Source organism: Sphingomonas sp. FG14 (genome assembly GCF_057809675.1).
Map to the genome: position 1 here is coordinate 511,411 of NZ_JBMDKK010000001.1, position 57,671 is coordinate 569,081.

48 protein-coding genes (2 of these 48 only partly in view) are annotated in these 57,671 nt (G+C 64.3%); 21 read left to right on the top strand and 27 right to left on the bottom strand.

What is annotated here, in order from left to right; all coding sequences use genetic code 11:
- Together ACODTA_RS02380 and ACODTA_RS02385 are read right to left on the bottom strand one after the other, a co-directional pair.
- Positions 1-1,192, bottom strand: the 5' portion of a protein-coding gene (locus ACODTA_RS02380) for an efflux RND transporter periplasmic adaptor subunit (protein ID WP_489064205.1). It extends 371 nt beyond the left edge of the window; only the first 1,192 of its 1,563 coding nucleotides appear in the window; it begins with the start codon at positions 1,190-1,192; its stop codon lies beyond the left edge, outside the window.
- On the bottom strand, positions 1,189-2,583 hold the full coding sequence (locus tag ACODTA_RS02385; protein WP_489064206.1) for an efflux transporter outer membrane subunit: 1,395 nt from the start codon (positions 2,581-2,583) through the stop codon (positions 1,189-1,191). Before ACODTA_RS02385 ends, ACODTA_RS02380 begins: the two co-directional genes overlap by 4 nt.
- Positions 2,584-2,729: 146 nt before the next feature.
- On the opposite strand from ACODTA_RS02385, the gene fabD reads away from it, so the two are divergent.
- From fabD to mltG, 5 genes are all read left to right on the top strand, one after another.
- On the top strand, positions 2,730-3,668 hold the full coding sequence (fabD, locus tag ACODTA_RS02390) for an ACP S-malonyltransferase (protein ID WP_489064207.1): 939 nt from the start codon (positions 2,730-2,732) through the stop codon (positions 3,666-3,668).
- 94 nt (positions 3,669-3,762) lie between these two features.
- Positions 3,763-4,500, top strand: coding sequence for a 3-oxoacyl-[acyl-carrier-protein] reductase (gene fabG, locus ACODTA_RS02395; RefSeq protein ID WP_489064208.1), 738 nt, complete (start codon positions 3,763-3,765; stop codon positions 4,498-4,500).
- A 188-nt stretch (positions 4,501-4,688) separates the two neighbouring features.
- The gene (locus tag ACODTA_RS02400) at positions 4,689-4,925 is read left to right on the top strand and encodes an acyl carrier protein (RefSeq protein ID WP_222988582.1); all 237 of its coding nucleotides are present in this window, start codon (positions 4,689-4,691) and stop codon (positions 4,923-4,925) included.
- A 105-nt stretch (positions 4,926-5,030) separates the two neighbouring features.
- The gene (fabF, locus tag ACODTA_RS02405; protein ID WP_489064209.1) at positions 5,031-6,290 is read left to right on the top strand and encodes a beta-ketoacyl-ACP synthase II; all 1,260 of its coding nucleotides are present in this window, start codon (positions 5,031-5,033) and stop codon (positions 6,288-6,290) included.
- Between the two features lie 4 nt (positions 6,291-6,294).
- Positions 6,295-7,263 (top strand): endolytic transglycosylase MltG, encoded by a 969-nt coding sequence (gene mltG / locus ACODTA_RS02410; RefSeq protein WP_489064210.1) that lies wholly within the window; start codon positions 6,295-6,297, stop codon positions 7,261-7,263.
- A gap of 28 nt (positions 7,264-7,291) precedes the next feature.
- On the opposite strand, the gene ACODTA_RS02415 is transcribed toward mltG, so the two are convergent.
- The 6 genes from ACODTA_RS02415 to ACODTA_RS02440 all read right to left on the bottom strand — a co-directional run bounded on the left by ACODTA_RS02415 (position 7,292) and on the right by ACODTA_RS02440 (position 12,233).
- Entirely contained in the window at positions 7,292-7,726 is a 435-nt protein-coding gene (locus ACODTA_RS02415; RefSeq protein ID WP_489064211.1) for a hypothetical protein, read from the bottom strand.
- Positions 7,727-7,907: 181 nt separating this feature from the next.
- The gene (gene argC, locus ACODTA_RS02420) at positions 7,908-8,849 is read right to left on the bottom strand and encodes an N-acetyl-gamma-glutamyl-phosphate reductase (protein ID WP_489064212.1); all 942 of its coding nucleotides are present in this window, start codon (positions 8,847-8,849) and stop codon (positions 7,908-7,910) included.
- Positions 8,846-9,601, bottom strand: a complete 756-nt coding sequence (locus ACODTA_RS02425; protein ID WP_489064213.1) for a C40 family peptidase — start codon at positions 9,599-9,601, stop codon at positions 8,846-8,848. Before ACODTA_RS02425 ends, argC begins: the two co-directional genes overlap by 4 nt.
- Positions 9,602-9,653: 52 nt before the next feature.
- Positions 9,654-9,971 (bottom strand): MarR family transcriptional regulator, encoded by a 318-nt coding sequence (locus ACODTA_RS02430; RefSeq protein WP_222988577.1) that lies wholly within the window; start codon positions 9,969-9,971, stop codon positions 9,654-9,656.
- Positions 9,972-10,143: 172 nt separating this feature from the next.
- Positions 10,144-11,532 (bottom strand): leucyl aminopeptidase family protein, encoded by a 1,389-nt coding sequence (locus ACODTA_RS02435; RefSeq protein WP_489064214.1) that lies wholly within the window; start codon positions 11,530-11,532, stop codon positions 10,144-10,146.
- A 71-nt stretch (positions 11,533-11,603) separates the two neighbouring features.
- Positions 11,604-12,233 (bottom strand): TetR/AcrR family transcriptional regulator, encoded by a 630-nt coding sequence (locus ACODTA_RS02440; RefSeq protein ID WP_489064215.1) that lies wholly within the window; start codon positions 12,231-12,233, stop codon positions 11,604-11,606.
- Between the two features lie 113 nt (positions 12,234-12,346).
- On the opposite strand from ACODTA_RS02440, the gene ACODTA_RS02445 reads away from it, so the two are divergent.
- The 6 genes from ACODTA_RS02445 to ACODTA_RS02470 all read left to right on the top strand — a co-directional run bounded on the left by ACODTA_RS02445 (position 12,347) and on the right by ACODTA_RS02470 (position 22,454).
- A complete protein-coding gene (locus tag ACODTA_RS02445) occupies positions 12,347-13,486 on the top strand; it encodes an efflux RND transporter periplasmic adaptor subunit (RefSeq protein WP_489064216.1) in 1,140 nt (379 codons plus the stop codon).
- A 13-nt stretch (positions 13,487-13,499) separates the two neighbouring features.
- Positions 13,500-16,673, top strand: coding sequence for a multidrug efflux RND transporter permease subunit (locus ACODTA_RS02450; RefSeq protein WP_489065379.1), 3,174 nt, complete (start codon positions 13,500-13,502; stop codon positions 16,671-16,673).
- Positions 16,666-18,072 carry an efflux transporter outer membrane subunit gene (locus ACODTA_RS02455; protein WP_489064217.1) on the top strand — a complete coding sequence of 469 codons (1,407 nt, stop codon included), beginning with the start codon at positions 16,666-16,668 and terminating at the stop codon, positions 18,070-18,072. Before ACODTA_RS02450 ends, ACODTA_RS02455 begins: the two co-directional genes overlap by 8 nt.
- 111 nt (positions 18,073-18,183) lie before the next feature.
- Positions 18,184-19,509: a M24 family metallopeptidase gene (locus ACODTA_RS02460; RefSeq protein ID WP_489064218.1), complete on the top strand. Its 1,326-nt coding sequence runs from the start codon at positions 18,184-18,186 to the stop codon at positions 19,507-19,509.
- Between the two features lie 158 nt (positions 19,510-19,667).
- Complete coding sequence (gene ggt, locus ACODTA_RS02465) at positions 19,668-21,344, top strand: gamma-glutamyltransferase (RefSeq protein WP_489064219.1); 1,677 nt, start codon at positions 19,668-19,670, stop codon at positions 21,342-21,344.
- 141 nt (positions 21,345-21,485) lie between these two features.
- Positions 21,486-22,454: an alpha/beta hydrolase gene (locus ACODTA_RS02470; RefSeq protein WP_489064220.1), complete on the top strand. Its 969-nt coding sequence runs from the start codon at positions 21,486-21,488 to the stop codon at positions 22,452-22,454.
- A 51-nt stretch (positions 22,455-22,505) separates the two neighbouring features.
- Here ACODTA_RS02470 and ACODTA_RS02475 read toward each other — a convergent pair whose 3' ends face one another.
- Positions 22,506-24,140, bottom strand: coding sequence for a Na+/H+ antiporter (locus ACODTA_RS02475; protein WP_489064221.1), 1,635 nt, complete (start codon positions 24,138-24,140; stop codon positions 22,506-22,508).
- 152 nt (positions 24,141-24,292) lie between these two features.
- On the opposite strand from ACODTA_RS02475, the gene ACODTA_RS02480 reads away from it, so the two are divergent.
- Entirely contained in the window at positions 24,293-25,513 is a 1,221-nt protein-coding gene (locus tag ACODTA_RS02480; RefSeq protein ID WP_489064222.1) for a serine hydrolase domain-containing protein, read from the top strand.
- A gap of 6 nt (positions 25,514-25,519) precedes the next feature.
- Here ACODTA_RS02480 and ACODTA_RS02485 read toward each other — a convergent pair whose 3' ends face one another.
- The 6 genes from ACODTA_RS02485 to ACODTA_RS02510 all read right to left on the bottom strand — a co-directional run bounded on the left by ACODTA_RS02485 (position 25,520) and on the right by ACODTA_RS02510 (position 30,394).
- On the bottom strand, positions 25,520-25,924 hold the full coding sequence (locus tag ACODTA_RS02485; protein WP_489064223.1) for a RidA family protein: 405 nt from the start codon (positions 25,922-25,924) through the stop codon (positions 25,520-25,522).
- A 22-nt stretch (positions 25,925-25,946) separates the two neighbouring features.
- Positions 25,947-26,435 carry a VOC family protein gene (locus tag ACODTA_RS02490; protein WP_489064224.1) on the bottom strand — a complete coding sequence of 163 codons (489 nt, stop codon included), beginning with the start codon at positions 26,433-26,435 and terminating at the stop codon, positions 25,947-25,949.
- A 96-nt stretch (positions 26,436-26,531) separates the two neighbouring features.
- Positions 26,532-27,899: an FAD/NAD(P)-dependent oxidoreductase gene (locus ACODTA_RS02495; RefSeq protein WP_489064225.1), complete on the bottom strand. Its 1,368-nt coding sequence runs from the start codon at positions 27,897-27,899 to the stop codon at positions 26,532-26,534.
- On the bottom strand, positions 27,892-28,173 hold the full coding sequence (locus ACODTA_RS02500; protein ID WP_489064226.1) for a (2Fe-2S)-binding protein: 282 nt from the start codon (positions 28,171-28,173) through the stop codon (positions 27,892-27,894). The genes ACODTA_RS02495 and ACODTA_RS02500 overlap by 8 nt, the downstream gene beginning before the upstream one ends.
- Positions 28,170-29,333, bottom strand: coding sequence for an NAD(P)/FAD-dependent oxidoreductase (locus ACODTA_RS02505; protein ID WP_489064227.1), 1,164 nt, complete (start codon positions 29,331-29,333; stop codon positions 28,170-28,172). Before ACODTA_RS02505 ends, ACODTA_RS02500 begins: the two co-directional genes overlap by 4 nt.
- 20 nt (positions 29,334-29,353) lie before the next feature.
- Positions 29,354-30,394: a dihydrodipicolinate synthase family protein gene (locus tag ACODTA_RS02510; protein WP_489064228.1), complete on the bottom strand. Its 1,041-nt coding sequence runs from the start codon at positions 30,392-30,394 to the stop codon at positions 29,354-29,356.
- Between the two features lie 47 nt (positions 30,395-30,441).
- Between ACODTA_RS02510 and ACODTA_RS02515 the strand changes: the two genes are divergently transcribed.
- Positions 30,442-31,338 carry a LysR family transcriptional regulator gene (locus tag ACODTA_RS02515; RefSeq protein ID WP_489064229.1) on the top strand — a complete coding sequence of 299 codons (897 nt, stop codon included), beginning with the start codon at positions 30,442-30,444 and terminating at the stop codon, positions 31,336-31,338.
- 12 nt (positions 31,339-31,350) lie between these two features.
- Here the strand turns inward: ACODTA_RS02515 and ACODTA_RS02520 are convergent, their stop codons facing one another.
- From ACODTA_RS02520 to ACODTA_RS02530, 3 genes are read right to left on the bottom strand one after another with little or no spacing between them, the layout of a single operon-like run.
- Positions 31,351-32,808, bottom strand: a complete 1,458-nt coding sequence (locus ACODTA_RS02520; RefSeq protein WP_489064230.1) for a sodium:solute symporter family protein — start codon at positions 32,806-32,808, stop codon at positions 31,351-31,353.
- Positions 32,805-33,065, bottom strand: coding sequence for a DUF3311 domain-containing protein (locus tag ACODTA_RS02525; protein WP_489064231.1), 261 nt, complete (start codon positions 33,063-33,065; stop codon positions 32,805-32,807). Before ACODTA_RS02525 ends, ACODTA_RS02520 begins: the two co-directional genes overlap by 4 nt.
- A gap of 31 nt (positions 33,066-33,096) precedes the next feature.
- Positions 33,097-34,908 (bottom strand): DUF885 domain-containing protein, encoded by a 1,812-nt coding sequence (locus tag ACODTA_RS02530; protein ID WP_489064232.1) that lies wholly within the window; start codon positions 34,906-34,908, stop codon positions 33,097-33,099.
- A gap of 267 nt (positions 34,909-35,175) precedes the next feature.
- Here ACODTA_RS02530 and ACODTA_RS02535 point away from each other — a divergent pair, with 267 nt between their 5' ends.
- The 5 genes from ACODTA_RS02535 (at position 35,176) to ACODTA_RS02555 (ending at position 42,638) form a co-directional block, all read left to right on the top strand.
- On the top strand, positions 35,176-36,468 hold the full coding sequence (locus ACODTA_RS02535) for an amidohydrolase family protein (RefSeq protein ID WP_489064233.1): 1,293 nt from the start codon (positions 35,176-35,178) through the stop codon (positions 36,466-36,468).
- Positions 36,469-36,487: 19 nt separating this feature from the next.
- A complete protein-coding gene (locus ACODTA_RS02540) occupies positions 36,488-37,768 on the top strand; it encodes an amidohydrolase family protein (RefSeq protein WP_489064234.1) in 1,281 nt (426 codons plus the stop codon).
- Between the two features lie 136 nt (positions 37,769-37,904).
- The gene (locus ACODTA_RS02545; protein ID WP_489064235.1) at positions 37,905-38,393 is read left to right on the top strand and encodes a hypothetical protein; all 489 of its coding nucleotides are present in this window, start codon (positions 37,905-37,907) and stop codon (positions 38,391-38,393) included.
- An 81-nt stretch (positions 38,394-38,474) separates the two neighbouring features.
- Positions 38,475-40,760 (top strand): TonB-dependent receptor, encoded by a 2,286-nt coding sequence (locus tag ACODTA_RS02550; RefSeq protein WP_489064236.1) that lies wholly within the window; start codon positions 38,475-38,477, stop codon positions 40,758-40,760.
- Positions 40,761-40,817: 57 nt separating this feature from the next.
- Entirely contained in the window at positions 40,818-42,638 is a 1,821-nt protein-coding gene (locus ACODTA_RS02555; RefSeq protein WP_489064237.1) for a DUF885 domain-containing protein, read from the top strand.
- Positions 42,639-42,734: 96 nt separating this feature from the next.
- Here ACODTA_RS02555 and ACODTA_RS02560 read toward each other — a convergent pair whose 3' ends face one another.
- From ACODTA_RS02560 to ACODTA_RS02595, 8 genes are read right to left on the bottom strand one after another with little or no spacing between them, the layout of a single operon-like run.
- Positions 42,735-43,910 (bottom strand): acyl-CoA dehydrogenase, encoded by a 1,176-nt coding sequence (locus ACODTA_RS02560; RefSeq protein ID WP_489064238.1) that lies wholly within the window; start codon positions 43,908-43,910, stop codon positions 42,735-42,737.
- 17 nt (positions 43,911-43,927) lie between these two features.
- Positions 43,928-44,329 (bottom strand): RidA family protein, encoded by a 402-nt coding sequence (locus tag ACODTA_RS02565; RefSeq protein WP_489064239.1) that lies wholly within the window; start codon positions 44,327-44,329, stop codon positions 43,928-43,930.
- Positions 44,326-44,742 (bottom strand): acyl-CoA thioesterase, encoded by a 417-nt coding sequence (locus ACODTA_RS02570; protein WP_489065380.1) that lies wholly within the window; start codon positions 44,740-44,742, stop codon positions 44,326-44,328. The genes ACODTA_RS02565 and ACODTA_RS02570 overlap by 4 nt, the downstream gene beginning before the upstream one ends.
- A gap of 5 nt (positions 44,743-44,747) precedes the next feature.
- Positions 44,748-45,917, bottom strand: a complete 1,170-nt coding sequence (locus ACODTA_RS02575) for an acyl-CoA dehydrogenase family protein (protein ID WP_489064240.1) — start codon at positions 45,915-45,917, stop codon at positions 44,748-44,750.
- The gene (locus ACODTA_RS02580; RefSeq protein WP_489064241.1) at positions 45,917-46,726 is read right to left on the bottom strand and encodes an enoyl-CoA hydratase family protein; all 810 of its coding nucleotides are present in this window, start codon (positions 46,724-46,726) and stop codon (positions 45,917-45,919) included. Before ACODTA_RS02580 ends, ACODTA_RS02575 begins: the two co-directional genes overlap by 1 nt.
- Positions 46,723-47,220, bottom strand: a complete 498-nt coding sequence (locus tag ACODTA_RS02585; RefSeq protein ID WP_489064242.1) for a MarR family winged helix-turn-helix transcriptional regulator — start codon at positions 47,218-47,220, stop codon at positions 46,723-46,725. Before ACODTA_RS02585 ends, ACODTA_RS02580 begins: the two co-directional genes overlap by 4 nt.
- Positions 47,217-47,978 (bottom strand): SDR family NAD(P)-dependent oxidoreductase, encoded by a 762-nt coding sequence (locus ACODTA_RS02590; protein ID WP_489064243.1) that lies wholly within the window; start codon positions 47,976-47,978, stop codon positions 47,217-47,219. Before ACODTA_RS02590 ends, ACODTA_RS02585 begins: the two co-directional genes overlap by 4 nt.
- A 2-nt stretch (positions 47,979-47,980) precedes the next feature.
- Positions 47,981-50,317: a bifunctional salicylyl-CoA 5-hydroxylase/oxidoreductase gene (locus tag ACODTA_RS02595; protein ID WP_489064244.1), complete on the bottom strand. Its 2,337-nt coding sequence runs from the start codon at positions 50,315-50,317 to the stop codon at positions 47,981-47,983.
- 78 nt (positions 50,318-50,395) lie between these two features.
- On the opposite strand from ACODTA_RS02595, the gene ACODTA_RS02600 reads away from it, so the two are divergent.
- Positions 50,396-51,565 (top strand): pyridoxal phosphate-dependent aminotransferase, encoded by a 1,170-nt coding sequence (locus tag ACODTA_RS02600; RefSeq protein WP_489064245.1) that lies wholly within the window; start codon positions 50,396-50,398, stop codon positions 51,563-51,565.
- Positions 51,566-51,693: 128 nt separating this feature from the next.
- Positions 51,694-53,343 (top strand): DUF885 family protein, encoded by a 1,650-nt coding sequence (locus tag ACODTA_RS02605; protein ID WP_489064246.1) that lies wholly within the window; start codon positions 51,694-51,696, stop codon positions 53,341-53,343.
- 133 nt (positions 53,344-53,476) lie between these two features.
- On the opposite strand, the gene ACODTA_RS02610 is transcribed toward ACODTA_RS02605, so the two are convergent.
- Positions 53,477-55,174, bottom strand: coding sequence for a DUF885 family protein (locus ACODTA_RS02610; protein ID WP_489064247.1), 1,698 nt, complete (start codon positions 55,172-55,174; stop codon positions 53,477-53,479).
- Positions 55,175-55,641: 467 nt separating this feature from the next.
- On the opposite strand from ACODTA_RS02610, the gene ACODTA_RS02615 reads away from it, so the two are divergent.
- On the top strand, positions 55,642-57,671 hold the 5' portion of the coding sequence (locus ACODTA_RS02615) for a TonB-dependent receptor plug domain-containing protein (protein WP_489064248.1). 808 nt of this gene lie beyond the right edge of the window; the window shows 2,030 of its 2,838 coding nt (coding positions 1-2,030); the start codon lies at positions 55,642-55,644; its stop codon lies beyond the right edge, outside the window.

The window sequence follows — 57,671 nt, forward strand, 5'->3', positions numbered from 1 at the left end:
CATAAACAGTCTGGCGGCTCCCCGCGCCGAAACTGACTTCACGCGTGGCGCGATTGCCGAAGCGGCGGGGGCCGGGAACGATCTGGCTGGTGATCCCGCCGCGCTGGCTACCACCGGCCTGTTGCGGATTGAAACGGAGAGCCGAATTGGGGACGAGCAGGACGTTCTGAAGCTGCTTCGTGACGATATCGGCGGTCGCGGTCATGCCCGGCCGGAGCGTCTCGTCAGCGTTCTGGACCGAAAGGACGGCGGTATAGGCGACCACGGTGCCCGTGCTCGACGATGCCGCCGACGAGGAGGACGACGAACTGCTGCTGCTTGCGGCGTTGGAGCCGACATTCACCCGCGTGATCCGGCCTGGGAAGTGGCGACCGGGAAAGGCGTCGACGGTGAAGGTCGCTTCCTGCCCGTCCTTGACCTGGCCGACATCGGCTTCGTCGACTGAAACCTCGACCTCCATCTGCTGAAGATTCTCGGCAATGGTGAACAGCACCGGTGCGTTGAACGATGCCGCCACCGTCTGGCCCGGCTCGATATCGCGCGACAGCACGACGCCGTTGACCGGAGAGACGATCTGCGCGCGGCTGAGGTTGAACTGGGCGGACGAAAGCTGCGCGCGCGAAACCTCGACCTGCGCCTGGGCCGAACGCACCTGCGCCACTGCCTGGCGGAAATTTGCGCGTGCCGTGTCGAGTTCGGTCTTCGATGGCACCTTGCCGCCCGACAGCCTGAAAACCTCCTCCTGGCGCGCGAGGGTCGCGCGCGCGAGGGCTTCCTGCGCCTCGGCCTGAGCGACGCCGGCCTGTGATGCGGAAAGCTGGGAACGGCTTTGCGTCACCGCGTCGTTCAACCGCGCGGGATCAAGAATTGCGAGCAATTGCCCCTTGGTGACCCGGTCGTTCACGTCGACATAGACTTCGGTGATCAGGCCCGATTGCTCGGAGCCGACATCCACCTGATTGATCGGCTTCAGGTTGCCCGTGGCGGAAACGGTGACGGTCAGATCGCCCTTGCGCGCCTCGCGCGTGGTGTAATTGGGTTCCTCGCTGCCGCCGAAGCAGCGCGCGACCAACAGCACAAGAATGATGAGCAGCGCCAGCGCCCCGCCGCGCACCGCCCATTTGCGCCAGGGCTTGCCGGGTTGAACGCCCAGGAAATCGTCGAGGCCGGCGGTGGTCGTGGTATCGTTCATCGGGCAATTCCGTCCATGCTTTGCCATCCGCCGCCGAGCGCGCGATAGAGTTGAACAACCGCCTGCGCCTTGTCCGCGCGGCTGGAGGCCAGGCTGTTGCGCGCCGAGAGCAAGGATTGCTCGGTCTGCAGGAGCGTCTGGAAATCGGTGAGGCCGGCGCGATACTGGCTGCGTGCCAGGATCGCCGAATTATTGGCGGCATCGAGCGCCGTCGTGAACTCGCCCATGCGCGTGCCGGCTGAACCGAGTGCGTTGACCCCATTCTCGACATCCTCGAGCGAGGTGAGCACAGTCTGCTTGTACGCGGCAAAGGCGGCGTCGGCCGCCGCCTGCTGCGAACGCACGGCCGAGCGGCGTCGTCCGCCGTCAAAGATCGATTGAGCGATGTTTGCGAAGAGACCGCCGGTGATGGTGTCGAACAACCCACCGAGCGAGAAGGCGCTGGTGCCGATATTGCCCGTGATTCGAAGCGAGGGCAGCAGATCCGCCTCGGCGACGCCGATCCGCGCGCTCGCGGCGGCGAGCGTGCGTTCCGCTGCGCGTACATCCGGGCGCTGGCGCAGCGTGTCGGCGGGAATGCCGGTCGCGATAGTGTCGGGCGCGGACGGGATCGGGGCGGATGCCTCCAGTGCGGCCGTCGCGGCACCCGGCGCCTCGCCGGTCAGCACGGCGATCCGGTTGAGTGCGCCGCGATACTGGACTTCGATGCTCGGGATCGACGCAGCCGTCCTTGCACGTTGCGCGCGTGCCTGTTCCTGATCGAGCGACGAGACCAGTCCGGCCTGGACGCGCCAGCCCGCGATATCGAGATTCTCGCTGTCATTGGTCAGGGTCTCACGCGCGATACGCAGTTGTTCCTGCGACAGGCGCGCCTGGATGTAATTGGTCGCGACTTCGGCGACGATGGCGACGCGGACATTGGCGAGATCATAGCCCGCGCCCTCCGCATCGGCGCGTGCCGCCTCGATCGAGCGGCCGATGCCGCCGAAGATATCGATTTCCCACGCCGCGTCGCCGCCGAGCGAGAAACTGCTGCGATCGGTGCCCGGGCTGCTGAAATTACGTCCTGCGCCAGCAGAGGCGTCGAGCGTCGGCAACAACCCGGCGCGCGCCTGCACCAGCGCTTCGCGTGCCTGGCGAAGCCTGGCGGTGGCCTGGGCAAGATCGAGATTTGCGGCGGTCGCGCGTTCGACAAGCGCATCGAGTGCGGGATCGCCCAATTGCGTCCACCAGTTCGCCATGGTTTCCGGGGACAGCGGCGCGCCGCTGCCCTGAATGTAGGACTGGGGAACCCCGAGCTCGGCCGGGGGCGCGGGCCGGTAATCGGGCCCTGCCGCACACCCCGCGACCAGCGAGGCGAGGCTCAATGATAGGATCAGCTTGCTGGGCACCCGTGGATTGACTCCGTTTCCGCCTGAACGGGGAATGAAATTCATGCGGCTTGCGTGCCGTCTTTCCTCTCTCTAGGTCCTGCCGCAACCGATTTTCCGCGCCAATCAGATTTGTGTCGCGAATTGTAACAGGAGCAGAACTGGCCATGAAGGCGTTCATTTTTCCAGGGCAGGGCAGTCAGGCCGTCGGCATGGGCAAGGCGCTGGCCGATGCGAGTCCCGCCGCTCGAGAGGTGTTTCAGGAGGTCGACGAGGCGCTGGGACAGAATCTGTTCCGGCTGATGACCGAAGGGCCGGAGGATCAGCTCACGCTCACCGAGAATGCACAGCCCGCGATCATGGCGAACGCGATCGCCGCCTTGCGCGTGCTCGAACGCGAAGGCGGCGTCAGCCTAGTGGACAAGGCCGATTTCGTCGCGGGGCACAGCCTGGGTGAGTATAGCGCCTTGTGCGCTGCCGACGCGTTCGATCTTGCCACCACCGCGCGCCTGCTCAAGTTGCGCGGCCAGGTGATGCAGGCCGCCGTGCCGGTGGGCGAGGGCGCGATGGCCGCGCTGCTCGGCGCCGATATCGACAAGGCGCAGGCGCTGGCCGAAGCTGCCGCGGAAGGCGAAGTCTGCACTGTCGCGAACGACAATGATCCGGGGCAGGTCGTGATCTCCGGCCACAAGGGCGCGATCGATCGCGCGGTGGCGCTGGTCAAGGATCACGGCATCAAGCGTGGCATCCTGCTGCCGGTTTCCGCGCCCTTCCATTGTCCGCTGATGCAACCGGCCGCCGATGCGATGGCGGAAGCATTGGCCAATGCCGCGATCCGCGCGCCTCTGGTCCCGGTGTTCGCGAATGTCACTGCCGCACCCGCCGTCGATCCGGATACTGTTCGCGGACTGCTGGTGGAGCAGGTGACGGGGCGCGTGCGCTGGCGCGAATCGGTGCTGGCGATGGAAGCGGCGGGCGTCGTTCAGTTCGTCGAGTTCGGCGGCAAGGTGCTCGGCCCCATGGTCAAGCGCAGCACCGCCGGCGAAGTCGAGGCCGTCAGCCTGGTTTCGATGGACGATATCGAAGCGTTGCTGAAGACGCTGTAAGGCCCTTGTCGAGCGTCATGCCGGCGAAGTCCGGCATCTCGAGGGGTACGCAAGATGCCGGATTTGCCGGCATTGACGTGAAGGGAATGAAGACATGTTCGATCTGACAGGGATGACCGCGCTGGTGACCGGCGCTTCGGGCGGAATCGGATCCGCCGTCGCCAGGGCTTTGGCGGGGCAGGGCGCGCGGCTGGCGCTGTCGGGCTCCAATGTCGAGAAACTGGAGGCGTTCCGCGCCGAACTGGGGGGCGAACATGTCGCGCTCGATTGCAACCTGGCTGACGGCGCCGCCGTCGACGGCCTTGTCCCCCGCGCCGTCGAGGCGTTGGGCCAGATCGATATCCTGATCAACAACGCCGGCGTCACGCGCGATAATCTGGCGATGCGGATGAAGGATGAGGAATGGGACACCGTGATCCGCGTCAATCTGGAAGCCGCCTTCCGCCTCGCCCGCGCCGCCGCCAAACCGATGATGAAGGCGCGGTTCGGCCGGATCGTCTCGATCACCTCGGTGGTCGGCGCCACCGGAAATCCGGGACAGGCCAATTATGCGGCGTCCAAGGCCGGGCTTGTCGGCATGTCCAAGGCGCTGGCGCAGGAGCTCGCGAGCCGCGGCATCACCGTCAACTGCGTGGCGCCCGGTTTCATCCGCTCGGCGATGACCGATGTGTTGCCGGACGCGCAGAAAGAGGCTCTGCTTGGCCGGATTCCGGCGGGTAAGCTGGGTGAGGGCGACGATATCGGCGCCGCGGTGGTCTATCTCGCCAGCCGGGAGGCATCGTACGTCACCGGGCAGACCCTGCACGTCAATGGCGGGATGGCGATGCTTTGATCGGGCCATCGGGGGCGGCAATCTCGGCCCCGATCTTCTGATATCTCTTTTTTCTTTGGTTCGAGGGCGCAGAATTCCTTGTGAATTGGCGGCTGGTTCGAACCAGTTCCCTGGCCCTCTTGCCAGCGGCGCAGCGGCACATTAGGTGCGTCGTGAAGCTGAACACCTATTAAGAAAAGGATGACCTCATGAGCGAGACCGCCGACCGCGTGAAGAAGATCGTCGTCGAACATCTCGGCGTCGAGGCCGAGAAAGTGACCGAAGACGCGAGCTTCATCGACGATCTGGGCGCGGACAGCCTGGATATCGTCGAACTCGTGATGGCCTTCGAGGAAGAATTCGGCGTCGAGATCCCCGACGATGCGGCCGAGAAGATCTCGACCGTCAAGGATGCGATCTCCTATATCGACGCCAACAAGGGCTGATTGGCTGGCCGTTCGGCCGCCAAATGATATGGAAGCGGCTCCCCGACCCGGGTTCATCAGGGCCGGGGGGCCGTTTTGCGTTGGAATTTCTATCGGAGTGAGACTATGCGCCGCGTCGTCGTAACCGGACTTGGCCTCGTGACGCCGCTGGGGGCGGAAGTCGAAACCGTCTGGAGAAACCTGATCGCGGGCAAGTCCGGCGCAGGCCAGATCACGCGTTTCGACGCGACCGACTATGCCTGCCGGATCGCGTGCGAGGTGAAACCCGCCGATCATGAATATGGCTTCGATCCTGCCAAGCGTGTCGACCACAAGGTCCAGCGCCAGGTCGATCCCTTCATCATCTATGGCATCGATGCGGCCGGCCAGGCCTATGAGGATGCCGGCCTCGCCGATCTGACCGAAGCGCAACGCTATCGCGCGGGCTGTTCGATCGGCTCGGGCATCGGCGGCCTTCCGGGTATCGAGGAAGAATCGATCGTCCTGCACGAAAAGGGGCCGCGCCGCGTCAGCCCGCATTTCGTCCATGGCCGGCTGATCAACCTGATCACCGGACAGGTGCAGATCAAATATGGGCTGATGGGGCCGAACCACGCGGTCGTCACCGCCTGTTCGACCGGTGCCCATGCGATCGGCGACGCAGCGCGTATGATCGCGATGGACGATGCGGACATCATGCTCGCGGGCGGCGCCGAAGGCGCGCTTTGCCCGCTCGGCATCGCGGGTTTCGCGCAGGCGCGCGCGCTTTCGACCAATTTCAACGATGAACCGACCCGCGCCAGCCGTCCCTGGGACAAGGATCGCGATGGCTTCGTGATGGGCGAAGGCGCGGGCATCGTCTGCCTCGAGGAATATGAACACGCCAAGGCACGCGGCGCCAAGATCTATGCCGAAGTGCTGGGTTATGGCCTGTCGGGCGACGCCTATCACGTGACGGCGCCGCATCCCGAGGGGTCGGGCGCTTATCGCTCGATGGAGATGGCGATGCGCAAGTCCGGCCTGTCATTGGCGGATATCGACTATATCAATGCGCACGGTACCTCGACTCCGCTTGGCGACGAGCTTGAGCTTGGCGCTGTCAAGCGGCTGTTCGGCAGCGATATCGCGGGCCTGTCGATGAGCTCGACCAAGTCGGCGATCGGCCATCTGCTCGGCGGTGCCGGCGCGGTCGAATCGATCTTCGGCATCCTCGCGATCCGCGACCAGATCGTGCCGCCGACGCTCAACCTCGACAATCCCAGCGACGGTTGCGACGGCGTGGACCTCGTGCCGCATGTCGCGAAGGAGCGGGCGGTGAAGGCGATCCTCAACAACAGCTTCGGCTTTGGCGGTACCAACGCCAGCCTGGTGATGCGGGCGGTCTGATCCGATGCGTAAGGCCGGCTGCCTCGGCCTGATCGTTGCCGCCGCCCTTGGCCTGGCAGCGCTCTATGTGCTGCGGACCTGGGGCGGCCCCGGCCCGGCCGAGCAGAACATGACCGTCGTCATCAAGGACGGTTCGTCGCTGACGGGCGCTGCTCGAACGCTGGAGCAGGCTGGAGCCATCCGCTCGGCCGATCTGTTCCTGACCTTCGCGAAGCTGTTGGGGGAGGATGCCCCGATCCAGTCGGGGGAATATCGCATTCCCAAGGGCATGAGCGCGTCCGACGTGCTCAAGATGCTCCAGGGCGGCAAGACGCTGCAACGCTTCGTAACGGTGCCCGAAGGCATGCCTTCGATCCTGGTCCGTGAAAAACTGATGGCGGAGAAGCTTTTGACCGGAACGGTCGAAGTGCCGGCCGAAGGATCTGTGCTGCCCGATTCATACAGTTTTGAACGCGGAGAGCCGCGAGAAGCGGTGCTCAAGCGCATGCAGGCCGCGATGACGAAGAAGCTCGACGAGCTTTGGGCGACGCGCAAGCCAACCAGCGCGGTCTCCAGCCCGCGCGAGGCGATCATCCTGGCGTCGATCGTCGAGAAGGAAACCGGCGTTCCAAGCGAGCGGCGCATGGTCGCTTCGGTCTACAGCAACCGCCTGCGCACCGGCATGAAGCTCCAGGCCGATCCGACGGTGATCTATCCGGTTACCAAGGGCAAGCCGCTGGGCCGGCGGATCCTGCGATCAGAGCTCAATGCCCAGAACGGCTACAACACCTATGCTATGGCGGGGCTGCCGGCCGGGCCGATCGCGAATCCCGGTGCTGAATCGATCGCCGCGGTGCTCGATCCCGAACAGAGTCGGGCGCTTTATTTCGTGGCGGACGGCAGCGGCGGCCATGTCTTCGCCGAGACGTTGGCGCAGCACAACGCCAATGTGCAGAAATGGTATGCGCTGCGTCGCGCCAAGGGCGAGATGTAACGATCGGCGGGCCGTGCCGTGTTAGGGTTCAGCCGATCCAGCCTTTCGCTGCGGCGAAGCAGGTGAACCAGATCTGGATCACGCACATGGCGACGATGAACAGCGGAAAGCCCGCGGTTCCCCAGCCGAGCTTCTGGCCGCCTCGATAGGGGCCGAAGAACCAGCCAAACTGGATGACCACCGCGACCAGCGATGCGACGAATGCCCATCGCGCCGCATCCATCCGCGCGGCGAGGAGCAGCGCACCGGCAAGTCCCGCGCCGACCGCGACGACATAGGCGAATTTGACCAGGCCCGGCTGGGCCGTCCACGCATCGCGTTGCGCGTCGGGCAGGGCGGCGAGTTTCTCGGGCGTGATGGTCAACTGACTATAACAGGCCCAGCAGCCCATCAGACTCCACAGGATGAAGACGGCGACGACGATCCAGAACCATGTCGGCGCGGCCATGGCGACTTCATTCATGGCATCCCCCTTTTTCTCCCGGAGGGAAGGCTGCGCCTAAAGTGTCGTCAACGCAATATCGATCCCGCCAGTAGTCTGACCGAGACAGATGCATCCGCATCTGTCTCGGTCAGACTACTCTTCCATGGCTGAGTGGATCGGACCTCCGTCAAAAGCGGATGCTTTTGTCGGATACCATCCACTAGAGGCGCAGCCCCGCATATTCGTCCAGGCCCACCGCCAGATTGAGATTCTGGACGGCCGCCCCCCCCGCACCCTTGCCGAGATTGTCGAGCGCCGCGACGAGGCGGACCTGGCCTGCCGCTTCATTGGCGAAGACGAACAGTTCCAGGCGATCGGTTCCGGCCGTGCGTTCCAGCATCAGCAGTGACGGATCGTCGCCCCGATGCACCGAAACCAGGCGGCTGCCCGCGTAAGCGTCGGCCAACGCGTCGCGCAGTGCGGCCGCGCTCGGCGCATTCGCCATGGCGCGCAACTGCAACGGAACCTCGACGAGCATGCCGCGATACGCGCGCGCTACCGCCGGCATGAACAGTGGCGGATGGGCAAGGCCGCCTTGAACCTGCATTTCCGCGACATGCTTGTGCCCTAGGCCGAGGGCGTAGATGCGGAACGCGGTGTCGGTCGCATCGGGCGCGCCGGCATCTTCGAAGGCGGCAATCATCGACTTGCCGCCACCCGAATAGCCGGACGTGGCGTTCACCGTGAATGGCCAGTCCCCCGGAATCAGACCGGCACGCACCAGCGGCCGCACCAGCGCCAGGAAGCCGGTGGGATAGCAGCCGGGATTTGAGATGCGCCTGGCGCCCGACAGCTCCGCGCGGCGTTCCGGCTCGATCTCCGCAAAACCATAGGCCCAGCCGGCGGCGGTGCGATGCGCGGTCGAGGCATCGATGACACGCACGTCGGGATTCTCGATCAGCGACACCGCTTCGCGCGCCGCATCGTCGGGCAGGCAGAGGATCACCGCATCGGCTTCGTTGAGCGCGCCGCGTCGGGCGGCCGCATCCTTGCGATCGGCATCGGACAGGGCGATGACCGAAAGATCGTCGCGACCGGCCAGCCGTTCACGGATTTCAAGGCCGGTCGTGCCCGCCGCACCGTCGATGAAGACGCGCGTCATGGCCGCCGCACCTGTGCCGCGGTGGTGCGCGCCTCGACATCCGCAAGCGGTTCGATGGTGACGTTGCCGCTATGCGCGGTCGCGTGGATCATGCATTCTCCATCGATCATCATCCCGACATGGCCGGGGAAAAAGGCCAGGTCGCCGCGCTGGCGCGCTTCACCATCCGCCAGTGGTGTTCCGGTCGCCGCCTGGAGGTCACTATCGCGCGGCAGGGCTAGTCCCGCCATGCCGTAGGCGATCTGGACGAGCCCCGAACAATCTATGCCACGTACCGTGCGCCCTCCGAGAAGATAGGGTGCGCCCAGGAAAAGTTCGGCCAAGGATACCGGATCGAAAACCGCGTCCGGGCCGGCGAGCTCGCCGAGCTTCACGGTGCCGACCGCACTGGTCAGCAGCGCGCCTTCGACGATGCCGTCGATCCGCGATCCCATATAGAGGATTTCGCCGGCATCGGATCGTGTTTGCGGCACGGCGACACGCCATGGCCCCTCCAGAGGAGCTGCAAGCGCGCCTTCCGGTACATAACCGACATAGTGGTCCGCAGTGCTGTAGCCCCAGGCCCAGCCGCCGCTCAAATCGAGTACTTCGAATGATTCGCCGAAAATGAGTTCGGATATCTGCGCGCCGTCGTCACCTGCTCGATCGCGAACGGGCACGGACGGAACGGCGCAGCGTCGCGCCATTGGGCATGCGTAGTGAGGGGCGAACAGGATACCGGCAAGCGCGATGTCGGCGATATCGCCGCGCACGGCATTGATCCGGCGGTCGAGGACGACGGATGGGCCGGTCAGGCCGAACCTGTCACACGGCTTCGCGTGGGCGCGCTCCGCTTGTGTTGTCGATGAGTTCACCGAAGCCTTCAAGAAATTCTGTCCCTTCACGCGTCTGCGCGACGAAGATGTTGCGGCGGTCCGCGTCATCGCGCTGGCGGCGCAAATAGCCGAGCGACCCCAGTTTATTCAAGGCGCGCGTCACAACTGGCTTGGAGACGTTGAGAATGCGCGCGAGGCCGCGCACCGTATGCGGTCCCGGCTTCAGATAGACCACCAGCAAAAGCGCCATTTGTCGATTGGTCAGATCGGGTTCGCCGGAGCGGACATAATCCGTCAGCGTCCTCATCCAGCTCGTCAGAATTGCCTCGTAAACCACGGAGCTGTCACCTCGCTCTGCCAGTCGCGCCGATCGGAACGGCTACGTCATGGCATAACGCGCTAGCAGCGCTGCGGTTTCAGGCTTGTCGCGCTTTTGTCGTGCCGCATCGCGAATACCGCGGTTTTGCCGGCCTTCGCGATCAGGCGTAGCGCGCCTTCAGCATCGCCCATGCGGCGCGCAACCCAAGCGCGTCGCCGCCCTTCGGGCGTCCGGGTTTTGTGGCTGGGCGCCATGCGAAGGTGTCGAAATGCGCCCATGGCGTTTCCTTCGGCACAAAGCGTTCCAGGAACATCGCCGCCGTCACCGATCCGGCGAAGCCGCCATCGGGCGCATTGTTGAGGTCGGCGATGTCCGATTTGAGCATATCGGCATAGCCGGGCCACAGCGGAAGACGCCAAAGCGGGTCGTCCTCGGCCAAGCCAGCAGCGAGCAACGCATCGGCGAGGGTATCGTCGTTGGCGAACAGCGCGGGCAGATCGGGCCCGAGCGCCACGCGCGCGGCGCCCGTCAGCGTCGCGAAATCGACGATCAGGGCAGGGGCCTGCTCGGATGCCCGCGCCAGTGCGTCGCCCAGGATCAATCGTCCCTCTGCATCGGTATTGGCGATCTCAACCGACAGGCCTTTGCGGCTGCGGAGCACGTCGCCGGGGCGGAAGGCGTTGCCGGAGATCGCGTTCTCCACCGCGGGGATCAGCAGGTGGAGGCGTACGGGCAGGCGGTGCTCCATCACGAGCTGCGCCAGTGCCAGCGCATGCGCTGCGCCGCCCATATCCTTCTTCATCAGCCGCATGCCCGCGCTGGGCTTGATATCCAGGCCGCCGCTGTCGAAGCACACGCCTTTGCCGATAATCGCGACGCGCGGATGCACGGGATTGCCCCATTCCAGTTCGATGAGGCGCGGCGCGTGTGTCTTGTCCGCCGCCTTACCGACGGCATGGACCATCGGATAGCCACTCTCGAGATCATGCCCCTTCACGACAGAGGTGGTCGCGCCATGCGCCTTGGCCAAGGCCTCGACAGCGTGTTGCAATTCGGCGGGGCCCAGATCGGCCGCGGCGGTATTGACCAGATCCCGGACCAGCGCCGTCGCGGCGGCGATCCGCACCGTTTCGGCGATCCGCGCCACGTCGCCGGTCAGGAGCACGCGCGGACCAGCGACCTTCTCGTCCTTGCGATAGCGCTCGAAGCGATATTGCGCGGTCAGCCAGCCGAGCATTGCCGGGCCAGGTTCGCCATCGGCCAGCCGATAATGGCCTTCGGGAAGGGTTTCCGCCAGTCTGGCAAGGCACCAGGGCGAAAGTGCGACCCTGTTCGCCACGATGCTGACCACGGACCAGTCTTCTGGCTTGTCTCCCGGCAGGATCGCGCTGGCGAAGCCCGAGGGTTTCAATCGCTGTGCATCGATCGCGGCGCGGTGGCGCGGTGGTTGCGCCTTCACCCAATCCTCATAACCCTTGGCATCGACGAGATGGATGGTGCGGGCGGGCTGGCCCTTGTCCGGCTGGATCAGCTTCGAAAGATCGCTCATGGCATTGCGCTAGCCCGTCAAGCGGCGGGGCTCAATCGACCTCGTCGATAAATCTTCGTTGCCCGCATCGTTCAGCGAAATCGGAAATGGCCGAGAAATGGCGCAAGCCGCCAGTCGAGTCCGGCCTCCACCAGTGGCGGCGGTGCGATCGCCGTCATGGCCCTTAACTGGGCATCGCTGATGATCATGGCCAGGAAAAGCTCAGCCGCCGCTTCGGGACGATCGATATCGGCGCGACCTTCGCGGGTCCAGCGCGCAAAGATATCCGCCATCTCCTGAACCACCGGCACATGAAAATCCTGGTGAAAGGCGCGTGCAAAATCGGGATCGCGCATCGATTCGACGATGATCACGCGCATCAGTTCGATCACGCGCGGCCGCATCATATGTTCGTAAAGTTCGTGCGCATAGCGCATCAGCAGGGCAGCGGTGCTCTCCCTGGTATCTGCATCCTCCTCCATCCTGCAAAGATCGATGCCGCTCTGGTGCTTCTGCCCTTCCACGACCGCGCGCAGAAGGCCCTGCTTGTTGCCGAACAATTCATAGACCGTCGCCAGCGACCCGCCCGAACGCTCGATGATCGCGGCCAGGCTGGTGCGTTCATAACCGCGTTCCAGGAACAGCGATTCGGCCGCCTCGATGATCGCGAGCCGTCTCCCTTCGCGCCGGTTATCGGCGGGCGAGAGTGTGGCGGCACTCATGAAAATATCTGTTGGATCATGTTCGTCATTGACTGTAATGTACATTACACTAAAGCGCACGTCCATTCTTGTTGCGACGCAGCATCGTGTGCCGCGCTGACAGGGGAAGTATGATGAAGCGTTTTTTCCCGATCCGGATCGCGGCAGGCCTGCTTGCCGCGACAGTTCTTGCGTCTTGTGGACAAGAGGCTCCCCCCGCGCCGCCGCCGCCGCAGGTGACGACGATCACGATCCAGCCCCAGTCGGTGGCCAACGTCATCGAACTTCCCGGCCGCGTTCAGGCCTATCGGACGTCCGAAGTGCGCGCACGCGTCGACGGCATCGTACAAGCGCGCCTGTATGAAGAGGGCAGCGATGTCCCGGCCGGCAAGCCCCTTTTTCAGGTCGATCCGCGCGAACTCCGCGCCGGCCTGAATGCGGTGCAGGCGCAGCTTGCGCGAGCACAGGCGACGGCGGCCAACGCCCAGCAGGATGTGCAGCGCTATCAGGGCTTGATCGCGGACCAGGCGATCAGCAAGCAGGAATATGATGCGGCCGTGGCGCGGATGCGGACGGCGCAGGCCGATGTCGCACAGGCGCGCGCGCAGCTCGATTCCGCCCGGCTCAGCCTTGGCTACACCACCGTCACCGCGCCGATCTCCGGCCGTGTCGGCCGCGCACAGGTGACCGAAGGCGCGCTGGTCAGCGCCGCCGGCGGCACGCTGCTCACGACGATCGAGCAGATCGATCGCATCTACGTCAATTTCTCGCAGTCGAGCTCGGATCTCCTCGCGGTGCGCCGCGACATGTCGTCAGGCAAGCTCGCGCTACCAGCACTCGGCCGGGTGGAGGTGAAGCTGGTGCTGGAGGATGGCAGCGTCTCGCCGCTCGTCGGCCATCTCGATTTCCTCGATCTCTCGATCAACGAACAGACCGGCACCGCCGCTCTCCGCGCCGAATTCGCCAATCCCGGCCAGCTCCTGCTCCCCGGACAGTTTGTCCGCGCAAGGCTGGAGGCGGGCGTCAGGCCCAACGGCATCATGGTGCCGCAGCGCGCGGTGAAGGTCTCGACCGAAGGGGCGAGCGTGATCGTGGTCGGCCCCAAGAATGTCGCGGTTGCGCGGCCCGTGAAGCTCGGTGAGCTCCAGGGTGACAAATGGGTGATCCGTGAAGGGCTGAAGGCTGGCGACCGCGTCATCGTCGACGGATTGCAGAAGGTGATGCCGGGCCAGCCGGTTAATCCTGCTGCTCCCGCCAAGCCCGGCAAGCGCTGAGTTCGGTCCGATGATGGCGCCCCGCTTCTTCATCGATCGCCCGGTCTTCGCCTGGGTGATCGCACTTGGCATCCTGCTCGCGGGCGTTATCGCGCTGCGCGGTCTGCCGATCGAACAATATCCGACCGTCGCGCCGCCATCGCTGGCGATCAACGTGACCTATCCGGGCGCCGACGCGGCGACGCTGGAGCAGAACGTCACCCAGGTGATCGAGCAGGAACTGAACGGCGTAGAGGGTTTCCTCTACATGGCGTCGACCTCCAATTCGAACGGCACCGCCACGATCACCATCACTTTCGATGCCGGCACCGACATCGATATCGCGCAGATGAACGTGCAGAACAGGCTGCGCCGTGTCGAACAGCGCCTGCCCGAGGATGTGCGCCGCCAGGGTATCCAGGTGAACGAAGCCAATCCCGGCTTCCTGCTGATTGTCGCCATCACGTCGAAGAGCGGTGGCACGCCGACGCTCGAACTGGGCAATTTCGCGAGCACGCGGATCGTCGACGAACTTCGCCGCGTCGAAGGGGTCGGCAATATCCAGGCCTTCTCGTCCGAATATGCGATGCGCATCTGGCTCGATCCGGCCAAGCTCGCCACGTATAATCTGTCGGCGGCGGAAGCGCTGGCGGCGGTGCAGGAGCAGAACAGCCAGTCGCCCGGTGGCCAGCTTGGCGACCAGCCGATCGCGCGCGGGACCGAGATCAACGCGACGATCAAGACGCAGAGCCGCTTCACCACTCCCGAACAGTTCGCGGCGATCATTCTGCGCGCCAATCCGGACGGATCGGCAGTCACATTGGGCGACGTCGGCCGAGTCGAGCTCGGCGCGCAGTCCTATCTCTTCGGCACCGAACTCAACGGCAAGCCGATGGCCGGCCTGGCGGTCCAGCTCACGTCCGGCTCCAACGCGCTGCAGGCAGCCGAAGGCGTGAAGGCGCGCATGGCGGAGCTCGAAAAGGGCTTCCCGCCCGACATCACCTGGTCGGTTCCCTACGACACCACGCCGTTCATCACCATTTCGGTCGAGGAGGTCGTCAAGACTCTCGTCGAGGCGATGGCGCTGGTCTTCCTCGTCATGTTCCTGTTCCTCCAGAATTTCCGGGCGACGATCATCCCGACGGTGGTCGTGCCAATCGCGCTGGCCGGCGCATGCCTGGGCCTGTGGATGTTCGGTTTCTCGATCAATGTGCTTACCTTGTTCGGCATGGTGCTGGCGATCGGCATCCTTGTGGACGACGCGATCGTCGTCATCGAAAATGTCGAGCGCATCATGCGCGACGAAGGGCTCTCGCCCTATGACGCGACCGTGAAGGCCATGGGGCAGATCACCTCCGCCATCATCGGCATCACGCTGGTGCTGATCGCGGTGTTCATCCCGATGGCTTTCTTCCCGGGATCGACGGGCGGAATCTATCGGCAATTCTCGGTCACGCTCGCGATCTCAATCGCGTTCTCGGCGCTGCTCGCGCTGACGTTGACGCCCGCCTTGTGCGCGGCGCTGCTGAAACCGCACGATCCGGATCATGCGGAATCCGCCAATCGTTTCCAGGCGGGGTTGAACCGTTTCTTCGGCCGTTTCAACGACTGGTTCGGACGCACGACAGATCGATACCAGGGCCGTGTCGGCAAGATCCTGTCGGCGCCATTGCGCTGGTTGGCGGTTTTCGTGGCGCTGGTCGGTATCACCTTCATCCTGTTCCAGCGCCTGCCTGGCGGCTTCCTGCCGCAGGAGGACCAGGGTTTCGTCATCACGGTGATCCAGGCGCCGCCCGGCGCTACCCGCGAACGCACCGATGTCGCGATCAGTGAAGCGAAGAAGTTCTTCGAGAGCCAGCCGCAGGTGAAGAACATGGTTTTCGTGCGCGGCTTCAGCTTCTTCGGCCAGGGGCAGAGCAATGCGATGGGCTTCATCTCGCTCCACCCCTGGGACGAGCGCAAGGGCAAGGAGAACAGCGCGGACACGCTGGCGGGCAAAGCGCTCGGCGCGCTCATGCAGATCAAGGAAGCGATGGTCTTCACGCTGAATCCGCCATCCATTCCAGAACTGGGCACTGCCAGCGGCTTCACCTTCAAGCTCGAGGATCGCGGCGGCAACGGAGCGGCCGCCTTGCTCCAGGCGCGTAACCAGATGCTGGGCATGGCGTCGCAAAGCCCCGTGCTGGCCGGCGTCAGGCCGGAGGGGCAGGAGGATGCGCCGCAGCTTCGCGTCGACATCGATCGGATCAAGGCGCGTGCGCTCGGCCTGTCGGTTGGCGACGTCAATGCGACGCTCGCGATCGCCTTCGGCAGCGCCTATGCCAACGACTTCACCCGCGACGGCCGCGTATTGCGTGTGCTGCTTCAGGCTGACGCGGCGTACCGGATGACTCCGCAGGACGTGCTAGACCTCAAGGCGCGCAATGCTCAGGGCGAGATGGTGCCCTTCGGCGCCTTCACCACAGTCGACTGGACGGCTGGGCCGCCGCAGCTCCAACGCTATAACGGTTATCCCGCGATGACGATCTCCGGTACGCCTGCGCCCGGCCGCTCGACCGGCGAGGCGATGGCCGAGATGGAGCAACTGGCCGGCAAGCTTCCGGCGGGTTTCACCTTCGAATGGACGGGTATTTCCTACGAAGAGCAGCAATCGGCCGGCCAGATCGGGCTGTTGCTCGGCCTCTCGCTGGTCGTGGTCTTCCTGCTGCTCGCGGCGCTTTATGAAAGCTGGTCGGTGCCGATCTCGGTGTTGCTGGTGGTGCCGCTGGGGGTGCTCGGGGCGGTGCTCTTCTCGATGCTGCGCGGTCTCAATGCCGATATCTATTTCAATGTGGGCCTGATCACGATCATCGGCCTCGCCGCCAAGAATGCCATCCTGATCGTCGAATTCGCGATCGAACAGGAAGCGGAGGGCAAATCGACGCTCGATGCGGTGATGGAGGCGGTGAAGCTTCGCCTGCGACCGATCATCATGACCTCGCTCGCCTTCATCCTCGGCATGGTGCCGCTGGTGATCGCGAGCGGCGCCGGGGCAGCCAGCCGCCGCGCCGTCGGCACCGGCGTGATGGGCGGGATGATCGCGGCGACGATCTTCGGAATCTTCTTCATTCCGCTCTTCTACCTGGCGGTCCGCCGCTGGATCTCGAAGCGCCGTCCACCGGCACCAAGCGAGAAGGGGCATCACGAGCCGGAGGCCGGTCATGCGTAAGATAGTTCCCGCCGCCGCCCTGGCACTTCTGGCCGGCTGCAATCTTGCGCCGCCGCACGAACGGCCGGCGTTGCCGACCGCCAGCGAGTATCCGGCGGAATCGGCGGGTGGCGTGGCGCCGGGGCAACGGGCGACCGAGATCGGATGGCGTGCCTTCTTCGCCGATCCGCAACTTGAGGCGCTGATCGGGCAAGCACTGCAGCGCAATCGTGACCTCGCGGTCGCGGTCGCGCAGATCGAGGAAGCGCGCGGCCAGTACCGCATCCAGCGTGCGGACCAGCTACCGACGCTCGCCACGACCGGAGACGCGACACGCAGCCGGACGCCGCTGGCAGCCGCCGGTATTCCGGGCGCCACGGGATCGATCACCCAGACCCGCTATTCGGTGGGCGTGGGCGTCACCGGTTTCGAACTCGATTTCTGGGGACGGGTACGCAATCTGTCGGAAGCAGCCCGCCGGCAATATCTGGCGACTGTCGAGGCCGAACGCGCCTTCAGGCTTTCACTCGTCCGCGACGTTGCCAGCACCTATCTGGCGCTGCGCGAGGCCAGCGAGCGGATCGCGCTGGCGGAAGCGACCGTACAAAGCCGCCAGGAAGGATTGCGCATCGCCAAGCGACGGCTTGATGCGGGCGTGACCTCCGCGCTCGATTATCGTCAATCCGAAACGCTGCTGACACAGGCGGAGACCGAACTGGCGGCGCTGCGGTTGTCGCGTTCGCAAAGCGAGAATTTCCTCGGCGTACTGACCGGCGGGCCGGTGCCCGCGCCGTTGCCGGCGGCACTGCCGCTCGCGCAGCAGACGCAATCGCCCGCGCTCGCAGCCGGATTGCCGTCCGACCTGCTCGTGGCCCGGCCCGATGTACTGGCGGCGGAGGAAAGGCTGCGTGCCGCGCGCGCCAATATCGGTGCCGCGCGCGCCGCCTTCTTCCCCTCGATCTCGTTGACCGGTTCGCTCGGTTTCGCCTCGGTCGACCTCGGCAACCTGCTCGGCAGCGACCATCTGAGCTGGAGCTTCGGACCGTCGATCAACCTGCCGATCTTCGATTTCGGACGCAACAAGGGCAATCTGACCGTCGCGGAAGCCCGCGAGAATATCGCGGTCGCAACCTACGAACGAACGGTGCAGGGCGCATTCCGCGAGGTTGCGGATGCGCTGGCCGGGCGCCGTTATCTGGCGGAGCAGGTGGCCGCGCAGGAGCGTGGCACCTTGGCCACCCGCCGCATCGCGGATCTCGCGCGCACCCGTTATCGCGAAGGCGTTGCCGGCTATCTCGAAGTGCTTGATGCCGAGCGGAACCTCTTCGCGGCGGAACAGGCGTTGATGCAGCTTCGCCGGGCGCAGGCCGACAATCTCGTCTCGCTCTATGTCGCGCTCGGCGGCGGACTGATGGAGTGACCGGGCAGTCACCGAAGGTTCGTAAAATCGTGTGATTTAGGTTGTAATTTCTTGCCGTCGCCACGCCGGGCGGCTACCCCGTATCGGAAACCGGACGGGAAAGGCAAAGGCATGAAAGCGCTTGATATCGTCAGGGCCGCCGCCCTTGGGCTGGCTTGCTTCCTCGCCACACAGCCGCTCGCCGCGCAAGAGGCGAAGCGGCGCTGGGACCAGCTCTGCCAGATCCGGAAGGACAAGCTCGACCGGATATTGCCCGAGGCGATGCGCGGCAATGCCATCGACATGTGGATCGTCGCGATGCGCGAGGGGCGTGCCGATCCCAATGCGGAAATGCTGGGTGGCGGCTATGTCGGCGATATCGGCTATTATGTCTTTACCGATCGCGGTGGCGACCGGATCGAGCGCGCCAGTTTCGGCGTCGGCGGCGCCGCGTTCGACCAGTGCCCGCTCTACGACATCAAGGCATCGCCGGATACGCTCCGCGCCTTTGTCGAGGCGCGCGCTCCCAAACGGATCGGCATCAACGTCGCGACGGAGATCGGCACCGCCGATGGGCTGAGCTATTCGTTGCACGAGAGACTGCGGGAGACGCTCGGGGCGACACTTTCAGCGCGCATGGTGCCAGCGGAGAAACTGGTTTCCGAATTCCGCTCACGCCACACCGCCACGGAGATCGCGGCCTTTGCGAAGGCCGGCGAATATTCGCGCACCATCGCCGAACGGGCACTGTCCAATGAAGTGATCAAGCCCGGCCATACTACCACCGGCGATGTCGCCTGGTGGATGATGGAGCAGCTCCACAAGGAGGGGCTGGGCAATTCGTTCGGCCTGCCCAGCGTCTACATCCTCGGTCCCGGTGAGCGCGGCCCCGTGTCGGGTGATCATGTCATCCAGCCGGGCGATCTGATCACCATGGATTGGGGTGTCAATTATCTACTCAGCTATACCGACATGAAGCGCATGGCCTATGTGCTGAAACCGGGTGAGAATGCGCCGCCCGCCGGAGTGCAGCGCGCGTTCGACAAGGCCTTGCAGGTTCGCCGGATGATCCTGGACGTCATCCGCCCCGGCGCGACGGCGGGGGACGCGCTCGCGGCGGTCAACAAGCGGGTGGCGCAAACGCCGGGCTTCGTGCTTGCGCCCGGCTACGACAATCCCGGCAATGATCCCAAGCTGACCGACGTCGTCATCGGCAGCCATTCGGTGGGCGATTTCGGCCATGGATCAGGACCATCCATGGCGGATTTCAATCCGCTGAGGATGACCTATCAGCTCTGCCCCAGCAATTTTCTGTCGGTAGAGCTGTTCGTCTATACCGTGGTGCCCGAATGGGGCAGTCGCAAGATCAAGATCCCGTTGGAAGATGACGGTGTTGTCACCGAGCGCGGACTGGAATGGGTGTATCCCGCCAACAGCCGTATCCTGCTCGTCAAATAGGCGGTCTTGGATCGATGTTTCCAAATGGAAAATTCGATCTTGACGAGGATGTGAGCCACCCTAGCATTGCGCTCGATTCAACGGGGGGATGCGTGATGGGCGGCGGCCATAAGATAGTGAAACGATGGCTTGCGGGCGGGTTGGCGATCGTCTCCCTCATGGCGACGATGCCTGCCGCGGCGCAGCTTCCGCCGGAAGGGCGGCCTGCGCCCAGCCAGCCCGCGCGCGCGCAATCCCGATCGATGGTCGTTTCCCAATATGGCATCGTCGCGACCAGCCAGGTCGCGGCATCGCAGGCGGGCGCGGCGATCCTGGCGAAGGGCGGTAGCGCGGTCGATGCCGCGATCGCCGCAAATGCGGCGCTGGGCGTGATCGAGCCGATGATGAACGGCATCGGCGGAGACCTGTTCGCGATCGTCTATGACGCCAAGACCAAGCAGGTCTATGGATTGAACGCCAGCGGCTGGACGCCTGCCGGCTTGAACTTGGAAGCGTTGAAGAAGCGCAAGATCGACAAGCTTCGCCTCATCGATCAGGTGACCGTGCCGGGCGCCGTCGCGGGGTGGGACGCGATGGCGAAACGCTGGGGCAAACTGCCGCTCGCGCAGAGCCTGGCCCCCGCGATCGCGCTGGCCGAAGATGGCTTCGGCATCCCGGAGAACGACGCGCTCAACTGGAAGAACACCGGCATGCCCTTTGCCGGCGATCCCGCATTCGCGAAGGCATTCCTGCCCGGCGGACAGGCGCCTGCGGTGGGTGATCTGGTCCGGAATCCGGACATGGCCGCCTCATTGCGTCGGATCGCGCAAAACGGGCGCGACGGCTTTTACAAGGGCCCGACCGCGGATGCGATGCTGGCGCTGCAGCGCAAGCTCGGCGGTTTCATGACCGCCGAAGACATGACCAGCTTCGAACCGGAATGGGTGACGCCGATCAGCACCGATTATCGCGGTTGGAAGGTCTATGAACTGCCGCCGAACGGCCAGGGTATCGCCGCGCTGTCGATGCTCAACATCATGGAGACCTTCCCGCTTGCCGAGTGGGGGCATAACAGCCAGCGCGCGTTGCATGCGATGATCGAGGCCAAGAAGCTGGCCTATGCCGATCTCCAGCAGTTCATCGGTGATCCGCGCGCCAGCACGATCCCGGTCGAGGCCCTGCTCTCCAAGGCGCTGGCGAAACAGCGGGCCGCGACGATCGGCGAGCGCGCGCAGTGCAACGTGCTCCCCTCCGACATCAAGGCAGAGCTGGCGAAACAATCGAGCGATACGACCTATCTCACCGTGGTCGACAAGGAGGGCAATCAGGTCTCGCTGATCCAGAGTGTCGCCAGCGCCTTTGGCGGAGGCTTGGTGGCCGATGGCACGGGCTTCGCGCTTCATAATCGCGGCAAGAGCTTTGCGCTCGAGCCCGGCCGCCCCAATTCGCTGCGCCCGCGCATGCGCCCGCTGCACACCATCATCCCGGCCTATATGGAGAAGGGGGACCGCCACATCGCCTTCGGGATCATGGGCGGCTTCAACCAGGCACAGGCGCATGCGCAGTTCGTCTCGAACATCGCTGATTACGGCATGAACATTCAGGGTGCGCTCGACGCGGCGCGCTTCACCAAGCTCGATTTCGAAGGGTGCGGGCTATGGATGGAGGATGGCGTGCCGGCGGAAACCGTCGCGGCGCTTAACGGGCAAGGGCATCAGATCAAGGTCTGGCCGCGCTATTTCGAAGGCATGGGGCGCGGCAATGCGGTCGAGACGCGCGATGGCAAGCCCGTGCATTACGGCGCGTCGGATCCCCGGACCGACGGAGCGGCGGTCCCGGAACAACAGCCCTTCTGATTTCCCGGTCATTTGATGGAAGCGACCGCGCGGCTTGGTACCATGCCGCGCGATTTCGCTTGCGCATGCCACTTGATGATATAATTATGATATCATGATTCTTTGAAGGTTCCGGCTCTGGCCGGATTTCGGGAGGGAAGGATGATGTCGATAATTGCTCCTCTGGCGATGCTTGCCGCCGCCACGATCGCGACGCCGACGGATATGACGGTCGGCGAGGGGACAGGGATGCTTCACGGCACCTTGCTGTCGCCGGCCAAGGCGGAAACCGGAGCGCCGGCAGTGCTGATCCTGGCGGGGTCGGGCCCGACGGATCGCGACGGCAACAGTCCGCTCGGCGTGAGCGCTGCCCCCTATCGCTTGCTTGCTGAAGCACTGTCGAGCGCCGGCATTCCGGCGCTGCGCGTCGACAAACGCGGTATCGCCGCCAGCGCGGCCGCGATGATGTCGGAGGATGCGCTGCGCGTCCAGACCTATGCCGCAGATGCCCGCACCTGGGCCAAGGCATTGCGCGAACGTACCGGTGCGCGCTGCGTCTGGCTGCTCGGCCATAGCGAAGGCACGTTGCACGCGCTGATCGCAGCGCAGGAAGGCGAGGGGATTTGCGGCCTGATCCTCGTCTCTCCGGTCGGTCGGCCGTTCGGCGAGATATTGCGCGGGCAGCTCCGCTCGATTCCGGCATTCGCGCCGATGCTCGATGACGCGATGCGGATGCTTGCGGAACTGGAGGCGGGGCGGACAGTGCCGGGTGAGGGGATGAACCCCGCCCTCATGTCGCTTTTCCGCCCCAGCGTGCAGCCCTTTATGATCTCGATGCTTGCGGCCGATCCGCCCGTGCTCGCGGCCGCCTATCCCGGCCCGATCCTGGTCGTTCAGGGTACCACCGATCTCCAGACCGCGGTCGCCGACGCCGAACGGCTCGGCCAGGCGCGGGCAGGGATCAAGGTGGCGTTGATCGAGGGCATGAACCACGTGCTGAAGGTCGCTCCCGCCGATCCGGCGACCAACCACGCGACCTATACCAATCCGGATCTTCCTCTGGCGCCTGGCCTTGTCGATGCGATCGTCGATTTCATCCGGGCGAACCAGGGCGTCGGGAAGGCTCGATAGACGGACGGGCGAGTGCGGGGGGATCGCTTTTGCCCTTTTGGTCGGCGCGGTTCAGCCTGTCGCTGAATAGCGTGCTTCGAGCAGGTCGAGTTCACGGATCAGTTTGCGGGCGAGCTCGCTGCCGAGTTCCCGTTTGCGGACCATCCGGAAGATCTGCGTACGTTCGGCCCTGAGCGCTGCAAGACGGAGGCTCCGTTCGATCTCCTCTGATCGCCGCCCCAGGGCATTGCTTTCGGCGTTGCCGGCGCGGCTTTCGATCCGCTGACGATAGGCGTCCATGAGCCGGGCCGCCGCAGAGACGTAAAGGTCTGCATCGTTTCGTCCCTCCGCCAGACTGTGCTGGACCTTCTCAATCTCGGCGATCGCGGCTTCGGCCGCCCTGATCCGGACAGCATCCTCGATAGCTTGCAGGTCGTGCTCGGCAGGCATTTGCAAGCCGTTGAGGAGCAGGGGTAATCCGATACTGGCGACGATCAGCGATGTGATGATGACGCCCATCGCCAGAAAGATCGCGAGATCCCGTGCGGGAAAAGCCGATCCGTCGTCCATCGCCAGCGGCAGGGTGAGGACGCCCGCCAACGTGATTGCGCCGCGCACGCCGGCGAACGACATCGCTGCGACGATCCGCCAGTTCGGCGTCGTGCGCCATTGACCGGCCCGGAACAGCGTCATCCTGAATGACAGCCAGACCCAGAGGAAACGCAGGCCCGCCAGCCCCAGATTGATCGCGACCACATAGATTGCGAGCCACCAGGCTTCGTGATGTCCGGTCATGCGCACCGTCTCCGCCGAACTGGCGAGGATTTCGGGCAGTTGTTCGCCCAGCAGCACGAAAATGATCCCGTTCGCGGTGAACTGGATGACATCCCAGACGGTGTTGCGCCTGATTCGTGTCGTGGCCTCCAGTTCGCCACGCGCCTCGACGAAGCCCATGGTCAGCCCGGCCGAAACCGCCGCGAGGATACCCGAACAGTGAAGATGTTCGGCGATGAGATAGGCGCCGAACGGAATGAGCAGGCTGATCAGGATTTGCGACCCGCCCTCTTCGCCATAGCGGCGCGATATCCATTGCTTCGTTCGCCCGACGATCCATGTGACGCTGGCGCCCACCGCGATGCCGCCCAACGCGACCCACAGGAAATTGAGCGCGGCGTTCTGGATCGAGAAGGCGCCGGTCAATGCGGCGGCGATGGCGAAGCGCAGGCAGACCAGGCCTGACGCATCGTTGAGCAGCGATTCCCCCTCAAGGATGTGCATCATGCGTTTGGGGATCGGCACCCGCTGCGCGATCGCCGATACCGCGATGGGATCGGTCGGAGAGACGACTGCGGCAAGTGCGAATGCGACGGCCAGCGGCATCGCGGGGATCATCCAGTGAATGAAGAAGCCCATGCCGACAACGGTGAATATGACCAGGCCGAGCGCGAGTTCGACGATCGTCTTGCCGTCCTTGAACAGCTCCTCTCGGGGGATGCGCCAGCCGTCGAGGAACAGCAGCGGGGGCAGGAAAAGAAGGAAGAAGATTTCCGGATCCAACGTCACGCGCCAGTCCGCGGCCATGCCGATGAGGGCACCCAGTGCGATCTGGAACAATGGGCGTGGCAGCGGCAGGGGCACCATGCGGGAGAATATGCCGCTCAGGATAACGGCGAGCAGCAGCAGCAGGACGATCGTGATGGTTTCCAAAAGTCTTCCTTGTGGCGCGGATCGAAGATGTTGAGATGATTGGATCCGTCCTGACGAACTCGGCATGAAACGCCAAGCCTTTCATGGTCACCGGATGCTGTTTTTTGGCATCTGGCGGTCTAGGGTCGCAGTGATAGCCAAGGGGCGCGGTAATGACGGAAGTTCCTGAAATCAGCTTCAGCCGGCGGGAGATGCTCGTGCTGGGCGCTGGGCTGACCGGCGCTATGGCTGGTGCTGGCCGTGCTGCGCCGCATAACGCCGGATCGTCATGGATCCCGTCCGATGCCTTTCAGCACGACCTGCCGCGGCTCATGAGCATCGCGGCGGTGCCGGGGCTGGCGATCGCGGTGGTCGATCAGGGGAGGCTCGCCTGGACACGCGGATTCGGCGTCAAGAATGCGGTCACGGGCGATCCGGTAACCGACGAGACGCTGTTCGAGGTGGCGTCGATGACCAAACCGGTCTTCGCCTATCTCGTGATGAGGCTGGTCGACGAGGGACGGCTGATGCTCGATCGGCCGCTCGTCGATTATCGCCGGCCGGACTATCTTTCGGATGATCCGGCGCTGTCGCTGATCACCGTGCGCGACGCGCTTCGGCACACTGCCGGCCTACCCAACTGGGCGACCGGACGGCTGGCGACGATCGCGAAGCCGGGCACGGGCTATCATTATTCGGGCGAGGCCTATGTGTGGCTGCAACTGGTCGTCGAACAGCTATTGGGCATGGGGCTGGACGCTGCGATGCGCACGAAACTGTTGGGTCCGGCAGGCATGTCGCGCAGCACTTTCGGCTGGACGGAAGACATCGCGAAGGCAGCGGTCCATGGTCATGACGACGAGGGGAATCTGCCGGCGCAGCCGACGCGGGAGACTGGCGACCAGCTGCTTCCGATCGCACGGCGCTGGGGGCGGCCAATCGCTGCCTGGACCTATGAGGATTCGGTGCGCGCCATGCGGGAAGCGGATCCCGCGACGACGCCGTCGCCTCATGGCTTGTTGATCAACGCGGCGGGTGGGTTGCTGACCACCGTTTCAGATTATGCGCGCTTCATGGCCCTGATGATGGATGGACGGAGGCGCGCCGATTGGGAGGTTTCCGATACCGGGCGGAGGGCGATGCTCACCACCGAACTCGAGGTTCGTGGTCCCGATTTCACGCGCGGCCTGGGTTGGCAGCTCGAACGATCGCCGGGAAGAACGCTGTTCGAGCATAGTGGCAGCAATTACGGGATATTCCGCACGCTCGGCGTCGGCGACGCGGTGTCCGGTCGCGCCATCGTGATCTTCACCAACGGCGCCAACGGCAATCTCCTCGCGCAACGTATCGTGCGCGAGGCGACAAGGCTTGAACTGCTGAAATTTATCGCCTGACTCGGGTTATCCGATCGCGGCGGTCGCCTCGATCTCGATCAGGAAATCGGGCAAGGCGAGCGCGGCGACGCCCAGGAAGGTGTTCGGTGCGGGCGTAGCCTCTCCGTAGAAGGCGCCGATCTCGGGCAGCACCACGCCCAGCTTGTCGGGGCTGTGATTGACCACATAGGTACGGAGGCGGACGATATCGGCGGGCGTTGCGCCGGCTTCGGCCAGCACTGTCTTCAAATTGGCGAGCGCCTGTCGCGTTTGCGCGGCCAGATCGTCACCGCCGACGACATTGCAGTCCTTGTCCCACGCGACCTGTCCCGCCAGGTGAAGGGTGCGACCGCCATCCTGCAGGGCGGCATGGGAAAAGCCGTAACCGACCGCATCGTAAAGAGCGGCGGGATTGATCTTGCTGTTGGGCATTGATTGGTCTCCGCGAAAATGATCAGTCCACGATCTCGAGCTGGTGGCCGAAGGGGTCGAGCACATAGACGTTCTTCTTGCCGGCCAGTGGCCCGGCATCGATGTGGATGATCTCCAGTGGCGTGCAGCCATGCGCCGCGAGATAGGCGATCGCCTTGTCGACATCGTCGACCTTGAGCCCGAGATGATGGCCGCCGCGGTCACAGTTGCGCGGCAGGGTCTGTCCCCGATCGTCGGGCTTGTCGTACTGGACGAGCTGGAAATTGAGATTGTCGGTGAGCTTGAGCATCGCAAGCGTCAGCCTGGCTCCTTTGACGCCGACATGCGTTTCCATCCAGTCGCGACCCTGTTCGTCGAGGGGGATATCCGCGGCATCGAGCGGCCCCATGCGGAACAGTTCCTCCGCGCCGATCACGTCACGATAGAAGGCGATCGCGGCTTCGAGGTCGGGCACTGTCCAGGAGATATGATCGACCGACAGGAATTGGGGCTTTTCGGCGGCTCCGCTCATGACAAACTCCGATGGATGATCTTGCCAATGTGTCCGGCGAAACTGGCGCGCGCAACGCAACGATCCCGCAAATATCGTTGCCTGGAACGCAAGGGATCAACCGGATGCGGCAAGGTCGCCGATCGCGACCGGCCGGGCCGGGAAACGCGCGGTGAAGCCGGGATCGTCGCCCCGCCCCGCGTCGCGGAGCAATCGAAGCAAGGTCGGTTCGCAATTGCGGCCCTGGCACGCGCCCATGCCGCAGCGCGTAGCGAGCTTGATGGCGTTGGCGGAGCCGCCATGTCCGATCGCTTGCCTGATCGTCGTGGCGCTTACATCCTCGCACCGGCATAACGGCGTTTCGGCGTCGGGTGCGGGCATATGGCCGTTGGGGTTGGCGATCTCGTCGAGCATTGCGGCAAAGGCGCGATGGCGATCAAAGGCATGGCGATACGGCCGGACTATGCGTTCGCCCTGCTCGGGTGTGACCAGCCCCAGTTCGCGGGCGATGCCAATCCCCGCAATCGCACCACCCGCGGCCGCGGCCGCGGCACCTGCAACGCCCAGCGTCTCGCCTGCGGCCGAAAGACCCGGAACAGACGTGCGCAACCACCGATCATGTTCGCATGCCCAGCCGCCAGCGGGGCCAGCCCTGCGCATCAGCGCGCCTGCCATGCGCGGCAAGGCCGATTGCGGCACAAAGCCATAACAGAGCCCCACTGTATCGCAGGAGATCTCGCCTACGCCGGTCACGGCGCCCGCCACCCTGTCCACACCTGAAATGGCGTGAAGGGCGGCGCCGAACCGCACGGGGACACCGACGCGGCGCAGGGTCGCCATGGCTGACACGGCTGCGGTGAGATCGGATGTACGCCGTAATGCGGTGAGCGGATGGCGCATGGCCGTGGCGATCATCTTGCCGCACGGCTGCGCGAACAGCACCGATGCGACCGAACCGCCCGCCTTCACGATCTGTTCGGCGACAATCAGTTGCAGGGGATGGGTGCCGGCCAGCAGGATACGATCGCCCGGAATGAAGCGCTGGCTCTTGATAAAGGCCTGGATACCGCCCGTCGACATCACGCCTGGCAGCGTCCAGCCGGGCAGGGGGACGGCGAGATCCTGGCAGCCGGCGGCAACCAGTACATGGCGGGCGTGGATGCGATGCATCCCGCCGGAGATGGCGGCGAGCAGAGACAGGCCGCCGCTGGTAGGCGCTAGGTCGAGCACCGAATGATTGCCGAGCCAGCGGACATCTTCCAGCGCCTCGAAACCGGCAAGTTGCTGCTTGAGCCGGACATATCCACGACCGGGCAGCCAGTTCTGAATGGTGAAACGCGCGGGCGGTTGGCGCAGAATCTGCCCGCCCGGCCGGGGCTGTTCATCGAGAATGATGATGTCGAGCCCTCGGCCGGCGAGCATCAGGGCTGCGGCCTGGCCGGCCGGACCGCCACCGATGATCGCTACGTCCACCGCATCAGCCATGCGTGCGGATCTCCAGTCCGTCGACAACTTCGGTCAGACAGGCGCGAACGCGCCGTCCGTCCGGGATCCGCGTGACAAGACATTCGGAACAACTGCCCATATTGCAGAACAGTCCGCGCGGGGCGCCATGGGTGTCCCGTTGAAAGGCCATTCGATCGGCGGCGAGCATCGCGGTGGCAAGCGTCTCTCCGGCAAAGGCGGACGTTGGTGTGCCATCAACGACGATCGTGAGTTCCGCCCCACGCGTCTCTCCGGGAATGCGCGAGCCGCTCATCCCATGAATCCGTTGAGGTGCTCGAAACGCGCCGGCGAGACGATGGCGAGAGCATCGGCGGGTTTGCCCGCCATGGCGGCGGCGGTCAGCCGCGCGAAGGTCGGGCCGAGCGTGAAGGCTGACCCACCGGCAGCGACCCATAGGCCGGGCATGCGCGGCACCTGCCCGACGATCGGCAATTGATCGGCGGAAATCGCAGTGATGCCCGTCCAGCTCCGGATCAGGTTGAGCCGCGAAATCGCTGGGACGACGTCGATCGCGGCGTGCAGGTTTCCGGACAGCGAATCCGGGATCATCGTCGCGCGGCGCGACAGATCGAAACCGCCGCCGGGGGCCTGCGCGAGCCGCGACGGCCAGCCGCCGCCGATCAGCAGGTTCCCGGCATGGGTCTGCTTGAGCGACAGCCGGCGCCCGACATGCTGGACGAGGTGCGGCACCATCGGTGCGCTTCGTTCCGTGGCGTTCATCAGCAGCGCGACCGGATAGAGCGGCATATGGAGATTGGCGAGCGCGCAGAGCGCGGCTGTCCAGGCACCCGCCGCGATCAGTACCTGATCGGCGTGCAGCGAAAAGCCGCTGCCCGTGATCGTGAAACCGCCGCCCGCCCGGCGATCGATGGCATGCACCGCACTGTGCGTCCGGATCGTCGCGCCGGCCGCGCGGGCGGCGGCGGCGAGCGCGGGCGTCACCGTGCGAGGATCGGCATGGCCCTCATCGGCGCTGTGGTTGGCGGCCAGAACCGAGGCGGACAGATAGGGGGCGATCACGCGCGCCGCGTTGCCATCGATGGTGCGCACCTTCAACCCTTCACGCTGTTCGCGCGTGGCCTTGCGTTCCAGCAGCGCGACATGATCGGCCGTCTCCGCGACCATCAGGCCGCCGGCCATCGAGACGTGGAGATCGGCCGCCAATTCGTTTTCGAGCCCGCGCCAGTCCTCCACCGCAAGGCGGCTGAGCGCGACGATGCCGCTGGCCTGGCCCGCCAGCGCATCGCCATTCTCCAGGAAACGGCGCTCGATCTGGAAATGCAGCGACCCGGCGTTCTGGCCCGATGCGCCGGCATTGATATCCGCCGCTTCCATCAACTCGACCGATGCGCCGGCGATGGACAGGCGCCATGCGGTCGCGCAGCCGACCAGCCCGCCCCCCACGATCGCCACGTCCACTCGCCTCATGGGAGCTAGATGCGCTCGAGCGTGACCAAAGTCTCCCTGATTCGATCCATGTCCTCGGCCGAGACATCCTGGAGCGGCGGGCGGACATGGCCACCGGGCAATCCCTGGACATTGAGCGCGGCTTTGAGGATCGCGGGCCCCGAGCCGAAGCGGCCGACGAGATCGGAAGTGTACCATTCGTCCAGGATGACGCGATCCTTACGGCCGCATTCCCGCGCGGCGTCGATCTCGCCGGCCCAGAGATGGTTGTAGAAGTCCGGGTGGATGCGCCCGAGCACGCCGCCAGCCCCCATCGTGCCGTCGCCGCCACGCGCCTGAAGCAGCGCCAGGCCGTGCTCGTCCATCGAATGACCGAAGACGCGCACCCGTTCGTTCAGCGCGAAGAAGGTCTTCACGAAACGTCGGAGATCTCCAGTCGACTGCTTGATCGCGACAACATTTTCGAGATCGGCGAGGCGCTCGAGCAGATCGAGCTGCATATCGATGCCCGTGCCTGGCGGCCAGTTATAGACACAGATCGGCAGTGGCGACGCGTTCGAAATGTCGGAATAGAAACCCAGTATCTCCGACGGGGACGGACAGAAATAGGGTGGGGGTGTCACCATGATGCCGTCGAAGCCGCTCGACGCCGCCTGCTCGGCCAGGTCGATCGCTTCCTTGGCGGTGAAGGCGCTGCAGCCGGCGAGCAGATGGAGCTTGCCCGAAAGCTGGCTCCCGGCCGCATCGAACAGGCGCTTGCGCTCGGCCGCCGACATGCTGGGCCATTCGCCCGTGGTGCCGGCGATCAGCAGCCCGTGCATGCCCTCGGCATGCAACCATTCGAGCAATCGACCCAAGGCAGTGAGGTCGAGCTCGCGCGCTTCGTCGAACGGCGTGGTGATGGCGGGGATATAGCCGCGCCAGTCGACGCGCGATCTTTTGGTGGTCGAAATCGGCTTTCCCCCTTGCTTGCGACGCGTGGCCCGTTGGGACCCGGACGCCTCGATACGGCAAGGTGCATTGGCAGCAAGGGCAACGAAAGGCGAATTTGGTTGCGAAATACGCAACACTGCCTCCATGATGGGAATCTGGGGCGGAATGGAGCGTCACGCGCATGTGGGACAATGCACTTCACTATTTCTACGAGGCAGCGAGCCTGGGGTCGATGCGGCTGGCGAGCGACAAGATCGGCGTCGCGGTTTCCTCGATCAGCCGGCAGATCGCCCAGCTCGAAAACGAGATGGGCATCGCGCTGATCGAACGCGGGCGCCGGTCGATCCGGCTGACCGAGGCGGGGCAGCTCGCCTTCGAATATCACAAGAACCAGCTCTCCGACCGCGAAGCGCTGATGAACCAGCTCCAGGAATTGCGTGAGGTGAAGACCGGACGCATCGACCTGGCGATCGGCGAAGGCTTTTTCGGCCCGCCCTTCACCCGGACGATCGACGGCTTCCAGCGCAGAAACCCGGGCATCTCGATCACGGTGACGAGCTGCCCCAGCTCCGAGATCGTCCGCATGGTGCTGGACGACGAAGCGCATATCGGCATGATCCTGCACACCACCAGTGAACCCAAGATCCGTACGCGGACCGCGGTGGCGCAGCCGCTGGTCGTGCTTTGCGCGCCGCAGCATCCCGCAGCGGCGATGGAAGCGCTCACCATCGCGGACCTCAAGGAGTTCGAACTGTGCCTGCCGCCCCGCGGCTTCCGCATCCGCAGTTCGCTCAACGACGCGCAAAAGCGCGCGCATGTCTGGCTAGAACCACGGCTGGTGACGACGTCCATCCAGATGATGCGGGAAATCGCCAAGGCGGGGCGGGCACTGACCATCCTGCCGCGCATCTCGGTGCTGGCGGAGTTGGAAGAAGGATCACTGGTCGCGCGCCCGTTGCTCGACGACGGGCTTGAACACAGCACGGTCAGCCTGATCCACCGACTCGGCCGTCAGCTCGAAGGGGCGCCCGCGCGGCTGCTCGCCATCCTCGAAGCCAAGCTCAAGACCTGGGTGTAACCGACTCGCTCGTCATGCCATTTGCGGTTCGGGCATCGACGCCCGGCGCGGCCACGCCAGACAGACCGCCGCCGCCACGGCCGCGTCGATCGCCATCGCGATCAGGCCATGGTCCCATTGTGGCAGAAGCTGGTTCCACAACATCTGCGCCTGGGGGAGCAGCAGCGCGAGATAGCCGGCAACGATACCTGCGAAGATGCCGGCGGCGTGCGCGCGTTTCCACAGAAAGGCGAAATAGACGCCCGGCGCCAGCATGCCGATCGCGGCATAGGCCGACAGGCCGATCTCGACGAGCGACTTGGACCCGCCCAGCGTAAGCCAGACCGCGATGCCCGCAAAAACGATCATCGCGCCGCGAGACACCAACAGGCTCACATGCTCGCTCATGTCCTGCCGCAGCGGCAGCACGACATTGCGGCTGAAGATCGATCCCGCCGTCAGCAGGAGAACCGACCCAGGCACCAGGGCTAGCAGGCAGGCGGTACCCGCGAAAATGCCGATCGCCCATGGCGGATAACGGTCCGCGACAAACTGGAGCAGCACCGCATTGGTATCGCCGCCCTCCGGCACGGTTCCGGCAAGCAGCGCCGCGAACCCCATCAGGATGATGAAGAAATAGGAGAGTGAATAAAGCGGCTGCCAGATCGCGTTGCGGCGGATCGTGGCCTCGCTTCCGGCGGAGAAACAGAGCTGGAACATGTGCGGCAGGATCCAGTTGCCGAGCGCGACGTTGAGTGCCGCGGTCATCAGCCATGTCGTCGACATGCCTGCCTCAGGCTGGAGACCGGGGAAACTGCCGATGCCGGGATGGGTATCCTGCGCGAGCCGGTACACGTCGAGCATCGAACTGGCGCCAACCTTGCCCGCGACGGTCAGGCAGAGTCCGGCGACGACGAGCAGCATCAGCACATCCTTCACGCCGGCGGCGAAGGCGGCGGACCGAAGCCCGGCGAAGAAGACGAAGGCGAGCATCACCGAGGCGGCGATGAGTGCGGCGGCGAGCGGCGAAACCTCCGGCCCCAATGTGAGCCGGACGATCAGGCTCAGCGCCACGATCTGGATCTGGACATAGACGACCAGCGCCGCGATGCCCGCGATCCCGACGACGACGCCCAGCCAGGTCGCGCGGTAATGATCGGCGAAGAAATCGGCCTGGGTCACCAGTCCGCGCCGCCGCCCGGCATCCCAGATCCGCGGCATCAGCCAATAGCCGAGCGTCGCTGAGAGCGAGACCGAGGTGAAGGCGAGATAGGCGGGTGCGCCATGCGCCCAGGCGAAGCCCGAAATGCCGAGGACGGCGAAGGTGGTGTAGATCTCACCCGCGTTGAGGAACCAGAAGACGAGCACGCCGAAGCGGCGGCCGCCGACCGCCCAGTCCGCCATGGTCCGCGCCTTGGCTTGGCGGCGGCTGTAGAGCAGCGCCCCGGCCATGGTGCCGAGCACGATCGAAAGCGTGAGCGCGAGAATCATGACCGATCCTCCCCATCGGCGCAGTCTGGTGCGTCGAATTCGGGGTGCCGCTTGTCTATGGTAAAGACGATCGCGATCACGATTGAAGTCAGAATGATGCCAGCCATCTGCCAGACCATCGGGAAGGGTAGCGAGAAGGGCCGCCAGGCGACGTCGTTCACAAAGGGAACCATGCCGATCTGCCAAAGGAAGGGCAGTAGCAGCAACCAGCGATGGGGGCGGGCGCGCCGCAAGGGCTCGTCATCGGATCGGGTCATCGGGAATCCTCATTATCAGGTCAGGCTGGGCTCACCCTCTGCCGCCGCCTGCGGCGATCCAGCGCCGGATCTTCGCCTCAAGCACGTCCATCGGCAATGCGCCGGTGCCGATCGCCTGATGGTGATAGTCGCGGATATCGAATGCCGGACCCAGCTTCGCCTTCGCATCCTCGCGAAGCTGTCGGAATTTGAGTTCGCCGATCTTGTAGGCACAGGCCTGGCCCGGATAGGCGATGTAGCGATCGATCTCGACCGCGACGTCGCGCGCCGCCATCGACGTATTGTCGAGCATATAGTCGATCGCGCGTTGCCGATCCCAGCGCATCGCATGGATGCCCGTATCCACCACCAGCCGGACAGCGCGCAGCATCTCCATGTCGAGATGGCCGAACAACTGCATCGGATCACCGAACATGCCGAGTTCAGGGCCGAGCGATTCCGCATAGAGCCCCCAGCCTTCGGAAAAGGCGGTCGATGAGCCGTAACGCAGCAGTGGCGGCAACGCCATGTTCTCGCGCGCCAGCGTGATCTGGAAATGATGGCCGGGAATACCTTCGTGCAAGGTCAGCGTCTCGAGCGTCGGGATCGGCCGCGTGCCCAGCATGGACATGTTGAAGAACAATATGCCGGGCGAGACGCCATCGGGTGGGCCCGGACGATAATAGCCGGTACCGCGCTGGTCGCCGAGCGCGGGCAGCGGGCGCACCTCGAACGGGGCCTTGGGGCGTTCGTGGAACAGCTTCGGAATGCCCGGCCAGATCTTCGCCTCGATCGCCTTGAAACGGGCGAGCAGCTCGTCGGGGGTCTTGTAATAATATTTGGGATCGGTGCGGACATGTTCGAAAAAGGCTTTAAGATCGCCGCCAAAGCCGGTCTTCGCGCGCACATCCTCCATGCCGGCGCGGATGCGCGCGACTTCGGACAAGCCCAGCGCGTGGATGTCGGCGGCGGTGCGACGCGTCGTCGTGTGCCGCGCCAGATCCCAGCCATAGAGTGCGGCGCCGTCCTTCATCGCCCATAGGCCCGGCGCTTCGAGCGCCTTTGGCAGGTAGGTTTCGCGCAGATAGCGCTGCCAGAGCCGGTATCCTGGATAGATGCGATCGGTGATCTTTGCGTGATACGCGGCGGCGATGCGACTGCGTTCCGCCGCCGCGATCTTATCGGGCAGCCGGCGCACTCCGGCATAGAAAGGGCTGTCGTCGACCGGCAGGGCCAGCATGGCGTCCACCTGTGCCAGGATATTGGTCACGACGATGCGGGGCTGGACATAACCGTCGGCCAACCCGCGTTTCAGCCAGGCGACCGTATTCTCCAGATACCCCGCGAAACCGTCGAGGCGCTTCAATCCGTCGTCATAGTCGCCGATATCGGCGAAGGGCGCGGCACCGCTGGAAACGAAATCGGGAAACTCGACCTGCAGGCCGAAAGAAGGATTGAGCGGAGTCTTGCGCTGGACGTCGAACAGACCGGTGTCGAACAATTCGATGGTTTGCCGTGTACGATAGTCGAACACGTCATAGGCGATCCGGTCGACCGGGCCGAGCGCGCCGCGCGCGATCGCCGCGAGTTCGGCGAGATCCCGTCGCTTGTTGGCTTGGAGCGTACCCGCATAATCGTCACCCAGCGGATCGACGAAGAGCGGGCCGCCACCAGCCTTGCCCTTGCGGACCGATCCCATCGGATCGAGCGCGGCGTCGGCGGCTTCGCTTCGATCGAGCAAGGCACGAAGCCGCGCTCCGTCATCGCTCGATTGAGCGAACGCCGGGGCTGTAGGCGTCAATGCTGTCGCCGCCATCATCCCCAGCATCAGCCGGCGGGAAACCCCTTCTTGCCCCTCGATCATCGATTGCCCCTCATGTCCTTTCGCCTGATGGTGTCGCGCCTCGGCAAGAATGCAACCGCGGCAATCCCGAGAACTGTTGCACGCCGTGACTGGACGGATCGGCGGTTTTTAGCCGTTTTCATGTCCTTTATTTGCTTTTTTTGATGCAATTTTTAGTTTGTGTTGCGTTTTGCGCAAAGAATTTGCGTCACATTGCACATTGTTTTCTCGCGTCTTTCCCGCAGTCTTTAGGAAGATGCCGGTCCATGCCGGAGGGAGGGTTCGCAAATGAGATTTCAGCGTTGGTTCGTCGCGGTCGCGGCATCGGTCGCCATGGCGGGAAGCGCCGCTGCTCAGGATGCGCCCGCCACCACCGCACTGGTCGGTGCGACAGTGGTCGCGATCGACGGCGGCAAGCCGATCGAAAATGCGACCGTGATCATCCAGGGCGATCGGATCCTTGAGGTCGGCCCTTCGGTGTCGGTCAGCTTGCCGGCGGGGGCAAAGGTCGTGCCGATGACCGGAAAATGGCTGATCCCGGGCCTGATGAACATGCATGTTCATTTCGGACTGAAGCTGCCGGGCGCGGCGGGCGCCGAGCTGCTGGACGAGAAGGACGGTGAGGAAGCGCTCCGCATGGCGGATAATGCGCGCCGCAGCCTGCTGGCGGGCGTGACCACGGTCCGCCTGACCGCCGAGGACCATGGCATCGATTTCATGCTGAAGCGCGCGATAGCCAGGGGGCAGGCGGTCGGCCCACGCATCGAATCCGCGGGCGAACTGATCGTGCCGACGGGCGGCCACGGCTCGCTGGAGGCCGACGGGCCGGCGGAGTTCTCGAAAGTGGTGCGCCAGCAGATCAAGCGCGGCGCGAGCTGGATCAAGATCGCGATCTCGGGCGGCATTTCGGACACGCATGGCAGCATCGCCGCCGCGCCGATGACCGATGCCGAAATGTCGACGATCATCGAAGTGGCGCACCGCAACGGTGTGAAGGTAACGGCGCACAACGGATCGTCGGAGGCGGCGCTTCAGGCACTGCGCTTCGGCATCGACTGTTTCGAGCACGGCTATCATCTGAACGACGAAGTGTTGACCAAGATGAAGGCACAGGGCGTCTGGCTGGTACCGACGATCGTCGTCAGCCAGCCCGGCGCCTATGAATTCTACAGGAAGATCGGATCGCCCGATTGGTATCTCGATCGTGTCGCATCGACCGGCAAGGATCATTGGGCCGTGTTGCAGAAGGCGATCCGGATGGGCGTGAACGTGGCGCTCGGCACAGACCAGTTTCCCTTCGAACCGAATGGCGGCACCACCGCCACGGTCGCCGAGGCGGAGCTGTACGTGAAGGCCGGCATGACGCCGCTCCAAGCGCTGCAGGCCGCGACGATCCAGCCCGCGCGGATGCTCGGCATCGACAAGCAGGTCGGGCGTATCGTGCCCGGCCAATATGCCGATATCGTCGCGGTTTCGGCGGATCCGGTGCGCGATATCGCCGCACTGCGCACGATCGGTTTCGTGATGAAGGGCGGTGCGATTTATCGCAACGACAGCGATCCCGCGACGATCGCACGTTGAGAGCCGGGGGAGACGCGACATGAAGCACATCCTGTTCGCTGCCGTTGCGATCACGGCCCTGTCCACGACCTCGGCCGATGCGGAGACCATCGCGCTTGTTGGTGGCAATGTCGTCGACCTCGCTGGCAAAGCGCCCCTGCGCGACGCCGTCGTCCTGATCGATGGCGAGCGCATCGTCGCGATCAGCGCAGCCGCGAGCACGGCGGTTCCTTCGGACGCGAAGATCGTGCCAATGCATGGAAAATGGCTGATCCCGGGCCTGATGAACATGCATGTCCACCTGGCGCTCAATCTGCCGGGTGCGGCGCGCATCCATAATGAAACGCCGGATTCCATGGCGCTTCGCACGCTCGACAATGCGCGAAAATCGCTCTGGTCAGGCGTAACCACCGTTCGCTTGACCGGATCGGACGCGGGTGTGGACTTCACGGTCAAGAAGGCGATCGACACCGGTATGTTCGACGGGCCGCGCATCCATACCGCCGGATCGTCGATTGTCGCGACCGGCGGCCATGGCAAGACGGAGGTCGATGGTCCCGCGGCCTTCGCCAAGGCGGTACGCGAGCAGGTGAAGAACGGCGCGACCTGGATCAAGATCGGCATATCGGGCGGCATATCCGATACGCATGGCGATATCGGCGCCTCACCGTTCACCGACGATGAACTCAAGACCGCGATCGAGGTGGCACACCGAAACGGGGTGAAGGTGACGGGCCATACCGGATCGCCGATCGCATCCGATGCGGCGATCGACGCCGGCATCGACTGTTTCGAGCATGGCTATTTCCTGACGCCGCAGGTTTTCGCGAAAATGAAGGCCAAGGGCGTCTGGTATGTGCCGACCATCGTCGTCAGCCAAAGCGGCGCGCGCGCCTTCTATGCCAAGATCGGATCGCCCGACTGGTATCTGGCGCGCGTGGATTCGGTGGGCAAGGCGCATTTCAAATCGCTGCGTGATGCGATCTCGGCCGGCGTCAGCATCGCGCTGGGCACCGATCAATATCCGTGGGAACCCAATGAGGGGACCACCGCCACCGTCCGCGAGGCCGAGCTCTATGTGGATGCGGGCATGACGCCGGCACAGGCGTTGCGCGCCGCCACGATCGAACCGGCGCGGATGCTGGGTGTGGACAAGGACGTAGGCCAGATCAAGCCCGGCTATTATGCCGATATCGTCGCGGTCGACGCTGATCCCACTCGAGACATCCGCGCGCTCCGCACCATCAGTTTCGTGATGAAGGGTGGCAAGACGATCCGCAATGATGCCAGCGTTCCGCCCGACGCAAAGGTCGATCGGTGATTTCGGTTGTTTTGCGTTCAACGCAACGAATGTGAGTTTGCAATGTCGTTGCAACAACGATGCAACTGACGGACACTCATTTCGCAACGAAGGGACATGAAGCCCTTCGAAAGATCAGATCAGGGGGGTCCATAGAATGAAGAAACCGATCCTGGCTTGCGTGCTGGCCGCCGCCTTCGGCTTCGCCACCGCATCGCCCGCGATTGCCGAGCGCCCAGCCACCGACATGTTGTCGCAGATGTTCCTCTGGTGGAACCAGGCCTTCAAGACGCCCGGCGCCTACACGGCCAAGAACTTCTCCAAATTCTTCACGCCCGATGCGACCCTGGTTCTCGAGGGGCGGACGGTGATCAAGGGCGTCGACCAGTGGGCGACGCACTTCCAGAAGATCCAGGCCGGCGGCGGCGATGTCGAGATCGTCGTGCCGTTCAAGGAAGTCTTCGAAAAGGACGGCATGATCTACAATTATCATGTCATCCGTTCGCGCCGCGGCGGCAAGACCGGCTGTTCGCTCGCGGCCGGACATGCGGTGCTGAGGGACGGCAAGATCGCCTCCATCGTTCTCGTGCGCAGCGAACTGGACCCGAAGAAAGGGCCGCTCGACCCGCAATGCTGGACGAAATGACCGCCTGAGCGCGGCCGCACCGGAGAGGTTTGGAAACATCGAGCCGATGGCATGGCCACCGGCTGACGAGGGGGTTTTGACATGAAGAACGAGACAATCGGACGATACCGGCGCAGTCAGTTCGTGGGCTGCTCCGCGCTCGCCGCACTCGCGGCGGCGATCGTGGCTACGCCGGCCATGGCGCAGGAACGCCCGGCGGGCGAGACCGCGGCTCCGGCCGGCGACGATATCATCGTGACCGCGCAGCGCCGCGAGCAGAGCCTGCAGGATGTGCCGATCGCGATCACCGCGGTTACCGCCGAAACGCTGCGCGACCAGAATGTTCAGAGCGTCGAGGATTATTTCGCGCTGACCCCCAATGTGAGCTTCCAGAGCAACGGCTCGCGCGATCGCAAGGACCTGTCGATCCGCGGCATTTCCAACCAGCTCAACCCCTATGCCGATGTCCGCCAGGCGACCTATGCCTTCTATATCGACGAGTTCAACGTCGCGGCGGGCACCAGCAACCCGCAGATCGTCGATCTCGAGCGGATCGAAGTGCTGCGCGGGCCGCAAGGCACCTATTTCGGCCGAAACTCGGTGGGCGGCGCGATCAACGTGATCACCAAGAAGCCGGTTAACCGGTTCGAGGGCAGCGTCGAACTCGGCTATGCGAGCTACGAGACCTTCCGTGGCGAAGGCGTGATCAATGTGCCGGTGATCGACGGCCTGCTCGCCATCCGCGCATCGGGCAAGTACGAGAAATCGGACGGATATATCAAGAATATCAATCCGGTCGGCGGCGGCAATGACAGCGAATATTACACCTATCGCATCCAGGGCCGGTTGACGCCCACGCCCAATCTGACGCTCGACGTCACCTATAATTATTCGGACGAGACGCTGGGCATGCGCAACGGCGTGCCGACGGGCTTCGTCACCTCCACCTGGGCGTCGGTCTATTATGGCAAGACCTCGGGCATGATCGGCAACCCTGATGGTGTCGGTTTCTTCCCGACCAACGACAATCGCGTGAACTTCAATCGCCCGCAGCGCGTGGGCAGCACCTTCGAATATCTGAGCGGCCGCGCGGTCTGGGATATCGGCACGGTTTCGGTGACCGGCGTGCTCGGCAAGCTGAAATCGACATTGTTCAACTATGGCGACGTCGATGGTGGTAGCCGCGATTATTTTTACGAGGATCTGCTGCTCAAGCGCGAATCCACCAGCGGCGAACTGCGTGTCCAGTCGACGGGGAAGAATTTCCTGGACTGGAGCGTCGGCATCTCGGCGGGGCGTGACACCGGCGTTTCCGACCAGTCGACCTATCATGGCGCGGCGAGCCCGATCTGCCCGGCGGCGCAGGCGGGCAATTGTTCCGGGCTGGAAGTGACCGGCGCCGACGGCAAGAGCTCGTCCGATTATTGGGCGGTTTTCGGCCAGGGCACCTTCAACTTCACGGAGGCCTTCGCCGCGACCGTCGGCCTGCGTTACTCGCGCGAAACCACCAAGAACAATTCGGTGACGCGATCGAACACGATCCTGACGGGTGTCAACAACCGCATCGCGAAGTTTGACGACGTCTCACCCAAGCTCACGCTCAGCTACAAGATGAATCCCGACTGGATGATCTTCGCGACGGCCTCACGTGGGTTCAAGTCCGGCGGCACGCAGACGAGCAATAATGTCAATCTTCTCAATGAGTTCAAGCCGGAGACTCTGTGGGATTACGAGCTTGGCACCAAGTTCGACCTGCTCGATGGCAAGCTGCGCGTCGACATCACTGGTTTCTACATGGACTGGAAGGACGTCCAGCAGACGATCCGCTTCCAATATATCGATCCGATCACCGGGCTGCTGCGCGGAGTCAGCGGCATCGCCAATGCCGCCGCGGCGGAAAGCTATGGCGTGGAAGCGAGCTTCGATGCGCGCATCACCTCGCAGTTCAAGCTGAGCGGTCAGGTCGGCTACAACAAGACACGCTTCAAGGATTATCCGAACGCGCTGATCGACGGCGTCGTGATCGACGTGACGGGCAAGGCGCTGGTCAACGCGCCCAAATGGTCATTGGGTGCGCAGGCGCAGTATAATGTGCCGATCTCCGGCGCGTTGGAGGGCTTCCTGCGGGCGGAATGGAACTTCCGCGACGCGATGATATCAAACCCCTATGCCTATCGCTATCCGGTCTATCCCTTCATCTCGCCCAGCTATCACAATGTGAACCTGCGCGCAGGTGTCGAAACCGACGCGTTCCGCGCCGTGGTCTATGTCGAGAATCTGTTCGACGCGAAATATTTCGCCAACGCCTATGAAAAGGCATTCTACAGCGGCGTTCAGGTCGAGCCTTCCTATCGGAGCTTCGGCGTCAGCGTGGGTTACAAGTTCTGATCATTGAAGGCGGCCCAGCAATGGGCCGCCTTCGACACCGAAACAGTGGAGAGCGTCATGGATCGCCGTCGGTTTCTCGAAGGGACGGCGGCGACCGTTCTGCTTGGCGCGGCAGGGCAGCCGGCAATAGCCGGTGTAGGGCAGGGATCGGCGGACGATGCGTTGACGGCGCTGCTCCGGCGGCACAGTGAGGCCTATCTCGGCCGATCTCCCGAGGAGGCGACCGCCAACGACTTCGATGTTGGCGCCAATGCCGCGCTACGCAGCCGGCTGGACGACCGGTCGCTCGCGGCACGATCCGGCGACCGCACCGCGATCCGGGCGGCGCTCAAGGATCTGGAGGGCATCGACAGTTTAATGCTTTCGCCGCGTGCCGCGCTCGACCTGCGCGTCGCCCGCTATGTCTACGAAACGCTCGACGAGCTGCTCGGCCGTTATGGCTATGTCGACGGCAATTTGCGGCCCAGCCCCTATGTCGTCAGCCAGATGAACGGCGCTTATTATTGGTTGCCGGACTTTATCGGCACCCGCCATCCGATCGAGAGTCGCGCCGATGCCGATACCTGGCTCTCGCGCGTATCGGCGCTGGCGGTCGCGCTTGATCAGGAAACCGATCGCATAAAGCATGATGCCGGCATCGGGGTGATCCCGCCCGATTTCGTGATCGCACGCACCGTCGCGCAGATCGAAGGCCTGCGCGACGGCGACCCGCTCGGCTCGGCGTTGCTGGCGCCGGCGCTGAAGCGGATCGGGGAAAAGGGGTTCGGGGACTGGTCGTCCCGCGCATCCGACGTCTTTCGTTCAACCGTCGCGCCCGCGCTGGATCGCCAGGCCGCCGCGATGAAGGCGCTCGCCGCCAAGGCCGATGATCGCGCCGGCGTGTGGAAGCTGCCCGACGGCGATGCGTATTATGCCGCCTCGGTCCGCTCCAACACCACCGTCGCGACACCACCGGGCGAACTGCATCGCATCGGGTTGGCGCAATGCAAGGAATTGCTCGCCCAGATCGATATGCTGCTGAAACAGCAAGGACTATCGCAAGGCAGCGTGATGGCGCGGATCGGCGCGCTCAACGCCGATCCGCGCTTTCGCGTGGCACCCGACGATAGCGGGCGCGACAAGCTGATCGCGCTCGCCAAGGGGCATCTCGACACCATCACCAGATTGCTGCCCGGCGCGTTCGGCATCACCGGCGTCGATCCGATCGTCGTCCGGCGCATTCCGCCGGCGATCGAGGCTGGAGCACCCGGCGCCTTCTATTCGGAAGGAGCGCCCGGCCAGCCCGGGATCTACTCGCTGAACCTGAAGACACCGGGCGAACATGTCACCTGGCGCCTGCCGACGCTGACGCATCACGAGGGCATTCCCGGCCATCACTTCCAATATAGCGTATTGCGGCGCGCGCCGGCTTTGCCGCTGTTCCGCCGGATCGTGCGCTTCTCCGCCTATACCGAGGGCTGGGCGCTTTACGCGCAGCAGGTGGCGGACGAACTCGGCGTTTATGCCGAAGATCCGTTCGGCCGGATCGGCTATCTCCAGTCCGAACTGTTCCGCGCCGCGCGCATCGTTGTCGATACCGGGCTGCACCATCATCGCTGGACCAAGGCGCAGGCGGTGGCCTGGATGGTCGACAATGTCGGCGAGCAGCGAGAGGCCACCGACCGGGAGGTGACGCGCTACGCCGTCTATCCGGGGCAGGCGTGCAGCTTCAAGGTCGGGGCCAATGCCATCCATGCGGCGCGCGAGCGCGCACGCAGGGCAATGGGCGCGCGCTTCGACGTGCGGGCGTTCCACGATCTGGTGCTCACCGCCGGCCCGATGCCGATGTCGGTGATGGATGCCGCGGTGGACGGCTGGGCGAGGAGTGGGGCGGGGTAGTCCAAACCCGAGGCGTCATGCCAGCCTTCGCCGAAGGCGAAGTTTATCCTGAGCAACGCCGCAGGCGGCGTCGAAGGGCTGGCATGACGTGTGGGATTAGAATGCCGCAATCCCGGTGATTGCGCGCCCCAGGATCAGCGCATGGACATCATGGGCGCCTTCATAGGTGTTGACCGTTTCCAGGTTCATCGCGTGGCGCATCACTTGATATTCACCCGAAATGCCGTTGCCGCCATGCATGTCGCGCGCCTGACGGGCGATATCGAGCGCCCTGCCGACATTGTTGCGCTTGACGATCGAGATCATCTCCGGCGCGAAGCGGCCGGCATCCATCAGGCGGCCGACGCGCAGGCTCGCCTGCAGCCCCAGCGCGATATCGGTTTCCATGTCCGCCAGCTTCTTCTGGAAAAGCTGCGTGGCGGCGAGCGGCCGGCCGAACTGATGGCGATCGAGGCCATATTGGCGCGCGGCATGGAAGCAGAATTCGGCGGCGCCGAGCGAACCCCATGAAATGCCGTAGCGCGCGCGATTGAGGCACGAGAAGGGACCTTTGAGCCCCTGGACCTCGGGCAGCAGCGCGCTTTCGGGCACTTCGACATCCTCGAGCACGACCATGCCGGTGATCGAGGCGCGCAGCGACAGCTTGCCTTCGATCTTGGGCGCCGACAGGCCGGGCGTGCCCTTTTCGAGCACGAAGCCGCGAATGCCGCCGCCATGCGCGTCGGACTTGGCCCAGACGACGAAGACATCGGCGATCGGCGAGTTGGAGATCCAGGTCTTGGCGCCGTTCAGCAGATAGCCATTCTCGGTCTTCGTCGCGCGTGTGCGCATGCCGCCAGGGTCGGAGCCGGCATCGGGCTCGGTCAGGCCGAAACAGCCGATCCATTCGCCGGTCGCGAGCTTGGGCAGATAGCGATGCTTCTGCTCTTCCGAGCCGAAGGCGTAGATCGGATACATGACCAGGCTGGACTGGACGCTCATCATCGAGCGATAGCCGGAATCGATGCGCTCGATCTCGCGCGCGATCAGGCCATAAGCGACATAGGATGCGCCGACGCCGCCATAATCGGCCGAAATGGTGGGGCCGAGCAGGCCAAGCTCACCCATCTCGCGGAAGATCGCGGGATCGGTGGTCTCATTGGCGAAGGCGTCGATGATGCGCGGCGCCAGCCGGTCCTCGGCATAGGCGCGGGCGGTGTCACGGATCATCCGCTCGTCCTCGTCGAGCTGATCGTCGAGCAGGAAGGGGTCGGCCCAGTCGAATTTTTCCACGTTTCTTGTCCTTCTCTTCAGGCGGGCACGACCGCGATGGTCTCTATCTCGAGCAATGCTTCGGGTTCGACGAGCGCCGAAACCTCGACCACCGCCATCGCGGGGAAATTGCGGCCGATCAGTTCGCGATAGGCTTCGCCGATCTGCGGCAGGCTGGCGACATAGTCGTCGCGGCTGGTGACGTACCAGGTCATGCGCACGATATGTTCAGGGCCGGCGCCATCCTCGGCCAGGATCGCCAGCGTGTTGGCCAGCAATTGGCGGAACTGGCCCGCCAGATCCTTGGCGACGAAACGCTCTTCGCTGTCCCAGCCGACCACGCCGGCGGTGAAGACCATCCGGCCCTGCGCCGAAATGCCGTTGGCATAGCCCTTGGGGCGTTTCCAGCCGGCGGGAAGAAGCGAGCGATGTACGGTCATGGATTTTCCTTCTTGGCGGCGTTCCGGAGCCGCTGGAGCAGATGGTCGGGCCAGGGAACCGACCGGCTTTCGGTCAGGCTGGTCAGGACCTGGACGTAATTGACGGCGAAGCGCGCTTCGCCCGCGCAGGAGATGTCGAGCGCCAGCGCGACCGAACTGCGCCCGACGCGCTCGACCGCGACCGCGATATCGAGCAGGTCGCCGAGACGGCTGGGTGCTGCAAAACTCGCCTTCAGATCGACGGTCGGCATGCCCAGCCCCATGTCGAGATGCATCTCGCGCCGGCTGATCCCGATCATTTCGGCCGTCCAGTCCTCGATCGCCGCGTCGCACAGTTCGAAATAGCGTGGATAATAGGCGATGCCGGCCGGGTCGCAGTGCGCGAAACGCAGGGGATAGGTGACGCGGAACATCGGCGTCACGCGGCGCTGTCGGCCAGATGCTGGCGGGCGATCACCACTTTCTGTACTTCGGAGGCGCCCTCATAGATGCGCAGCGCCCGAACCTCGCGATACAGGCTCTCGACCGGCACGCCGACGGTGACGCCGAGCCCACCGAAGAGCTGCACCGCCTTGTCGATCACGCTCTGCGCACTGTCGGTCGCGTGCAACTTGGCAAGCGCCGCCTCGCGCGTGTTGCGCTGCCCCTTCACATCGCGCAGCCAGGCGGCGCGATAGATGAGAAGGGCGGAGGTTTCGACGTCGAGCACCATCTCAGCCAATTTCGACTGGGTGATCGGATTGTCGGCAAGCGTGCCCGCGCCAAGCCGGCGTACGCGGACACGCGCGGTCGCTTCGTCGAGCGCGCGGCGCGCAAAGCCGAGTGCTGCGGCGCCGACGGTAGTGCGGAAAATGTCGAGCGTCGCCATCGCGGCGGCAAAACCACGGCCAGATTCGCCGATCAAAGCGTCCGCTGGCAGCCGCATGTCGGCGAACTCGAGCGTCGCCAGCGGATGAGGCGCGATCACCTGGATGCGATCGGCGATGGTGAGGCCCGGATTGTCAGCATCGACCAGCAGAGCCGAAATGCCGCGCGCGCCCGGTGCTTCGCCGGTACGGGCGAACAGCACGTAATAATCGGCGATGCCGCCATTGGAGATATAGGTCTTGGCGCCATTGACACGATAACCGTCGCCATCACGCTCGGCGGTCGTCTCCATCGAGGCGACGTCGGAACCGGATGCCGGTTCGGTCAGCGCGAAAGCCGCGATCTTCTCGCCACGCGCGACGGCGGGCAGGTAGGCCTGTTTCTGCGCCTCGGTGCCGAGCAGCGTGATCGTGCCCGATCCCAGCCCCTGCATGGCAAAGGCAAAATCGGCGAGCCCCGAATGGCGAGCCAGCGTTTCGCGGATCAGCGCGAGCGAGCGGACGTCGAGTTGGTCATGGACGCCGCCATAGGCCGCAGGCACACAATAGCGCAGCCAGCCGGCCTCGCCGAGCGCGCGGACGAGCGCGCGGCATTCGCCGTCGATATCGGCTTCGTCATGGTGATGCGACAGGTTCGCCTGGCACCATTGCTCCAGGCCATCGGCGAGCGTGCGATGGCTCTCGTCGAAAAAGGGCCAGTCGAGGAAGCTGCGGTCCGCCATCAGTTGCCTGCGAACTCTGGCGTGCGCTTGGCCGCGAACGCTTCGAAGGCGCGGCGGAAATCCTTGGTCGCCATGCAAATCGCCTGGGCCTGGGCCTCCATCTCGATCGCAGTTTCCAGGCTGACGGCCCATTCGGTGTTGAGTTGGGTCTTGGTGATGCCGTGCGCGAAGGTCGGCCCGGCGACGAGCGACCGCGCCAGATCCTGCGCTGTCGCCAGCACCTCCTCGGATGCGACCAGGCGATTGTGGAAGCCCCAGCGTTCGCCTTCCTCGGCGGACATCATCCGACCGGTATAGAGGAGTTCCGATGCGCGGCCCTGGCCGATGAGGCGCGGCAGGATCGCGCAGGCGCCCATGTCGCAACCGGCCAGGCCGACGCGGGTGAACAGGAATGCCGTCTTGGTCTTGGGCGTGGCGATCCGCATGTCGGATGCCATGGCGATGATCGCGCCAGCGCCGACGCAGATGCCGTCGAGCGCGGCGACGATCGGCTGCGGGCAATTGCGCATCGCCTTGACGAGATCGCCGGTCATGCGCGTGAAGGCGAGCAATTCGGGCATCGCCATTTCGGTCAGCGGACCGATGATCTCATGGACGTCGCCGCCCGAGCTGAAATTGCCGCCGGCGCCCGCGAAGACCACCGCCTTGACCTCGGGCACGTAAACGAGGTCGCGGAAGGTGTCGCGAAGCTCGGCATAGCTTTCGAAGGTCAGCGGGTTCTTGCGATCGGGCCGATTGAGCGTCACCGTGGCGACGCCATCGGCGAAGCTCCAGCCGAAATGCGCGGGGGCGAACGTCTCGGGATTCATGATTTCTCCTCTCCGGTATCGGCGGCAAGCGACAATTTGAGTGCGCCGAGAAGGTCGTAGAGTGCCTCGCGATCGGTGCGCGACATGCCGGCAAGCATGGCGTCGATCCATTCGTGATGCGCTTCGGATAATTCGGTGAAATAATCCTGCCCCTCCGGCGTCAGCCGCACGATCGAGGCGCGACCATCGGTGGGAGAGGTCGTCATCAGCACGTAGCCGTCGCGCAGCAGGGCCTGAACCACGCCAGTGACGTTGCCGCTGGAAACGAGCAACGCACGTGAAAGCGCGCCCATCGTCATCCCATCGGGCGCGCGATCGAGCGCCGCGAGCACGTCGAAACGGGGCAGGGTGGCCTCGTATTTGTCGGCGAAGCGGCGGCGGATGCGCTTTTCCATGACGGTGGTGCAGCTCAGCAGGCGCAGCCACAGGCGGATGCTGGTGCGATCGGCCAGCGCGCCGTCATGCTTTTCGCGGATCGCGGGCGCGCCGGTCACATCACTTCTCCGCCGGCGACCGCGATCGCCTGGCCGGTGATCGAGCGGTTTTCGGACAGGCAGAGCCAGACCACCGCGCTCGCCACTTCCTCCGGCGCGATCAGCCGTTTCTGCGGATTGAATTTGGCGAGCTCGGCACGGGCATCGTCCTCGCTGCGGCCGGTCTTGGCGCGGATATTGGCGATGGCATCGGCGACGATATCGGTCTCGGTGAAGCCAGGGCAGACCGCGTTGGCGGTGACGCCTGTTTTCGCCAATTCCACGGCCAGTGCGCGCATCAGCCCGATCGCACCGTGCTTCGACGCGACATAGGGCGCGGTATAGGCATAGCCCTTGAGTCCCGCCGTCGATGCGATGGTGACGATGCGGCCAGCCTCGGCGGCCAGCAGGTCGGGCAGTGCGGACTGGCAGCAGTCGAAGAATGCGTCGAGGTTGATCGCCATCGCGCTCCGCCAACCCTCCGCCGTCACCTTGGCGAAGGGCGCGCTGGGGGCGGCGCCGGCATTGTTGACGAGGATCGAGATCGGGCCGTGCGCCGCACGCGCTGTCGCGAAAGCCGCGTCTATCTCCGTGCGACTGGTGATGTCCGCAGGGGCGATCGTGGCGCCAGGCAACGTCGCGGCAACCTGTTCCAGCGCGTCGCGGCGGCGACCGATCAGCGTCACCGCCGCGCCCTCCGCCGTGAGTGCGCGCGCGATCGCCGCGCCGATTCCCGATCCGCCGCCCGTTACAACCGCATGTCTGCCCGCCAGTTTCATCCTCAGCCCTTCAGCATCGCGTCCTGCTCCGCCGCGCGCTTCAGGTTGCGGGAGAGCTGGCTCATGCCACCCAGATAGCCCGGCGGCACATGGACGCCACGATATTCGTGCGCGGCTGCCGCGCGCAACGTCCACATCGGATCGATCAGGTGGGGGCGGCCGAGCGCGACCAGATCGGCGCGGCCGGCGGCGAGGATCGAATTGGCGTGATCGGTTTCGAAGATGTTGCCGACCGCCATTGTCGAGACGCGGGCCTCGTTGCGGACCTGGTCGGCAAAGGGCGTCTGGAACATCCGGCCATAGACGGGCTTGCAGGTCGCCCAGGTCTGGCCGGCCGAGACGTCGATCAGGTCGGCGCCGGCCTCGTTAAAGGCGCGCGCGATCTCGACCGCCTCGTCGGGGGTCACGCCTTCCTCGCCCATCCAGTCATTTGCCGAGATACGCACCGACATCGGCCGGTCCGCCGGCCAGGCGGCACGCATCGCGCGGAACACCTCGAGCGGATAGCGCAGCCGGTTCTCCAGGCTGCCGCCATACTCGTCGGTGCGCTTGTTCTGGAGCGGGGTGATGAAGCTGGAGAGCAAATAGCCGTGCGCGCAATGCAGTTCGACCATGTCGAAGCCCGCTTCCAGCGCCATCCGGGTCGAGGCGACGAACTGATCGCGGACCATGTCCATGTCGGCGCGGGTCATGGGAGTCGGCGCCTGGTTCTCAGGGCTCCACGGCACGTCGGACGCGGCAAGCAGTGGCCAGTTGCCGCTGTCGAGCGGCACGTCATAGCCTTCCCAGCCGATCTTGGTGGATCCCTTGGATCCCGAATGGCCGAGCTGTATGCAGAATTTGGCGGCGCTGTTGGCGTGGACGAAATCGACGATCCGCTTCCATGCTGCGACATGTTCGGGCGCATACATGCCGGGGCAGGCTGGGGTGATCCGTCCCTCGGGCGAGACGCAAGTCATCTCTGTATAGACGAGCCCGGCGCCGCCCTGGGCGCGGCTGCCATAATGGACGAGGTGGAAGTCGTTCGGCGTGCCTTCGACCGCCGAATACATCGCCATTGGTGAGACGACGATGCGATTGGCCAGCGCCATGTCGCGGAGGTGATAGGGAGCGAACATCGGCGGCACGGCCTCGTTCCGCGCCTTGCTGCCGGCCTGCGACTGGAACCAGCGCTCGACGCCTTCGAGCCAGGCCTTGTCGCGCAGGCGGAGATTTTCGTGACTGACGCGCTGCGAGCGGGTGAGCAGCGAATAGGCGAACTGGATCGGTTCGAACGGCAGATAGCGATCGAGCGTCTCGAACCATTCGGTCGAGTTGCGTGCGCTGTTCTGGAGCTTCAGCACCTCGACATTGCGCTCGTCCTGATATTCGGCGAGCGCTTCGGCGCGACCCAGGCCGGGGCGGTTGAGCACCTCGGCCAGCTTGATCGAATCCTCCAGCGCCAGCTTGGTGCCCGATCCGATCGAGAAATGCGCGGTGTGGGCGGCGTCGCCGAGCAGGATGATCTTGTCGTACGACCAGCGATTGGTGATGATCCGGCGGAAATTGAGCCAGGCCTGCGGCCCCGGCAGATGCGTGGCGTTGGACATCAGCGCATTGCCGTCGAGATATTTGGCGAAGATGTTTTCGCAGACCGCGATCGCCTCGGGCTGGTCCATCCTGTCGAAGCCCAGAGCCGCCCAGACATCGGGATCCATCTCGACGATGAAGGTCGAGAGATTGTCGTCGAAGCGATAGGCGTGCGCCCAGATCCAGCCGGCCTCGACCTTCTCGAAGGCGAAGGTGAAGGCGTCGAATGTCTTGTGCGTGCCGAACCAGAAGAATTTGTTGCGGCGGACCTGGATGTCGACGTCGAAATGCTCCGCATAGGCGTTGCGGATGCGGCTGTTGGCGCCGTCCGCCGCGATGACGAGATCGTAATCGGCCCAGTCGGCGAGATCAGGGCTCGCCTCATGCTGGAAATGCAGGTTGACGCCGAGTTCGCGGGCGCGTTCCTGCAGGATGGCAAGCAGCCGCTTGCGGCCGATGCCGATGAAACCATGGCCGGAGGAGCGGATGCACTGCCCGTGGATATGAACGTCGATATCGTCCCAATGCGTGAATTCGTCGCGGATGGTGGCGCCGCTGACGGGATCGTTCGCCATCAGATTCTCGACGGTTTGATCCGAGAAGACGACGCCCCAGCCGAACGTGTCGTCGGGCCGGTTGCGTTCGAACAGGTCGACCTGATGGCTGGCATCGCGCAGCTTCATCGAAATCGCGAAATAGAGGCCGGCGGGGCCACCACCGAGGCAGGCGATCTTCATGATATCGACCTTCGAATGATCAGCTATGTGCATGATCCTATCCCTGCTTGAAAAAGTTTCAAGCTTAAAATATCAAGCCTAAAGCATTTTGGATGGAGAAGGGCACCGACGATGAAATGGCCGGCACAACGCCTTGCAAGCGGATCGAAAAAGAGCTTCGGCATGTATGACGAGGCGGCGAAACTCGACGCCCAGGGCGTCGATCTCATCCATCTGGAATTCGGGCGGCCACACGCCGATACGCCGCTTCATATCAAGGAAGCGGCCAAGGCGGCGCTCGATGCGGGCATCGTCCATTATGGCGATTTCCGGGGCACTTTGCGCTTTCGCGAGGCGCTGGTCGGCAAGCTGCGCGACTTCAACGGGCTCGACTACGGCGTCGATGAAGTGCTCGTCACCAACGGACTGACCCATGCGTCGTTCGCGGCGTTCATGGCGGCGATCGATCCGGGCGACGAGGTGATCCTGCTCGACCCCTATTATCCCCAGCATATCGGCAAGACCGAGCTTGCCGGCGGCCGTGTCGTGGTGGCGCAACTCGACGCCGCCAATGATTTCGCGATCTCGCGCGAGGCGATCGCTGCGAAGATCACGCCGAAGACGCGGATGATCGTGCTGATCAATCCCGCCAATCCGACGGGCCGGGTCTACACGCGCGAAGAATTGCAGCATGTCGCGGACCTGGCGATCGAGCATGATCTGCTGGTGCTGTCCGACGAGGTTTACGAATATATCACCTATGGCCGGGCCGAACATGTCAGCATCGCCAGCCTGCCGGGCATGCGCGAGCGGACGATCACCTGCTTCGCCTTCACCAAAGCCTATTCGATGGACGGCTGGCGCGTCGGCTATCTGACCGCTGACGCGAAGCTGATGCCGGCGATCCTGCGCATCGCGATGACCGATGTGACGCATGTCAACGTCTTCGTCCAGGAAGGCGCGCTCGCCGCAGTCACGGGGCCGCAGGACGCGATGCAGGCGATGGTCGAGGCCGACCGGCGCAAGCGCGACATTGTCGTTCAGGCGCTCAATCAGATGCCGGGCGTCACCTGCCGCGAGCCCGAAGGCACGATCTATGCCTTTCCCGACATCCGCGGCACCGGCCGCAGTTCGAACGAGCTGGCGATGGCGATCCTGAACGAGGCGCATGTCGTGACCGAGGCTGGCAGCTTCTACGGCCCGTCGGGCGAGGGGCATCTGCGCATCTGTTTCGGATCGGAATCCGAGGCGCGGATCGTCGAGGCGATGGAGCGGCTGAGCAAGTTCTTCAACGCACTCTGATCGTATCCTCGCTTGCGCATTCCCGTGCCTATATATAACCATTATCACATGAGTTGAGTAATAATGGCGGACGATGCGCTCTGCCGGTCGGTTTCGGCAGGGCGCACGTCCGGATCGGGAGGAACGGAATGACGAAGACGATGCGCTTTGCCGTCGCGCTGCTGGCCGTGCCGCTATTGTCCGCGATTGCGGTGGCGCCGGTGCAGGCGGGGCAGGCGGCGCCGTCGGGCTATGACGCGCTGATCGCGCTCAACACCGAGTTCCGCGCCTTCGTGCCGCCCAGGATGAAAGGCGGTGTGCCCGATTACAGCGCATCGGCGATGGCGGAGCAGCATCGCGAATTGAAGCGTTTCATGGCCCGGCTGGCGGCGATCGACGACAGCACATGGCCGGTCGCGCAACGCGTCGATTACATGCTCGTGCTCGCTGAAATGCGGGGGATGGACTTCCAGCATCGCGTGATCCAGCCCTGGAAGCGCGATCCGGCATTCTACAGCACGACCAACCTGGGCTTCGGACCCAAGATGCACGGTGCGATCGGCATCCCCAAATTGCCGCTGGCCAAGGACAAGGCGGCGGCGCTCGTGGCCCGGCTCGACGCGGTTCCGGCAGCGCTAACCCAGGCGCGCGCCAATTTGACCGACGCGCGCGGCGACCTGGCCCGGCTGGCGATCATACAGAAGCAGGTGGAGGTCAACGTCTACGGCCAGCTTGCCCAGGATGCGGCGAAGAGCAATCCCGAACTGGTCGCGCCCGCCCGTCGCGCGCAGGCGGCGGCGACGGCGTTTCGCGCGTGGCTGCAGGGAATAGAGGCCAAATTGCCGGCGCATGCCGGCGTCGGGCGCGAGAATTACGACTGGTATCTGCGCAACGTTTTGCTGTTTCCCTACAGCTCCGCGCAGATCGCGGAGATCGGCGAGCGGGAATATCAGCGGCAGGTGGCATTCCTGAAGATAGAGGAGCATCGCAACCGCAAGATCGCGATGACCGAGCCGGTCGCCACCCGCGCCCAGTTCGACGCGAAGCGCATGGAGGAGGATGAGGATCTCCTTCGTTTCCTACGCGAGGGCGACTGGATGACCATCCCGGACTATGTGAAGCATGATCCGGAGGAAGGCCCCTATGTCTTCCCCTTCGAGCGCGACCCCGGCAAGCCCGGCCTGTTCGATCCGCCGCTCAACCTGCATTTCTTCTTCCAGGCCGAGTTCCGCGACGGGCGGCCGCTGCGCGCGCACAATCTGCCGGGGCACGCGTTCGACCAGCTTCAATATGCGCGCGACACCCGTCCGATCCGTGGGGGAGGACGGCTATTCTTCGTCAACGGCCTCCGCAGCGAAGGCTGGGCCTTTTATCTGGAGGAGATGATCCTGCAGGCGGGACTGCTGGCCGACCGCCCGAAGACGCGTGAGATCGACTATATCCTGGGCGCCAAGCGCGCCGCGCGCATTCTGCCCGAACTGAAGATGCAGGCCAATGAATGGACCTGGGCGGAAGCCAATGCCTCTCTGATCGCACGCACGCCCAAATGGATGAAGCCCGGCGATGCGGTGGCGCAGTTCGATATCGAACTCTACCTTCGCCAGCCGGGCTATGGCATCGGCTATTATATGGGCAAGGTCGAGCTGGAGAAGCTGCTTGCCGAACGCGCGATGCAGTTGGGCGACGCGTTCGATATCAAGGCGTTCCACGACCAGTTCCGTGCCGCGGGATCGATCCCGATCTCGCTCATCCGCTGGGAAATGACGGGCAGGGACGACGAAGTTCGGACGATGCGGTGAAGAAACACGCCCGAACCAACACTCGCTCGGGCTGAGCCTGTCGAAGCCTTGTCCTGCCTTTTGCATGGATGCTGAAGAAGGGCAGGGCTTCGACAGGCTCAGCCCGAACGGTTTTTATATTCGGTCTTCGATTCTACCGCTTCAACGCCGAAAGCGGCGTGTGCGCCCAGAATTGCTTCACCTCGTCGTCATAGCCGGTAAGGTCGTAACGCAGCAGCGAGACCGGGAGGCGGCCGGTGTTCATCAGATAATCGTGATAGTCTCGGATCGAGAACCGGTCGCCCAACTGGCGCTTGCGATCGACCATCAGTTTCTGGAGCTGCATCATCCCGATCGTATAGGTCATGCCATAGCCGGGCGGGCGGCGGATATAGATGCCGGCGTCGGTGCGCGCGACATCGTCGTCGAGATAGGGCGTCCATGTCTTCCAGAACGTCATGGCCTGATCGACGGTCATCTCGTTGCGCTGCATCTTCACGTCGCCCATCGTGCGCGCAGCGCGAAACAGGCCGAAGATGTAGATCAGCTCGCGCGTGCGCGGGCGATCGTCGAACAGGCCGAGCTGAAGCGCCGTTTCCTCCATATAGAAGCCCCATCCCTCGGTGCGGCCGCTGTCGCGGATATGGCGACGGATCGGGTGACGGACCCGCTCGCCGGCCAGCCCGTCGAAACGATGGCCGGGGAAGGTGGCGTGGAGATGGTCCGGCGATGCGTCGCGGAACTGCACCTGTTCCCAGAACATCGGCCCGGTCGGCCGCACGATCCAGGGGGCATTGAATCCCATCTCCTGATATGTCTTCGGCATATAGTCCGGCACGGTGATGATCTGCTCATCGACCAGCCATTTGCGGATCTTGGCGTCGGTACCCGCAAGCTGCGCCTCGTATTCCGCACCCGATTTTGGAAGTTCGAGTTCGGGCAGGTTGCGATTGCGGTGCCGTTCGGTGGTGTAGAAGGCCCAGTGCCGTTCCAGTTCACGCTGCGCCAGTTCGACGATCTGATCGGAGCTGTAGGGCATCAGCCGCACATTGGTCAGAAACCAGTCATAGGCCGGTTTGCCGACACCGGCGCGTGCGGTCATCTTTGGACGATTGGCGATCAGCCAATCGCGATAGCCGGCAATCGCGCGTTCTGCCGCCTTGATGTCGGCAACCAGCGCCGGCTGCTGCTTTTCCGCCCGTGCGCGCAGATCGGCGAACCATCCGACAAGCCCGGCGGGCTCGACCGCGCGATAGGGCATGCCGTGGCCGACGCCGTCGCCGTTCGACAGGCTGTGAATGGCGAGATCGGCATAGTCAGCGGCGACGGCATCGAGATTGACCCGGGCCTGTGCTAGATAAGCGGGAATGCCCTTCAGCCTTGCGCGATAGACGGGCAGGTCCGTCGCCTTAATTGGCAGCTCGGCATAAGCGAGGCGCTGGAGCTCGTCGACATACATGCCGGGATCGCGCGCCCAGGGCTTGGTGACGTTCAGGATGAAGTCTTGCTGATCGAACTGCGCGCGGACCGCGAGATAATCCACCTGTTGATGACGATCCCATCGCGCGACCGCGAAATCGGGCAGTCGCGCCTGAAAAGCGCGCAGCGTTTCGCGGCGTTGTTCGACGACGGCGGGGCTGAAATCGACCACGCCGTTGACGGCCTTTGGATCCTTCCAGGCGTTGAATTCGGCGAACAGCGCCACAAGCTGGTCATAATCGCCCATGCCGTCGGGCGGCCCCGCCGGCATGGGAGCCGCAGGCTGGGCGAGGGCGGGGGATAGCGTTGCGGGGGCCAGCGCGGCGCTTCCCAGCATCACCGCAGCGGCGAGCAGGCGCATTTCCCTTCGCATGATCATTCTCCTTCCCCGTGTCGTGCTTCGCACCGTCGGCGGCATGTGAACTGCAACCATTAACGTGTGATTTTGATTATGTTGTGCGATATCGGCCAACCCGTCAAGCCGGTGCGATCTAGGTATCGGCTATGCGCTGAACGACGCCGCCGCCTTCCATAGCGCGTGGCCGCTCATGCTGCTGCACAACGTCATGGCGCGAGGCTTTCCGGCGAGGATCTCCTTCACCGGCTTGCGATTCGGGCAAATCGCGATCACGGCGAAAGCGAGGCTCCACGACGACTTTGGTGGTCCGCGCCGAAATGTTTCAGGAAAATGTCAATTTTCACCTTTTTCGGCGGGGCGTGCTTGACCCTCTCTTTCAACTATGCTCAAAATCACGCGCTTGTTCACCAATAAGGGGTGGCCATCGGCGGATCGTCAGCACGAGGGACGTGCGGCACGCCGGTTACAATCGGGGAGACGACATGATGAGAACGAAGCAGGTTTCGGTCACACGCACGGCGTTGAAGGGTGGATCAGCAATGTTGATCGCCGCGCTGGCGACGGGCAGCGCCCTGGCACAGGAGGCCGCGCCCGCCGAGGAAGGCGAAGCCATCGTCATCACCGGTTCGCGCATTCCGCGCCCGGACGTCGATTCCAACAGCCCCGTGAATGTCGTCTCTTCGGAAGAAATCAAGCTTTCCGCGACGAGCGAGACCGAGCAGATCCTGAACGCGTTGCCGCAAGCGGTCGCGGGATCGGGCAGCCAGTCCAACTCGGGCAACGGCACCGCGACGGTCAACCTGCGCAACCTGGGCACCGTGCGTACGCTGGTGCTCCAGAACGGCCGGCGCATCGTCGGCTCCACCCAGGACGGCGTGGTTGACATCAACATGATCCCGCCCGCGCTGATCAGTCGCGTCGAGGTGGTCACGGGCGGCGCCTCCGCTGTTTATGGTTCGGACGCGATGGCCGGCGTCGTCAACTTCGTGATGAAGGACGATTTCGAGGGCATGGAACTGGCCGGCCAGGCCGGCGTCAGCCAGCGCGGCGATGCGGAGCGCTACAATTTCGACCTGACCGTCGGCGGCAATTTCGATGGCGGGCGCGGCAATATCGTCTTCTACGGTAGCTATTACGATCGTGCGCAAGTGCAGGGTTCGGCGCGCAAGCATGCCAGCCGCTTCCTGGTGGATGCCGTGCAGAACGGCGTTGGTGTCCTCGTCCCCGGCGGCAACGGCGTGACCCCGCAGGGCACGATCTTCACGCCCTCGCTCGTCGGCAAGAAGGATCAGTTCGGCAATACGATCGGTACCGCCGGCATCTTCTTCGCGCCTGAGGGCTGGCGCGCCTATCGCACCAGCGATGGCTTCAACGATCGCCCCTACACCAATCTGCAGATGCCGATGAAGCGCTGGCAGGCGTCGGTGATGGGTCACTATGATTTGACTGACGACGTCACCGCCTTCTGGGAAGGTTCCTACGTACGCAACAAGATCAATTCGACCCTGGGCGCGGTGCCGATGAGCAGCTCCGGCTTCATCCCCAATTTCCAGCTCGATTTGCGCAACCCCTATCTGCCGGCGTCGCTGCGTGAGTTCCTGCGCACCAATCTCGACGGCAACAACGACAATCTGGTGCCGCTCAACATCAACCGCCGCCTGCTCGAGGGCGGATCGCGCACCAGCGACCAGACGCGCGATTTCTGGCGTTTCGTCGTCGGGCTGAAGGGGGGGCTTACCGATCGGCTGAAGTGGGAAGTCTTCTACAATCAGGGCGAGAACAAGCTGACCGACGTTCAGGGCGGCGGTGTGCTGATCGACAATTTCGCGGCGGCCTTCCGGGTCAATCCGAACAATCCGATGCAGTGCGCCAACGGCGACCCCAAATGCGTCGTGATCAATCCCTTCGGCGGCAATTCGCTGACCAAGGAGATGATCAACTATATCTACACCGATCTGACCAACATCACCGAGGTCAGCCAGAAGCAGGTGGGCGCAAGCATCGCCGGTTCGCTCTTCTCGCTGCCCGCCGGTGACGTGGGCATCGCGATCGGCGCCGAATATCGCAAGGAAAGCTCGCAGTTCAATCCGGACCAGCTCTACGTCCAGGGCAAGGCGCTGTCGCGCTCGGCAGGCATTCAGCCCACAGGCGGCAGCTACGACGTCAAGGAAGCCTATGGCGAGTTGTTCGTGCCCATTCTGGCCGACATGCCCGGCATTCAAATGCTGGCCTTCGAAGGCGGTGTCCGCTTCTCCGACTATTCGTCGGCCGGTTCGGTGGTCTCGTACAAGCTCGGTGGCGAATATTCGCCGATCCGTGGCCTCAAGTTCCGTGGCCTCTATCAGCGAGCGGTACGTGCACCGAACGTGATCGAGCTGTTTTCGGGGGCGACCAACACCGCGCCGCAGGCAACCGATTTCTGCAACGCGACTTCATCGCGCACGGCGGCGGAGCGCGCCTTCTGCCTCCAGCTCGGCGTGCCGGCGGCGGTGATCGACGTTTTCCAGCAGGA

Coding starts and splice junctions, on each gene's coding strand:
- fabD (WP_489064207.1), top strand. CDS start 2,730: ATGAAGGCGTTCATTTTTCCAGGGCAGGGCAGTCAGGCCGTCGGCATG.
- fabG (WP_489064208.1), top strand. CDS start 3,763: ATGTTCGATCTGACAGGGATGACCGCGCTGGTGACCGGCGCTTCGGGC.
- ACODTA_RS02400 (WP_222988582.1), top strand. CDS start 4,689: ATGAGCGAGACCGCCGACCGCGTGAAGAAGATCGTCGTCGAACATCTC.
- fabF (WP_489064209.1), top strand. CDS start 5,031: ATGCGCCGCGTCGTCGTAACCGGACTTGGCCTCGTGACGCCGCTGGGG.
- mltG (WP_489064210.1), top strand. CDS start 6,295: ATGCGTAAGGCCGGCTGCCTCGGCCTGATCGTTGCCGCCGCCCTTGGC.
- ACODTA_RS02415 (WP_489064211.1), bottom strand. CDS start 7,726: ATGAATGAAGTCGCCATGGCCGCGCCGACATGGTTCTGGATCGTCGTC.
- argC (WP_489064212.1), bottom strand. CDS start 8,849: ATGACGCGCGTCTTCATCGACGGTGCGGCGGGCACGACCGGCCTTGAA.
- ACODTA_RS02430 (WP_222988577.1), bottom strand. CDS start 9,971: ATGAGGACGCTGACGGATTATGTCCGCTCCGGCGAACCCGATCTGACC.
- ACODTA_RS02435 (WP_489064214.1), bottom strand. CDS start 11,532: ATGAGCGATCTTTCGAAGCTGATCCAGCCGGACAAGGGCCAGCCCGCC.
- ACODTA_RS02440 (WP_489064215.1), bottom strand. CDS start 12,233: ATGAGTGCCGCCACACTCTCGCCCGCCGATAACCGGCGCGAAGGGAGA.
- ACODTA_RS02445 (WP_489064216.1), top strand. CDS start 12,347: ATGAAGCGTTTTTTCCCGATCCGGATCGCGGCAGGCCTGCTTGCCGCG.
- ACODTA_RS02450 (WP_489065379.1), top strand. CDS start 13,500: ATGGCGCCCCGCTTCTTCATCGATCGCCCGGTCTTCGCCTGGGTGATC.
- ACODTA_RS02455 (WP_489064217.1), top strand. CDS start 16,666: ATGCGTAAGATAGTTCCCGCCGCCGCCCTGGCACTTCTGGCCGGCTGC.
- ACODTA_RS02460 (WP_489064218.1), top strand. CDS start 18,184: ATGAAAGCGCTTGATATCGTCAGGGCCGCCGCCCTTGGGCTGGCTTGC.
- ggt (WP_489064219.1), top strand. CDS start 19,668: ATGGCGACGATGCCTGCCGCGGCGCAGCTTCCGCCGGAAGGGCGGCCT.
- ACODTA_RS02470 (WP_489064220.1), top strand. CDS start 21,486: ATGATGTCGATAATTGCTCCTCTGGCGATGCTTGCCGCCGCCACGATC.
- ACODTA_RS02480 (WP_489064222.1), top strand. CDS start 24,293: ATGACGGAAGTTCCTGAAATCAGCTTCAGCCGGCGGGAGATGCTCGTG.
- ACODTA_RS02485 (WP_489064223.1), bottom strand. CDS start 25,924: ATGCCCAACAGCAAGATCAATCCCGCCGCTCTTTACGATGCGGTCGGT.
- ACODTA_RS02490 (WP_489064224.1), bottom strand. CDS start 26,435: ATGAGCGGAGCCGCCGAAAAGCCCCAATTCCTGTCGGTCGATCATATC.
- ACODTA_RS02495 (WP_489064225.1), bottom strand. CDS start 27,899: ATGGCTGATGCGGTGGACGTAGCGATCATCGGTGGCGGTCCGGCCGGC.
- ACODTA_RS02500 (WP_489064226.1), bottom strand. CDS start 28,173: ATGAGCGGCTCGCGCATTCCCGGAGAGACGCGTGGGGCGGAACTCACG.
- ACODTA_RS02515 (WP_489064229.1), top strand. CDS start 30,442: ATGTGGGACAATGCACTTCACTATTTCTACGAGGCAGCGAGCCTGGGG.
- ACODTA_RS02520 (WP_489064230.1), bottom strand. CDS start 32,808: ATGATTCTCGCGCTCACGCTTTCGATCGTGCTCGGCACCATGGCCGGG.
- ACODTA_RS02525 (WP_489064231.1), bottom strand. CDS start 33,065: ATGACCCGATCCGATGACGAGCCCTTGCGGCGCGCCCGCCCCCATCGC.
- ACODTA_RS02530 (WP_489064232.1), bottom strand. CDS start 34,908: ATGATCGAGGGGCAAGAAGGGGTTTCCCGCCGGCTGATGCTGGGGATG.
- ACODTA_RS02535 (WP_489064233.1), top strand. CDS start 35,176: ATGAGATTTCAGCGTTGGTTCGTCGCGGTCGCGGCATCGGTCGCCATG.
- ACODTA_RS02540 (WP_489064234.1), top strand. CDS start 36,488: ATGAAGCACATCCTGTTCGCTGCCGTTGCGATCACGGCCCTGTCCACG.
- ACODTA_RS02545 (WP_489064235.1), top strand. CDS start 37,905: ATGAAGAAACCGATCCTGGCTTGCGTGCTGGCCGCCGCCTTCGGCTTC.
- ACODTA_RS02550 (WP_489064236.1), top strand. CDS start 38,475: ATGAAGAACGAGACAATCGGACGATACCGGCGCAGTCAGTTCGTGGGC.
- ACODTA_RS02555 (WP_489064237.1), top strand. CDS start 40,818: ATGGATCGCCGTCGGTTTCTCGAAGGGACGGCGGCGACCGTTCTGCTT.
- ACODTA_RS02565 (WP_489064239.1), bottom strand. CDS start 44,329: ATGACCGTACATCGCTCGCTTCTTCCCGCCGGCTGGAAACGCCCCAAG.
- ACODTA_RS02570 (WP_489065380.1), bottom strand. CDS start 44,742: ATGTTCCGCGTCACCTATCCCCTGCGTTTCGCGCACTGCGACCCGGCC.
- ACODTA_RS02575 (WP_489064240.1), bottom strand. CDS start 45,917: ATGGCGGACCGCAGCTTCCTCGACTGGCCCTTTTTCGACGAGAGCCAT.
- ACODTA_RS02580 (WP_489064241.1), bottom strand. CDS start 46,726: ATGAATCCCGAGACGTTCGCCCCCGCGCATTTCGGCTGGAGCTTCGCC.
- ACODTA_RS02590 (WP_489064243.1), bottom strand. CDS start 47,978: ATGAAACTGGCGGGCAGACATGCGGTTGTAACGGGCGGCGGATCGGGA.
- ACODTA_RS02595 (WP_489064244.1), bottom strand. CDS start 50,317: ATGCACATAGCTGATCATTCGAAGGTCGATATCATGAAGATCGCCTGC.
- ACODTA_RS02600 (WP_489064245.1), top strand. CDS start 50,396: ATGAAATGGCCGGCACAACGCCTTGCAAGCGGATCGAAAAAGAGCTTC.
- ACODTA_RS02605 (WP_489064246.1), top strand. CDS start 51,694: ATGACGAAGACGATGCGCTTTGCCGTCGCGCTGCTGGCCGTGCCGCTA.
- ACODTA_RS02610 (WP_489064247.1), bottom strand. CDS start 55,174: ATGCGAAGGGAAATGCGCCTGCTCGCCGCTGCGGTGATGCTGGGAAGC.